The 46,114-nt window shown below is 47.2% G+C and carries 40 protein-coding genes; 24 read left to right on the top strand and 16 right to left on the bottom strand.

Translation table 11 applies throughout. The annotated features are described in order from the left end of the window. Positions 1-239: 239 nt before the first annotated feature. From cysQ to L976_RS18590, 4 genes are all read left to right on the top strand, one after another. The gene (cysQ, locus tag L976_RS18605) at positions 240-1,046 is read left to right on the top strand and encodes a 3'(2'),5'-bisphosphate nucleotidase CysQ (protein WP_037430860.1); all 807 of its coding nucleotides are present in this window, start codon (positions 240-242) and stop codon (positions 1,044-1,046) included. 62 nt (positions 1,047-1,108) lie between these two features. Beyond that, positions 1,109-2,029, top strand: a complete 921-nt coding sequence (gene mak, locus L976_RS18600) for a fructokinase (protein WP_047539202.1) — start codon at positions 1,109-1,111, stop codon at positions 2,027-2,029. Between the two features lie 107 nt (positions 2,030-2,136). Continuing rightward, the gene (locus L976_RS18595) at positions 2,137-2,871 is read left to right on the top strand and encodes a YdcF family protein (RefSeq protein WP_156143206.1); all 735 of its coding nucleotides are present in this window, start codon (positions 2,137-2,139) and stop codon (positions 2,869-2,871) included. Between the two features lie 4 nt (positions 2,872-2,875). Continuing rightward, complete coding sequence (locus L976_RS18590) at positions 2,876-3,571, top strand: DUF2982 domain-containing protein (RefSeq protein WP_047539199.1); 696 nt, start codon at positions 2,876-2,878, stop codon at positions 3,569-3,571. A gap of 92 nt (positions 3,572-3,663) precedes the next feature. On the opposite strand, the gene L976_RS18585 is transcribed toward L976_RS18590, so the two are convergent. The 6 genes from L976_RS18585 to galU form a co-directional block, all read right to left on the bottom strand. Then, positions 3,664-5,961, bottom strand: a complete 2,298-nt coding sequence (locus L976_RS18585; RefSeq protein WP_047539196.1) for an OmcA/MtrC family decaheme c-type cytochrome — start codon at positions 5,959-5,961, stop codon at positions 3,664-3,666. Positions 5,962-6,383: 422 nt separating this feature from the next. Next, entirely contained in the window at positions 6,384-7,370 is a 987-nt protein-coding gene (locus tag L976_RS18580; protein WP_047539193.1) for a LysR family transcriptional regulator, read from the bottom strand. A 391-nt stretch (positions 7,371-7,761) separates the two neighbouring features. After that, a complete protein-coding gene (locus tag L976_RS18575; RefSeq protein ID WP_047539190.1) occupies positions 7,762-8,187 on the bottom strand; it encodes a bactofilin family protein in 426 nt (141 codons plus the stop codon). Positions 8,188-8,261: 74 nt separating this feature from the next. Further along, on the bottom strand, positions 8,262-8,747 hold the full coding sequence (napF, locus tag L976_RS18570; RefSeq protein ID WP_047539189.1) for a ferredoxin-type protein NapF: 486 nt from the start codon (positions 8,745-8,747) through the stop codon (positions 8,262-8,264). Between the two features lie 76 nt (positions 8,748-8,823). Continuing rightward, positions 8,824-9,837, bottom strand: coding sequence for a UDP-glucose 4-epimerase GalE (gene galE, locus L976_RS18565; RefSeq protein ID WP_047539186.1), 1,014 nt, complete (start codon positions 9,835-9,837; stop codon positions 8,824-8,826). Beyond that, a complete protein-coding gene (gene galU, locus L976_RS18560; RefSeq protein WP_037416817.1) occupies positions 9,837-10,745 on the bottom strand; it encodes a UTP--glucose-1-phosphate uridylyltransferase GalU in 909 nt (302 codons plus the stop codon). Before galU ends, galE begins: the two co-directional genes overlap by 1 nt. 137 nt (positions 10,746-10,882) lie before the next feature. Between galU and phhA the strand changes: the two genes are divergently transcribed. The 7 genes from phhA (at position 10,883) to ompW (ending at position 17,963) form a co-directional block, all read left to right on the top strand. Further along, positions 10,883-11,884: a phenylalanine 4-monooxygenase gene (gene phhA / locus L976_RS18555; RefSeq protein WP_308512013.1), complete on the top strand. Its 1,002-nt coding sequence runs from the start codon at positions 10,883-10,885 to the stop codon at positions 11,882-11,884. 82 nt (positions 11,885-11,966) lie between these two features. Next, positions 11,967-12,305: a 4a-hydroxytetrahydrobiopterin dehydratase gene (locus L976_RS18550; RefSeq protein ID WP_047539180.1), complete on the top strand. Its 339-nt coding sequence runs from the start codon at positions 11,967-11,969 to the stop codon at positions 12,303-12,305. A 260-nt stretch (positions 12,306-12,565) separates the two neighbouring features. Continuing rightward, positions 12,566-14,104, top strand: a complete 1,539-nt coding sequence (tyrR, locus tag L976_RS18545) for a transcriptional regulator TyrR (protein ID WP_011071819.1) — start codon at positions 12,566-12,568, stop codon at positions 14,102-14,104. 342 nt (positions 14,105-14,446) lie between these two features. After that, positions 14,447-15,433 carry a fumarylacetoacetate hydrolase family protein gene (locus L976_RS18540; RefSeq protein WP_047539177.1) on the top strand — a complete coding sequence of 329 codons (987 nt, stop codon included), beginning with the start codon at positions 14,447-14,449 and terminating at the stop codon, positions 15,431-15,433. Positions 15,434-15,516: 83 nt separating this feature from the next. Beyond that, positions 15,517-16,167, top strand: coding sequence for a maleylacetoacetate isomerase (gene maiA / locus L976_RS18535; protein WP_047539174.1), 651 nt, complete (start codon positions 15,517-15,519; stop codon positions 16,165-16,167). A gap of 100 nt (positions 16,168-16,267) precedes the next feature. Then, the gene (locus tag L976_RS18530) at positions 16,268-16,855 is read left to right on the top strand and encodes a nucleotidyltransferase family protein (RefSeq protein WP_047539172.1); all 588 of its coding nucleotides are present in this window, start codon (positions 16,268-16,270) and stop codon (positions 16,853-16,855) included. Positions 16,856-17,318: 463 nt separating this feature from the next. Further along, positions 17,319-17,963: an outer membrane protein OmpW gene (gene ompW / locus L976_RS18525; RefSeq protein WP_047539169.1), complete on the top strand. Its 645-nt coding sequence runs from the start codon at positions 17,319-17,321 to the stop codon at positions 17,961-17,963. An 84-nt stretch (positions 17,964-18,047) separates the two neighbouring features. Here ompW and L976_RS18520 read toward each other — a convergent pair whose 3' ends face one another. After that, the gene (locus L976_RS18520; RefSeq protein ID WP_047540725.1) at positions 18,048-18,791 is read right to left on the bottom strand and encodes an SDR family NAD(P)-dependent oxidoreductase; all 744 of its coding nucleotides are present in this window, start codon (positions 18,789-18,791) and stop codon (positions 18,048-18,050) included. A gap of 117 nt (positions 18,792-18,908) precedes the next feature. Here L976_RS18520 and L976_RS18515 point away from each other — a divergent pair, with 117 nt between their 5' ends. From L976_RS18515 to L976_RS18465, 11 genes are all read left to right on the top strand, one after another. Beyond that, positions 18,909-19,343, top strand: a complete 435-nt coding sequence (locus L976_RS18515; protein ID WP_047539166.1) for a YbaY family lipoprotein — start codon at positions 18,909-18,911, stop codon at positions 19,341-19,343. 70 nt (positions 19,344-19,413) lie between these two features. Beyond that, positions 19,414-20,355 (top strand): homoserine O-acetyltransferase MetA, encoded by a 942-nt coding sequence (metA, locus tag L976_RS18510; RefSeq protein WP_047539164.1) that lies wholly within the window; start codon positions 19,414-19,416, stop codon positions 20,353-20,355. Between the two features lie 431 nt (positions 20,356-20,786). After that, positions 20,787-21,977, top strand: a complete 1,191-nt coding sequence (locus L976_RS18505; RefSeq protein ID WP_047539160.1) for a thiolase family protein — start codon at positions 20,787-20,789, stop codon at positions 21,975-21,977. Positions 21,978-22,109: 132 nt separating this feature from the next. Continuing rightward, the gene (locus L976_RS18500) at positions 22,110-23,609 is read left to right on the top strand and encodes a CoA-acylating methylmalonate-semialdehyde dehydrogenase (RefSeq protein WP_047539159.1); all 1,500 of its coding nucleotides are present in this window, start codon (positions 22,110-22,112) and stop codon (positions 23,607-23,609) included. A 161-nt stretch (positions 23,610-23,770) separates the two neighbouring features. Continuing rightward, entirely contained in the window at positions 23,771-24,928 is a 1,158-nt protein-coding gene (locus L976_RS18495) for an acyl-CoA dehydrogenase family protein (RefSeq protein ID WP_047539156.1), read from the top strand. A gap of 64 nt (positions 24,929-24,992) precedes the next feature. Then, positions 24,993-25,766 carry an enoyl-CoA hydratase gene (locus tag L976_RS18490; RefSeq protein WP_047539154.1) on the top strand — a complete coding sequence of 258 codons (774 nt, stop codon included), beginning with the start codon at positions 24,993-24,995 and terminating at the stop codon, positions 25,764-25,766. Then, positions 25,766-26,917, top strand: coding sequence for an enoyl-CoA hydratase/isomerase family protein (locus L976_RS18485; protein WP_047539151.1), 1,152 nt, complete (start codon positions 25,766-25,768; stop codon positions 26,915-26,917). The genes L976_RS18490 and L976_RS18485 overlap by 1 nt, the downstream gene beginning before the upstream one ends. A 100-nt stretch (positions 26,918-27,017) precedes the next feature. Next, complete coding sequence (mmsB, locus tag L976_RS18480; protein WP_047539148.1) at positions 27,018-27,920, top strand: 3-hydroxyisobutyrate dehydrogenase; 903 nt, start codon at positions 27,018-27,020, stop codon at positions 27,918-27,920. Positions 27,921-27,939: 19 nt separating this feature from the next. After that, positions 27,940-28,698 (top strand): SDR family oxidoreductase, encoded by a 759-nt coding sequence (locus tag L976_RS18475; RefSeq protein WP_011717645.1) that lies wholly within the window; start codon positions 27,940-27,942, stop codon positions 28,696-28,698. A 207-nt stretch (positions 28,699-28,905) separates the two neighbouring features. Beyond that, positions 28,906-29,148, top strand: coding sequence for a hypothetical protein (locus L976_RS18470; protein WP_037416867.1), 243 nt, complete (start codon positions 28,906-28,908; stop codon positions 29,146-29,148). Positions 29,149-29,207: 59 nt separating this feature from the next. Then, positions 29,208-31,244: a S9 family peptidase gene (locus L976_RS18465; RefSeq protein ID WP_047539143.1), complete on the top strand. Its 2,037-nt coding sequence runs from the start codon at positions 29,208-29,210 to the stop codon at positions 31,242-31,244. A gap of 14 nt (positions 31,245-31,258) precedes the next feature. On the opposite strand, the gene L976_RS18460 is transcribed toward L976_RS18465, so the two are convergent. Next, the gene (locus L976_RS18460) at positions 31,259-31,648 is read right to left on the bottom strand and encodes a Cu(I)-responsive transcriptional regulator (protein ID WP_037429125.1); all 390 of its coding nucleotides are present in this window, start codon (positions 31,646-31,648) and stop codon (positions 31,259-31,261) included. 139 nt (positions 31,649-31,787) lie between these two features. Here L976_RS18460 and L976_RS18455 point away from each other — a divergent pair, with 139 nt between their 5' ends. Both L976_RS18455 and L976_RS18450 read left to right on the top strand, forming a co-directional pair. Next, positions 31,788-34,064, top strand: coding sequence for a heavy metal translocating P-type ATPase (locus tag L976_RS18455; protein WP_047539140.1), 2,277 nt, complete (start codon positions 31,788-31,790; stop codon positions 34,062-34,064). Between the two features lie 355 nt (positions 34,065-34,419). Further along, positions 34,420-36,012, top strand: coding sequence for an ABC-F family ATPase (locus L976_RS18450; RefSeq protein ID WP_080612461.1), 1,593 nt, complete (start codon positions 34,420-34,422; stop codon positions 36,010-36,012). Positions 36,013-36,116: 104 nt separating this feature from the next. Here L976_RS18450 and L976_RS18445 read toward each other — a convergent pair whose 3' ends face one another. The 8 genes from L976_RS18445 to L976_RS18410 form a co-directional block, all read right to left on the bottom strand. Beyond that, positions 36,117-36,647 carry a lipocalin family protein gene (locus L976_RS18445; protein WP_047539138.1) on the bottom strand — a complete coding sequence of 177 codons (531 nt, stop codon included), beginning with the start codon at positions 36,645-36,647 and terminating at the stop codon, positions 36,117-36,119. A gap of 42 nt (positions 36,648-36,689) precedes the next feature. Continuing rightward, positions 36,690-37,595: a DMT family transporter gene (locus L976_RS18440; protein WP_047539135.1), complete on the bottom strand. Its 906-nt coding sequence runs from the start codon at positions 37,593-37,595 to the stop codon at positions 36,690-36,692. Between the two features lie 234 nt (positions 37,596-37,829). Beyond that, complete coding sequence (locus L976_RS18435) at positions 37,830-38,840, bottom strand: hypothetical protein (RefSeq protein WP_052184027.1); 1,011 nt, start codon at positions 38,838-38,840, stop codon at positions 37,830-37,832. 61 nt (positions 38,841-38,901) lie between these two features. Beyond that, positions 38,902-39,921 carry a sensor domain-containing diguanylate cyclase gene (locus L976_RS18430; protein WP_047539132.1) on the bottom strand — a complete coding sequence of 340 codons (1,020 nt, stop codon included), beginning with the start codon at positions 39,919-39,921 and terminating at the stop codon, positions 38,902-38,904. A gap of 266 nt (positions 39,922-40,187) precedes the next feature. Beyond that, a complete protein-coding gene (locus L976_RS18425) occupies positions 40,188-41,237 on the bottom strand; it encodes a transposase (protein WP_047539130.1) in 1,050 nt (349 codons plus the stop codon). A 242-nt stretch (positions 41,238-41,479) separates the two neighbouring features. Continuing rightward, entirely contained in the window at positions 41,480-41,857 is a 378-nt protein-coding gene (locus L976_RS18420) for a DP-EP family protein (RefSeq protein ID WP_047539127.1), read from the bottom strand. A gap of 50 nt (positions 41,858-41,907) precedes the next feature. Then, entirely contained in the window at positions 41,908-45,099 is a 3,192-nt protein-coding gene (locus tag L976_RS18415) for an nSTAND1 domain-containing NTPase (protein ID WP_047539124.1), read from the bottom strand. 368 nt (positions 45,100-45,467) lie between these two features. Continuing rightward, on the bottom strand, positions 45,468-46,114 hold a 647-nt coding region (locus L976_RS18410), incomplete at its 5' end, for a DUF4785 family immunoglobulin-like domain-containing protein (RefSeq protein WP_047540717.1).

Raw genomic sequence — 46,114 nt, 5'->3', positions numbered from 1 at the left:
CTAGTGGTTTATTTTCAAGGCGGTGAATACGAATGCAGCCTAGGGAATGACTCTTTTCAGCGTATCTTGCTTGCCTTAGACTCGACTTATTTAAAATTAAAGCCTGATGCTTAGGACTTAAGCTTTAGTGTTTAAGCCCGCTTAGTCAATTTTGCTTGATTTATGACGAATTTGTTCTTAATTCTCAATGGCTGCCGATGGCATAATGCCGCAAAGCTGATTGAATAAAGGACGACTAAGTGACCGATAACACCACAATTGCGCTGCATTTTTCTAAAGCGGACTTGTTGCGGCTAGTGAATATAGCCCATGCGGCAGGTGATGCCATTATGGCGATTTACGCCCAAGAGCATATTGCTGTTACACAAAAGAGTGACGAGAGTCCTGTAACTGCTGCCGATCTTGCGGCTCATAGGGTGATTGTCAGTCAATTAGCTGAGCAATTTGCGGGCATTGCTGTGATGTCAGAAGAGGCCGCCGATATTCCTTGGGATGAGCGTGAGCAATGGCAGACCTACTGGCTTATCGATCCTTTAGATGGCACGAAGGAATTTATTAAGCGAAATGGCGAGTTTACCGTCAATATTGCGCTTATCCATCAAGGCGAAGCTATTGCAGGTGTGGTTTATGCTCCAGTGTTGAACACGACTTATTATGGGGCGAAACACTTAGGTGCTTGGCGACAGGATGGACAGCAAGAACAGCCGCTTCAGGGCTGTAAGATGCCAAGACAGGTGCCGATAGTGGTGGGCAGTCGTTCGCACTTAAGCCCAGATGTGGCTGATTATTTGAACAATATTGGCCAGCATGAAATGTTAAGCGTAGGAAGCTCGCTGAAGTTTTGTATGCTGGCAGAAGGTAAGGCCGATCTCTATCCAAGATTGGGGCCTACCAGCGAATGGGACACTGCGGCAGCGCAGGCGGTACTTGAAAGCGCAGGCGGTAAAGTCGTGTGTTATGACTCAGGTTTACCCTTAACCTACAATCAAAAACCTGACATATTAAACCCTTATTTTATTGCCACAGCGCCTGGCTGGGCAAAATAACGAGCAATCACAAGCGAGTCTGCGCGGACTCCTTGGCAGAACAATAGCGGAGAAGCTTATTCATGATACGCATGGGCATCGATTTAGGCGGCACAAAAATAGAACTCGTCGCCTTAAATGACGAAGGAAATGAGGTTTTTCGTAAGCGTATCAATACCCCTCGGGATTATCAGGGCACGCTTAACGCGATCGTCGATTTAGTTAATGAGGCTGAAGCGACCTTAGGTGAAAAAGGCTCTGTTGGCGTGGGGATCCCTGGTGTGATTTCTCCCTATTCAGGATTAGTCAAAAATGCCAACTCGACTTGGATCAACGGTCATCCCTTGGATGTGCATTTAGGGGAGCTGCTCGGCCGTGAAGTGCGGGTTGCTAACGATGCCAACTGTTTTGCGGTATCTGAAGCCGTCGATGGTGCTGCTGCGGGTAAATCTGTGGTGTTTGGAGTGATCATTGGCACGGGCTGCGGCGCGGGTGTGGCCATTAACGGTAAAGTGCATGCGGGTGGTAATGGCATTGGTGGCGAATGGGGCCATAATCCGCTGCCGTGGATGACCAAGGAGGAGTTTAATACTACCCGTTGTTTTTGCGGTAATCCTGATTGTATCGAAACCTTTATTTCAGGCACTGGCTTTGTTCGTGATTACAATGAGGCGCTCAGTCGTGCAGCAAGCGTCCAACGTGTGCCCGCTAAATCTGGTTCAGAGATCATGACTTTAGTCGATGAAGGTGATGAGATTGCCATAGCAGCCTTTGACCGTTACATGGATAGACTCGCGCGCTCACTGGCTCATGTGATTAATCTACTTGATCCTGATGCGATTGTGTTAGGTGGCGGCATGTCGAATGTTGAGGCTATTTACCCAAGATTACCTGCATTATTAAGCCATTATGTTGTAGGGCGCGAATGCCGAACACCGGTTGTACAGAATCTTTATGGTTGTTCTTCGGGCGTGCGCGGCGCCGCTTGGTTATGGGAAAAATAACCCAGTAATCTTAAGTTTTCACTCGTGACAACGCATCGCCTCGGCGATGCGTTTTGCTTTCTTTTGATGTTATGATTGCGCTCCTTTGGATTATTGGGCGCTAGCGCATGTTTTGGATTAAAAAAGTTGTCTCTCAGGCAATTATGCCTGTTCCATTTATCCTGTTGTTATTGCTGCTATCTTTGTTTATTTGGCGCAAACCGCGGTTAGCAAAATGGGCGATTGCCAGTGCTTTTACCCTTCTACTGTTATTAAGCAGTCAATTTAGTATCGATTATCTCGTGAAACCGCTTGAGACCCAATATCCCATTAATTCCACTCCCATTGCGGATACCTGTGTGGTGATGGTGCTGGGTTCTGCTCACTCGGATATTGAAGGTGCTACGGCGGTACAGTCCTTATCGGCTGTGGCATTGGCAAGATTAACGGAAGGGCTTCGGCAGCTTAAGTTAGGTCAAGATTGTAGTTTAGTCGTTAGTGGTTGGGGCGGCGAGCTAACCCAGCATTCCCACGCTGAAGTCATGGCCAAGGCAGCGATTGAACTTGGCATCGATGCGTCACGTATTATTGAATTTCCGCTCGCGCGCGACACCCTTGAAGAAGCGCACTATTTTAAAGAGCGCTTTGGCAATCAGCCTGTGCGATTAGTCACCTCGGCCTCCCATATGCCACGGGCGATGGCTATTTTTAGTGGTAAAGGATTAACCGCAAGTGCGGCGCCGACGGATTTTAGGGCCAGAGACGATTTTTATTGGCGTTTTACTGCGGATAACTTACTCGCCTCGCAACGTGCGCTACATGAATACATTGGCCGTTTATGGCTTTGGGTAAAACAGGAATAAAAATATGGCCTTAGAGTCTGATATTGTCTCGGTTCGTCCACTCTCTAAGCGTAATGGCTTAACTTTAACTATTGTAGGTGCCTGTGCCTTTGTGTTGGGCTTTGGCTTGTTTGTGATACTACCTGAGCTATTTGCAGTGGGCTTAGTGTTTTTCAGCTTGGGTGCAATTGCATTGATATTGGGCCTTGCAAAGGTTTTCGAGCCTGACACCACATTGACTATCGATGAGCAGGGGCTGACTTATTTTCATCGCCGCGGCAAGGTGTCGATAAACTGGGATAATATTCAGCGGGTTGACATTCCAAGAGTGACTCAGGGTGTTGATACTATTGAGCTTTCCTATATTGGTATTAAGCTAAAGCAGTTAAATCCGATACTCGATAATATTTCATTACGGCTTGCAGCGGGATTATTGACTGAGCAGCGGCCGTTACTTGTTACCGCCGCATCACAGCAAGAAGATTTAGCGACCTTAGAAACTTATCTTGGTGCTGAATTTAGCCCTTTGGTGGTTGATGGTGACAGATACCGCGGCGTATTGGCGATGTTTGGTCATCGCTGCGTGATGCTCAACACTCACCTTGGCTATCATCTTTATATTCCCCATGACAGTTTAGATCGTGAGCCGCGGGAATTTATTAAACTGTTAAGGCAACGCATCGCGCAGAATGCGACTCAAGTCGATGCTACAACAAATTAACACTACTGATAAAAAAGGGGCCCCGATGGGGCCCCAATAAGTTGCAGAGAGGAAGTTTGGGTTGTGCAGGGGGCAACCCAAAGGTACTAGTACTAGTGTGCTACCTCTGCGTGTACCTTATCTATGCCATAAGTTTTACCTTCAGCATGGCAGGTCGCGCATGATTCTACTGGTAGGTTAGGATCAGTCACTGCATCCGCTTCTACAATCGCACCGTTACTTCTAAAGTGAGCTACTGCTGCTGCATCTGAGTGAGCGTGACAGCTGCGGCATGATTCAGCTACTGGGCTAATATAGTAGCTACCCACTTTGATAGAGCGTTTTTCAGAAGTCAAACCACCGTCAGTTGCAAACAGTTTAGCGCCGTCTTTATGACATGCAGAACATGCTGTTTCTGGTGATGGGTAACCGAGCAATTCACCTTTATCGTCACGGAAGATGCCTGTGATAGAGTCAAAGTTACCACTGTGGAAACGGTGGGCAACGGTGAATAGGTCTTTGTTGTTGAAGGTGACGTCTGGATTCACTACTTTGCTTCCATCAGCGCCTTTGTAAACAACCGTTTTGTGACCTGAAGCTCCCGTTGTATCGTTATGACAGTTCATACATTGAGTGAAGGTGTAAGTACCGTGTCTTGTTCCTTTAACATAGTCTAAGGTACCGTGACAGGCATTACATTTGGCTTCTTCAACAGTGATACGAGTTGGGTCAGACATACGAGCAGTGCTGACTGCGCTACCATCTAAGCTGAAGAATTTAACAGGAGAGCTGTTGCCAATTGGGTTAGTTGGCCCAAATTCAAGTCCTGTTGCATTACAGCTTGCTACTGCACCAGCCTTGATACAAACGTTAGCTTCTGAACTGACATACATAGTTCCAACTGCTTGTGCATCTGGAATATCTTTAACAAAAGTCAATACACCACCAGAAAGCGTACCACTTGCAAGGTTTAAGCTGATAGCTGTTGGTTTAACATCTCGCCACGCATAAACAGTACCATCGGTAGCAACATTACCCAGCAATAAACCGTTAGCAACTAACTTTCCTGTTGGATTAGTGGTCGCATTATAGGTTGCAAGGCTTGTTCCATCGGCAATGGGTGTACCATTGATGGTCACATTAGCCTTGATGGTTAATGTTTTCATACCTAAGGTGGCTGACGGTGCAACTGCTGCACTTGTAAAGTCCACTTTAAATAAGTTGGCGTATTCAGCGCGTTTACCAACACTATGAACAGCTTCTGGTGTTAGGCTACCACTACCGTGACAAGATTTACATTGAGTGTCGTCGGCTTGAGCTAAACCAAATTCTGAGTGGTTTTCACCAGTTGCGAAGTTGACATTGATATGGCAACCCACGCAAGCTTTAGCGTAGATATTGGTGTTATAACTTGGTGCACCATCGTGACAGGATTTACATTCTTTCAAGTCAGATGGGAAACCAATTTCACCAAAGTATTCTTTGGCTTCACCAGACAGATACGCTGCATTATGTTCACCGGCATGGATACGGTGGATCATTGGAGCAAAATCAAAGACCCAACCTTCAGCAAGTTGTGCATCGCTGGGTACTAGATCTGGGTTATGGCAAGTTACGCAGTTTTTAACGTCTTGATAATTATGGTGAGCTTCGATCTTAGCGATATGGCCATCAGTTTCACCGTGACAGTTTTTACATGCTGCACTCGATACTGTGTCTTTGCCTGATGCGGCTAATTCATCTGTAGCTGGGATAAAATCAACAGGTACTGAAAGTACTTTATCTGCTAAGGCAACGCCTTGGCTATTGGCGATATTGTATGCGCGTAAAAATACTCTGTGTACTGCATTAGGGTTATCATTTGGATTAATGATCGGTGCAGCACCATCGTAAGTCCAAGTGGCAGTGTATGTACCAGGGTTTGCTGTATCTTCAGTTAATTTACAAGCATTCTTAGTACCGTTAAGGCCGTTTAGAGTACAAGTTAATGAGCTACCCGCTTTGTTTGCCGTAGCATTGTTTTGCCATTGAATTGGCGCACCAGTGCCTGACGTATTGTCATTTGCCGTTAAAGAGTAGATCGCAATTTTATCGAGTCCCATAAAAGGAACATCTTTGCCTGCGCTCTTTCCGGTTAAGCTGAACTTAACACTGAAACCTTCGCTGCTGGTGACTTTGATATCAGCTGGGCTAAGAGTAAATTTCAGATCGGTTATAGATTCTGCGGTTTTAGCAAAAGAACCAGCGGGTAACCCTGGTGTACCAGGCGTGCCCGGTGTTCCAGGGGTACCTGGTGTTCCGGGCGTGCCGGGTGCACCATCTTGCCCGTCTTCTCCGTCCCCGCAGGCGGTTAAACACAAGGCACTAGTGAGAGCTAGTGCCAGTAGAGATTTATTGTAGTTTTTCATCATCGCGTCCCTTTTTCTTTCTATAAGACTGCGTGTGCAGTGACTCTACTATAGGTCGAACAATCTACTTATAAAGGGGTATTTGCAAGTTTGTATCTGATATGTGAACAGTGATTTAACACACCAAAATGGAAATTCTAAAATATGAAATTGAATATTTCTAATTTTGTAATTCGTGTCTAAAAGTATGAAGTAGATAGCAAATTTTTACTTTTAATTTTAATAGTTTGTTGAGATTAATTTTTAATTAATTTTGGAAGCGGAGACTTATGAAACTTGTATTTAATGTTTTTCGGAGCCAATTTTTGAGTCAAAACTGAGGCTAATTTACTGCCATAAATAGAAGTGAATATGCTGGAAATAAGCTTGGATTTAACAAATTAAACTGTTTTTGAAACAATCAAAACATCCATGCTGTTGAGCTATTACGGTGTTAATAGCGTGTTGGTTGTCAGGGCGGTTAATAATGAACTGACGACAAGTTCGCATTGTGTTTGACTGTAGCGTCGATGGCTTCGTGGCTTTTCTACGAGAAAATACTGTGGTGGCATAATCGTTTCATGTAGACGATGTAACTCTGCGATGGGAAGCGGCGCTAGTTTTAATCCCGGCATATGTTTTACGGTATGCATATCAATACTCGAACAAAATGCCACACTTTGCATGGTGAGAAGGTGGGCATACCATTCTTCCCGATCTGTGACTCTTTCAATCGAGGGTAACAACAGCCCTTGGCGCTGACAGAACAGTTCTAGTGGGTCAATTCTGCTGTTAAAGCCCTTCAGTTCAATACATAGAAATGAATAACGGCATATGTGCTCAAGGCTGATTTCAAGTTGGCTTTCCCAAAGGGAATGATGTTTCGAGGCAACGACATAGACATTTGAAATACAGCCCAAGCGTGTAACACTAAGCTCTTTGGATTCGGTCGGCTCTATTGTGATCCCAAAATCTAATTCACCTGCATGTATCAGTTCTGCACTATTATCTTGCCACTTGTGTAGTCTTATTTGGCCTAATTCACTTATCACATCGGGTGAACTGAGCTGTGGTGCTAAGAAACTTAATAATCCATTACTTGCGGCTATATGGAGCGGTAATTCAACGTGACTCGCTGCATTTTGCAGCTGCATTGCAGATTGTTCTAGATGATAAACCGAATCGGTGAATTGGCAAATAGCGACATACAGACTTTCAGCAAGAGGTGTGGGTTTGAGCCCCTGTTGGCGCCGATAAAATAGTTCATCATTAAATGTTAACCGTAGCGCATTGAGACAGCGGCTAATTTTGGGAGCCGACACATTTAACGCTTTGGCGGCACTATTTGCATGTCCGTTATCAAAAATACTTTTAAATACAAGTAAGGTGAATACATCAAGTTCGCAGATTTGTTTTAGTAATTGATTGCTCATTTGGTCTCGCCTTGCGATGAGTCTGAGTCTGCAGTCACACAGTTTTGCCTAAGCATATCGATACCATTGATTAAGCAGCAAACCGTATGCACAAAATGCATTGTTGGTGGATTAGGTTAGCAGTTGTCGTACGGCTTAACTGTGATCTCAATCTTTAATTTAACAATTGGTTAACCAACGATGCTAGTCATTGGATTGTATGGTGTTTATTTAGGCGATTTTGGGCTGGAGGAGTAATTTAGCGAGCTCATCATCTTCATCAGAGTCGCTCGTAGTTGGTTGGAACAACGACACATCACTCGCGTGACGTAGGCTAGAATTTAGCGGCGCAAATAAAGGTTAATCTCTAAACGTCGACACACCCTCGCTCTTTTATGGGCTGAAATGTGGATTAGTCATTTTGACTCTGCGATAACAATACGTTTGTCGATGTTGCAGAGGGCAGGCTATGTGCGTGGATTGTCTGGTGATCTTCCTTAATCCTTAAACCAATAAACTGGCCGCCTTCATTGACTTGCATTGAAGTACAAGCAACATCACCGTCGACAATCCCATGTGCTTGGATGACTAAGCGCTCGCAAATCAATCGGCCTTTGAAATAACCATCAATAATTAATTCTCGACACTTTACCTCGCAGTGAAGACTTCCCGTTTGCTCAACAATCACATTCGCCTGTGACAGTATTTGACCTTGAACTTCACCACCAATCAACACATCGCCAGCAAATTCAATATTGCCAGTCAGCCTAGTGCCTTTAGCAATAAAACTGAGCGCGGGGGACGATTTGCGGGTAAACAGGAGATTTTTGCCAAACATGGTGATGAGAAACCTAATACATTGGGAATGAAATACTAACGTAAATACAGGGACAAGCCTAGGGCGCTCAATGGCTATTCTGCTTGCTTAATACTAATCGCTTGATTTGGGCACGGAGCGACACAGGCGCCACAACCCGTACATAGGCTTGTATCAATTTTCGGCATAGGCGCTTTGCCTACACTTAGGGTGAAACTGATGGCGCGGGGCTCACAAGCATCCTTACAACTTTGGCACCAAATACCTTGAAAGGTTAAGCAGTTATCTTGAATAGCCGCGATGTGTTGCCATGGCGTTTGGGTCAAATCAAACAACTTTTGCTCAGGACAGACAGTGGCGCATTGAGTACAAAAAGTGCATTCATTGTCCTTAAACGAGACTTCAGGGAAGCCGCCATCACCTTTGAAAATTATCTTAGTTTCACAGGCGGTGATACAGGCTGAGCAGCGAGTACAGATATCGGTAAATTCTACCCCCTCGCGCACCCAAGGCGGCCTAATCGCCAAGGACTTTCGGCGACTAAAGAGACTACGGCGACTGTGATTAATGCTTTCTGTCATAGGTGTTTAATGGATAACAATCTTTATTAATCGAGAAGAAAAATGGCTTGGGAATTACCACAAGCCATTTAGATGATTAGCTTTTATAACCATTGGGATTGGTTGATTGCCAATGCCAACTGCTATTGGCCATATCCTCAATACTATGGGTCGCCTGCCAGCCCAAATCGGTTCTAGCATGCTCAGGGTTTGCATAACAGGCGGCAATATCTCCTGGGCGGCGTGGTGCAATCTGATAGGCAATCGATTTACCACAGGCCTTCTCGAAGGCTTTAACCATATCGAGCACGCTGTAACCTTGGCCTGTACCTAGATTGTAGGTGACAAGCCCCGGTTTTGTGGCGAGTTTCTCAAGGGCTTTAAGGTGACCAATGGCTAAATCCACCACATGGATATAATCACGAACGCCAGTTCCATCGTGGGTTGGGTAATCATTGCCGAACACACTGAGGGCCTCGCGTTTACCCACGGCGACTTGGGCTATAAATGGCATCAAGTTATTCGGAATATCGTTAGGATCTTCGCCAATCAAACCACTGGCATGGGCACCAACGGGGTTGAAGTAACGTAAACGAGCGATATTCCAACTTGGGTCGCTATGGTGTAAATCCGCCAGAATATGCTCAACCATCAATTTAGATTGACCATAGGGGTTAGTGGCACCCGTTGGAAAATCTTCGGTAATGGGCAGGCTAGCAGGATCACCATACACAGTTGCCGAGGAACTAAAGACGAGATTTTTCACCTTAAACTCTGCCATCACTTGGCAAAGAATTAAGGTGCCAGTCACGTTATTCTCATAGTATTTCAGTGGCTTAGCTACTGACTCACCGACGGCCTTTAATCCAGCAAAGTGGATAACGGCATCGATGTTATGGTCGCTAAAGACTTTCTGTAGTAAGGCCTTATTGAGAATATCGCCTTGGTAGAATGTGACCGATTTACCGGTAATGCGCTCGACACGGTTTAGTGCTTCGATACTTGAATTAGACAGGTTGTCTAATACAATCACTTCGCTTCCCGCATTAAGTAATTCCACTACGGTATGAGTGCCAATATAACCGGCGCCTCCGGTCACTAAAATCGTCATTATTTAATTCCCTTTACAACTGTTTTTAAGTAGTGGGCAAAATCTTCACCGATTTCGCTGTGGCGCAGAGCGTATTCTACGTTAGCGCGCATATAGCCTTGTTTGTTACCGCAGTCGTGACTCTTACCTTGCATATAGTAAGCGTTTACGGTTTCTTGCTTCATTAACATCGCAATGGCGTCTGTTAATTGGATTTCATCACCTGCGCCCGCAGGCGTTTTGGCCAGCAATGGCCAAATTGCTGCGGGTAACACGTAACGGCCAACAACGGCTAAGTTAGATGGCGCTTCATCAACTGGAGGTTTTTCAACGAGTTCGACTAATGGCTCTGATTCACCAGGCTGCAAATCGTGGCCGTTCACATCGGCAATACCATATTGATTGACTAAATGATGTGGTACGCCTTCAACCATGATTTGACCCACTTGGGTTTCATCAAACAGGCTTACCATTGCGGCAAGGTTATCGGTTTTTAAGTCGCAACTGGCGTCATCGATAATCACATCCGGCAGCAATACGGCAAAAGGTGCATCACCTACTACGGATTTAGCGCATAAAATAGCGTGACCTAAGCCTTTAGCTTGGGATTGACGTACGCTGATCACCGTCACGTCTTTCGGGCAAATGGATTGCACCGCTTCGAGTAATTGACGTTTTACACGGCGCTCTAATTGCGCTTCTAATTCAAAACTGGTGTCGAAATGGTTTTCGATAGAGTTTTTACTGGCGTGGGTTACGAGCACAATTTCTTTGATACCCGCGGCAATAGCTTCACTAACGACATATTGGATCAGTGGCTTATCAACAACAGGGAGCATTTCCTTAGGGATAGCTTTGGTCGCAGGAAGCATACGAGTGCCAAGTCCGGCGACAGGAATAACGGCTTTACGAATTTGATGTTGTTTCATTGCGAACCTTCAGATTAAGGAGAGGCGATTATTGGGCAATATTGTAAATGACCTACGCAGAAAAGCCATTTGCAAACGCCGAAATTTGTCGGTTTTTCTGCATATTATCTGTTTATCGTCGTCATTTTTACGTTTGAATGTCAAGGATTGATACCCATCTGGGTGAGTCTGTATGTATATTGTCCATGCCTTTTAAACGACTTGTAATATTTGCTTTACGTTTACGTCACATTGACGCGCAAACAATAAACTGTGAGGGAGTTAACAAAAATCGAGGCTTAGATCACTATGGAGGCATTAGTGTCAGCCATGAAGTGAATTTTATGACTAAAGAAATTGCGCACACTGCGCCCTATGTTGCGAGAAGTGCAGATGATTCAGGGTATATCCATTACCCACAGGAAGAACATGAGATTTGGAGCCAATTGTATGCTCGCCAAGCGGTGAACCTGCCTGGGCGTGCCTGTAAGGAGTATCTGCAGGGACTTGATGCCTTGGCGATGCCCAAGGATCGCATCCCACAATTGGCGGAGATAGACAAAGTGCTACAGGCCACTACGGGCTGGAAAACCGCGGCCGTGCCCGCCTTAATTTCCTTTGGTCGATTCTTTGAGCTATTGGCTAACAAGGAGTTTCCGGTCGCGACTTTTATCCGCCGTAAGGAAGAGTTTGATTACCTGCAAGAGCCAGATATTTTCCATGAGATTTTTGGTCATTGCCCCTTGTTGACCAATCCATCCTTTGCCCATTTTTCGCATATGTATGGTCAATTAGGCTTAAATGCCAGCAAGGAAGACCGAGTATTTTTGGCACGTTTGTATTGGTTTACCGTCGAGTTTGGTTTGCTCAAGCCTCAACAGGGTGAACTGTGTATCTATGGCGGTGGTATTTTGAGTTCTCCTGGCGAAACCTTATATGCGATGGAAAGCCAAGTGCCTGAACGTAAACCGTTCGATCTTTTAGATGTGCTACGCACGCCTTATCGTATCGATATTATGCAGCCAATTTACTATGTGATTGAACATATTGATGTATTAGATGAAATCGCCAAAATGGATATTATGGCCTATGTGGCTAAGGCGCGGCAGCTCGGCTTGTTTGCCCCTAAATATCCGCCCAAGGCCAAGAAGGCCAGCTAATGGCTGACCATAAAAAAACGAATTGAATAAAGCGTAATAAGTGCAACGGATTGAACCTGTGATGTTGCCAATAGGAGTATGTATGACCGCGTTAAACCAAATGAAATGTGAAGCTTGCCAAGCCGATGCACCGAAAGTGACTGATGAAGAATTGGCCGAGCTTATCCGCATGATCCCCGATTGGGGCGTGCAAGTGCGTGACGGCATCATGCAATTGGAACGGGTGTACAAGTTTAAAAACTTTAAACTAGCAATGGCATTTACCAATAAGTTGGCGGAATTGGCCGAGGAAGAATTCCATCATCCTGGTATTTTAACCGAGTGGGGCAAGGTGACCGTGACTTGGTGGTCACACTCAATTAAGGGGTTGCATAAGAATGACTTCATTATGGCGGCCAAGACCGACCAGTTATTAGATTAAAAAGTTAATATTTTAAATCAGCATCTTAATGCAATTTTGATGCTGATTTTTTCTTCCTGTTACAAATGCACTGTAAACTAGGCTTGCCACTTTGAGCGTAACCTTCTAACGTATACACGCCCAGCTATTTATCTAGTCCCTTACGTTTGCGTAAACTGAACTTGTTTCGTCAAACGCATGTCTTATGAAGGTCACCTCAGGGACTATAGCTCGCACGTTTTATTCCAAAATTCGAATCAAAAAAGGGAATATCAGTCATTATGCGCTTGGAAGTTAGCTGTCAAGATCGCGTGGGTTTAGCGAAAGACATCTTAGTCGTGTTAGAACGTTATGGCATTAATCTCATTGCCATTGATGCCAGTAACCAAGGTTTTCTTTACCTGCAATTTGCTGAAGTCAGTTTTGAAACCTTAAGCGCCTTGATGCCGCAGATCCGCAAAGTGGAGAGCGTCCACGATGTACGAACGGTGTCATTTATGCCGTCGGAGCAAGAACACTACGCCTTAAAAACCCTACTTAAAACTCTCCCAGACTCTGTGTTTTCCATCGATGTGAAGGCACGTATTCGCATTGTGAACGAATCGGCGCTGCTCAATATGGGCATGGGTGAACACGAAGTGCTTGATGAATCCTTAAACCATTGGGTACAAGGGTTTAACTTCAGCCGCTGGCTGAGTGAGGGCCAAGTGCTGCCGCAGGCGGCGCGGGTTAATATCGGCCAAAACGAATATCTGGCTGAAATGTTACCGATTTATTTACCTGATGAGGACGAGAAAACTATCCTCGTCGGTGCGGTGGTGTCGCTTAAATCGCCTGCGCGGGTGGGTAAACAATTTAATGCGCTGCAAAATCAAACCACAGGCTTTGAAAATGTATTGGCCAGCAGTGACAAGATGAAAGAAGTGCTTAAACAAGCCCGCCGCATGGCGCAGCTCGATGCGCCATTACTGATCACGGGCGAAACTGGCACCGGTAAAGAATTAATGGCCAGAGCCAGCCATGATGCCAGCATGCGCCGCGAAAAGCCGTTTATTGCCATTAACTGTGCGGCATTGCCCGATAGCGCCGCCGAAGAAGAACTGTTTGGCTACGTTAGCCAAGGTAAAGTCATTAAACGTGGTTTTTTTGAAGAGGCGAAGGGCGGCACTGTATTTCTTGATGAAGTGGCCGAAATGTCCAAGGCGGCACAGGTTAAATTGCTGCGGTTATTACAGGATGGCACCTTTAGACGTATCGGTGGCGACGAAGAAGTCCGCGCCGATGTACGGATTATCTGCTCGACCCAGAAAAACTTAGCCGAGTTGTGCCAAACCGGTGAGTTTAGAGAAGATTTGTACTATCGCATCCATGTACTTAGCTACCATATTCCGTCACTGCGCGAGCGCAAAGTTGATATTATTCCGCTGACAGAGATGTTCCTCGAGCATTACAGTCAGCAACTCTCTAGTCCTGTCAGGCGGATTTCGGCCCAATGCCGCGATCATCTATTAACTTACGCTTGGCCGGGTAACGTGCGTCAGCTTAAGAATGCGGTTTTCAGAGCCGTATCCATGTGGGATGGTTCAGGCGAGCTGACCGTTGAGCAACTTAAGTTACCATCCTACGCCGAAGGTTTTGGTTATTTCGATAATGCCTTCGAAGGTAATCTCGATGATGCGATGAAGCAATTTGAGGCTAGCTTACTGCGCCGCTTGTATCCTGCTTACCCTAGTACTCGCCAATTGGCGAAGAAATTGGGCGTGTCTCATACGGCTATCGCCAATAAACTTAGGGAATATAAGATCGCCAAGCCAAAGTAATCTTGCTTTAAGCTTAGGATGTAACAGTATCGTTCCACTTTGTTGTCGACTTTTTCACCATATCGTTCAGCGAAATAGTGACAAGTGGCAACAGGGTCGGAAACGTAATGATTAGTTTACAAAATGTGAAAAAATAAGCTGAAATGTGATTTTGCTCACGCTATAGGAATCCGTCGTCGCTTCGGGTATTTCTACGCACAGCAAACCCTAATACAGAGTCAATATAGGTTTTTATTTACCTATGTTCTCGTCAGCAAAAAATTCGCGTTAGCTGATATTGTCGGTTAACTATAACGAGATAAAAAGCGCAGTACGCCGAGCCGTAGAAGCACAGGAGCAGATATGAAACTTGCCAGTTATAACAATGGTCGCCGCGATGGTCAGTTAATGTTAGTGAGCCGCGATCTTACTCAAACGGTGGCTGTGCCAGCGATTGCCCATACGATGCAACAATTACTCGATGGTTGGGAATTGCTCAAACCGCAATTACAAGAATTGTATGATGCGCTCAACGAAGGCAAATTACCGAACGCGCAAGCCTTCGATGAAACCAAATGTTTATCACCCTTACCACGCGCTTATCAGTGGGCCGATGGTAGTGCCTATGTAAACCATGTGGAATTAGTGCGTAAGGCGCGCGGCGCTGAAATGCCAGAAACCTTCTGGACCGATCCGCTGTTTTACCAAGGCGGCTCTGACAGCTTTATCGCGCCCAAGGCGGATATCCCGCTGGCGAGCGAAGACTGGGGCATCGATTTCGAATCGGAAATCGCTGTGATCACTGATGATGTGCCCATGGGCGTGAGTGTTGAAAATGCAGCGAAACACATCAAACTGCTGATGTTAGTTAATGATGTGTCACTGCGTAATTTGATCCCTGCTGAACTCGCCAAAGGTTTTGGTTTCTTCCAATCTAAACCTTCGAGCAGCTTCTCGCCGGTAGCCATTACGCCAGATGAATTAGGCGCACGTTGGGAAGATTCAAAGGTGCACCTACCGCTTATCACATACCTAAACGGTGAGTTATTTGGCCGCCCGAATGCGGGTGTGGATATGACCTTTAACTTCAGTCAGTTAGTTTCTCATGTTGCTAAAACCCGTCCATTGGGTGCGGGCGCAATTATCGGTTCTGGTACGATTTCTAACTATGACCGCAGTGCCGGCTCAAGCTGCTTAGCTGAAAAACGTATGCTCGAAGTCATTGCCGATGGTAAAGCTAGCACACCGTTTATGCGTTTTGGCGACACAGTGCGTATTGAAATGCTTGATGACAAGGGAATGTCAATTTTTGGCTCTATCGATCAAAAAGTGGTTGAGTACAAGGCGTAAGGCTTTTGTGCGAACACAGTGACAGATAATATTGACGGGGCTTTTAGCCCCGTTTTTTCAGCAGAACATAAGGACAGCGTGAGATGAAACTATACGGTTATTGGCGCTCTAGCGCCGCCTATCGTGTGCGTATTGCCCTCAATCTTAAAGGCGTGAGCGCCGAGCAGTTGTCGGTGCATTTAGTGCGTGATGGTGGTGAACAACATAAAGCGGATTATATTGCCTTAAATCCGCAGGAACTTGTGCCTACACTGGTGGTTGATGATGAGCAGGATGGTGATGCGTTAACCCAATCTTTGGCGATTATCGAATATCTGGATGAGCTATATCCTAAAACGCCGCTATTGCCTGCGTCGGCGCTTGAACGTGCCCATGTGCGCGCCATGGCCTTAACCATTGCCTGTGAAATTCATCCACTCAATAACCTGCGGGTATTGCAATATTTAACTCAGAAGCTGAACGTCGATGAAGAAGCCAAAACCGCTTGGTATCACCATTGGGTGGCGAGTGGGTTTGCGGCGCTCGAAACCCAACTTGTGCGCCATAGTGGCCGCTATTGTTTTGGTGACAAAGTGACGCTAGCGGATCTGTGTTTAGTGCCACAAGTATACAACGCCCAGCGTTTTAATGTGGATTTAACGCCGTACCCCAATATTATGCGGGTGTGGGCTGAGTGTAATTTGCTGCCAGCCTTTGCGGATGCGGCGCCAGAGCGCCAAGCCGATGCAGTTTAACCTATCATTAACTGCTTATTAAGTGCGATGAAATCGATGATGAAGTGGCGTGAGTCGATGTCACTTCTGTGTTTCTAACTTATTAAAGCGGATATTGGCCATGACTGAAGCCGAATTAAATGCATTGTTATGCGCATGGCTAAGCCAAGATAAACAGCGGTTAAGGGCACTTGAATTAGCGCAGCAATGTGCCCAAGTGTATGATATTCCGCAGTGGTGCTTGGCGGCGGGGTTTGTCCGTAATCTGGTGTGGGACAAATTGCACGATATTAAGCCGCGTCCGTTAAACGATATCGATCTGATTTACTATTGTCCCTTGGATACTCTTCCTGAGCGAGATAGGGCGATAGAAGCCTACCTACAAACACTGGCGCCAGACTTACCTTGGTCAGTAAAAAATCAGGCGCGAATGCACCTTAAGCATCTCGACAATCCCTATCAATCGACACTGGATGCAATGTGTTATTGGCCCGAAATCGAAACTGCTGTCGGTGTGTCGCTTGAACAGACGCTTAAGTTTTCTGCTCCAGCCATTGAAGGCTTACACATCATCGCCCCCTTTGGCTTAGCCTCATTATTTGCCTTACAACTAACGCCCAATCCTCGGCGTCCTTTAGCGTTATTTCATCAACGGTTAGCCGCAAAGTCTTGGCTTAAACAATATCCGCGACTAGCTGTAGCCTATTGAGCCATTTGGTTAAGATGAGTTTAGAGGCTTATTCTTTTATTCGCAGATGAGTGAGTGTAAACCGAAATAAGCACCTTCTAGGTCGATTCTTAATTCCTGTCTTTGTCTGCTTTTGGATTCTTTCGCGTTTTTTCTACTGAATATCGTCGAATTTCATCGGATTTTAATTTCAATTTATGTTGATTAAATGTAAATGGCGAAATTGGCAATTTTCCTCCTATTACCTCTTCTGGAGGTGATTAGTGATAGCTAATTAATGCGGTTGGTCACAAAAAATGAACCGGTATTGTCAATAAATGTTTAGATAACGTGATTTGTATCTCATGGTTTATACCTCGAAATAAGTATCGCCGCTTAATCTTGATTTAGATCAATAAGGTGAATAATTTTATCTGGCAGTGTAGGCGTCAATTGTTAAGGATGTAATGTAAAACAAAAACCTATGTTGTACATATGGAGTATGATGATGAATAAAACTACTGTTTCTACACTGATCGCTGCCACCCTGTTAGCCGCTGGTTTCTCTGCTTCTGTTTCTGCCCATCAAGCGGGCGATATCATTGTTCGTGCCGGTGCTGTGGTTGTCGCGCCAAGTGAATCTAGTGATCCAGTTGCTACGTTTGGTGAGTTTCAAATCAGCAATAACACTCAACTGGGCTTGAACTTTGGCTACATGCTGACCGATAACTTCGGGGTAGAGTTATTAGCAGCGACTCCATTTAGCCATGATGTCTCTTTAGGTGGTAATAAGATTGCTGAAACCAAACATTTGCCACCAACTCTAGTGGCACAGTACTATTTTGGTAATGCTCAATCTGCATTACGTCCATATGTAGGCGTGGGTGTGAACTACACTAACTTCTTCGACAATGAATTCACCAACGATTTAAATGGTGCCTTAACTGACTTAAGCATGAGCACCTCCTGGGGCCTAGCGGCGCAAGCGGGTATCGATTATCAAGTCAATAAAAACTGGTTAGTTAACGCCTCTGTGTGGTATGCGCAAATTAGCACCGATGTGAAGTTTAAGTTAGCGGGTGATACTAAAGTAATTGATACTGACATTAACCCATGGGTTTATATGGTCAGCGTGGGTTACACTTTCTAATCATCTGATTTTAAAGTAACAAAAAAGGAGCCAGCGGCTCCTTTTTTGTTTTCGCAGTGTAATAAAGCTAAACGCGGAACAACACTACTTTTTAGCCTTTTTCGGCTTCCAGTGGCGAGTGTTATAGATAAACTCAGGCAGTAATTTAGTCAGCCAAGCCACTAAGCGCCAACGCTTGGTCACATACACGCGGCGTTTACCCTGCTGCATGGCCTTAATGATCTGCGCCGCCACTTGCGGGAGCGGGGCAAGCCATAGCGTGCTTTGCTGCATGGCGGCCTTATCCAGTAAACCAAGTTGAATATCGGTAATAGTAATAGGCAACTTAAGCCGCTGGGCATGCATGCTTAAGCCTTCCAAATAGTTTTGCGCAAAGGCTTTAGAGGCATGGTAAGCCACACTCGGGCCGCCGCGCAGACCAGCAATCGAGTTAATGGTGGCAAGCTGGCCGTAACCCTGTTCGCGAAATAATCTAAATGCGGTATTACAGATAGCGGCAAAGCCCCGCACATTGACGTCGATAATATCTTGCTCTGGTAACCATGGCAGCTCAGGGTCGTAACTATTCAGTCCGGTATTCACCAAGACTAAATGAGCACCGCCGAGACCTTGCCAGACGTTTTCAAGCTGTTCGATGATAATGCTTGGCTGTTCAATTTGCAGTGAAAATACTTGTACCTTGGTAGGTAAGGTCGAGGCGAACTCGCGCAGCGATTCAACATCCTGTGCAAAAAGTGCTAATTCAACTTGCTGTTCGGCCAATTGTTTGGCAAGTTCGCGGCTTAAATGTGAGCTAGCGCCCACAATTATCGCTGTTGCTTGGGTCATAAATTTTTCGGCAACGAAATGGTGGCTTATCATAGGAAGATATGCCCAGCATGACAAGATTTATAGCTTGGGCGTATAGACATCCAGAAGTCTTTATGTATGATTAGGAGAAATGAAATGACACATGGGTTAAGGATTAGCGGACTGACATCTGCATGGCAAAAATGGGCGGCAATGGTATTACTCACTGTGACGAACATGATGACAGGTTGTGCCACACCAAATGCAGTTGTTGAGATTAAAGGTGAGGCCATGTATCGCGAACGTATCGCACTGCCTGCCGATGCCAAGTTGATTGTGCAGTTGCTTGATGTCTCTAAGATGGATGTACCTGCTGTGGTGATGGCAGAGCGTGAGAGTCAAGGCGCTAAAACCCCTACGCAATTTAGTTTTACTATAGGGCGCGATCAGTTTGAAGCAGGGCATACCTATGCCATTGGTGCAAGGATAATGCTCGGTGATAAGTTATTGTTTATTAATACTCAAGCCTATCATGTCGATCTCAATTCGACTGAGCCTATGACGATACTGCTTGAGAAAGTCGGCCGCTAATTTGTTTGCTCTTTGCTGAGTGGCATACGCGCGCCGGAACCCTTGATTGTTTGAACAGAAGAGGCGCGGTATGCCAGTTAAAATTCCAGATCATCTGCCAGCAGCAGGGATTTTAGAATCTGAAAATATTTTCGTAATGTCCGAAACCCGGGCAGCCAATCAGGATATCAGACCGATGAAGGTACTGATCCTGAACTTGATGCCTAATAAAATTGAGACCGAAACCCAGCTTCTACGCCTTTTAGGCAACACGCCTTTGCAGGTGGATGTGGATTTACTGCGTATTCACGATAAAGAGTCGAAGCATACTTCTATCGATCATATGAACACCTTCTACCGTGATTTTGAGGATGTGCGCCATAAAAACTACGACGGCCTAATCATCACTGGCGCGCCGTTAGGGCAAATTGATTTTGAAGATGTGACTTATTGGGACCATATCCGTGAAATTATCGATTGGTCACAGCAGCATGTTACCTCGGTGCTCTTCCTCTGCTGGGCGGCGCACGCTGGGCTTTACCATCTCTATGGATTAAATCGTAAAATTCTTGAGCAAAAGCGCTCAGGGGTGTTTGTCCATCGCCGCACCTGCCAGCATTTTCCGCTGCTACGCGGATTTGATGATGAGTTCTTTGCACCGCATTCCCGCTTTGCCGAGATGGATATTGAAGAGCTTAAGCGACATCCTGAACTACAAGTGCTGGCAGAGTCCGAGGAGGCCGGAGCCTATTTGGTCCTCAGTCGCAATAATCGCAACCTGTTTGTCATGGGTCACCCTGAGTATCAAAAATCTACCTTAAACGATGAATATTATCGGGATTTGGCGCAGGGATTAAACCCAAATGTGCCACAAAACTATTATCGTAACGATGATCCTAAGGCCGATGCCATTGCCCGTTGGCACAGCCATGGCAGTTTGTTGGTGAGTAATTGGCTTAACTATTACGTTTACCAATTAACGCCTTACGACCTGAGTGATATGACAGCGATGACACCATGGGAATCGCAGTAGGGACGTTGTTTTAGTTTGTCAGGCATTGACGGTTTCTTAAGCTCAATGCCTGTCGAATCACCTCGCTATGCTGTTTCTGTTTGCTTGAATTTTTTGAACTGACTAATAAATTTACCATTCGCTTAGCCACTGTTTGCTCGCCTGTTAACTTCATTTGTCTTTAGCGCTGTTCAACCTCAGCAGGTATGGTTTGTGTTACTGCTGCAAGGCAAGCGCTTTTATTGAGTCACTTCCTCCTTGTTACCATTTCAAATGCCGTTAAGGCCTCTCGACTGTAAATTCTGACTGACAATACGGCGAGGATTAAATCGATACATTAGACCAAGGAATACTTGCTTTACGTTCGCGTAAACGTCAGAGTGGTTTCATTGTTACTATTTATCCGCCGCTGGCGAGTGTTACCGTCATGGCACATTTAGCTTGGAGTCCCCATGAGTACTGAACAATTTAACCAAGAGATCGTTATTATTGCCGCTAAACGCACCCCAATGGGGGGCTTTCAAGGCAGTTTGTCTGGCGTAACGTCTCCAAGCTTAGCGGCCTCCGCCATTAAAGCCCTGTTAGCCGATACCCAAGTTGCGGGTGATAAGGTGGATGAAGTGTTAATGGGCTGCGTATTGCCAGCGGGTCTGGGTCAAGCACCTGCGCGTCAGGCAACCTTAGGTGCAGGTTTACCGCTGTCTGTTGGCGCTACGACCGTAAACAAAGTCTGTGGCTCTGGGATGAAAACCGTGATGCTTGCCCACGATTTACTCAAAGCGGGCAGTGCTAAGTTGGTGGTTGCGGGTGGTATGGAAAGCATGAGCCAAGCCCCTTACTTGCTCGACAAAGCGCGCGCGGGCATGCGTATGGGTCATGGCAAGGTATTAGATCATATGTTCCTCGATGGTTTAGAAGATGCCTACACCGGCGGCGCCATGGGCACATTCGCCCAGAAAACTGCCGATGAATTTGGTATTACTCGCGAGCAAATGGATGCGTTTGCTTTAAGCTCACTGGAAAAAGCCAATGCGGCTATTACTTCTGGCGCCTTCAAGGCGGAAATTGTACCTGTGACGGTAAGCGATCGCCGTGGTGATGTGACTATCGATACCGATGAGCAGCCAGGCAATGCCCGCCCTGAAAAAATCCCTGCATTGCGCCCAGCCTTTGCTAAAGACGGCACTATTACAGCGGCAAACTCAAGCTCGATTTCCGATGGCGCGGCGGCGCTGATGCTAACCACCCGCGCCAATGCCGAGCAGTTAGGCTTAACTGTGCTGGCCACCATCAAGGGCCACACCACCCATGCCCAGGAGCCATCACTCTTTACCACGGCGCCCGTTGGCGCGATGGCAAAACTGTTGAGCAATGTCGGCTGGTCTAAGGATGAGGTTGATCTGTTCGAAATCAACGAAGCTTTTGCCATGGTGACTATGCTGGCCGTTTCTGAATTAGGTTTAGATATGGCAAAAGTGAACGTGAATGGCGGTGCCTGCGCCTTAGGTCATCCTATCGGTTGCTCGGGTGCACGTTTACTGGTGACCTTAATCCATGCACTTAAAGCCCGTGGGCTTAAGCGCGGCGTAGCCTCACTCTGTATCGGTGGCGGTGAAGCGACCGCTATGGCAATCGAAGTCTAAGCAAAGGCTTAATCGCGAATAACTGCTAAATCAACAAGACCAAGACTGAGCTGGCAAGGGCAAACATCCCACTGAGGATAAACATAATATCGCACCGCCAGCTCGACCCTAAACAAGGAAAAGGATTGCAACATGACCACACAAGTTAAGCATTACATCGATGGCGAATTCACCACAGGCACAGGGACATCACAAATCGTGGTGACTAATCCTGCCAATAACGCGCCGATTGCCGTTATCAATAGTGCTACGGCCGATGAAGTCCATACGGCCATTGCTAGTGCCAAGGCGGCTTTTAAGACGTGGAAAGAAGTACCCGTGTCTGAGCGTGCCCGTGTCATGTTGCGCTACCAACACCTACTTAAAGAACATCATGATGAGTTAGCGACCATCCTTGCCCATGAAACGGGTAAAACCTTTGAAGATGCCAAGGGCGATGTGTGGCGCGGGATTGAAGTGGCGGAGCATGCCTGCAACATTGCCTCATTATTGATGGGCGAAACCGTTGAGAACGTTGCGCGTTCAATCGATACCTACAGCTACACTCAGCCTCTGGGGGTGTGTGCGGGCATCACGCCGTTTAACTTCCCAGCGATGATCCCGCTGTGGATGTTCCCACTGGCGATTGCCTGCGGTAACACTTTTATCCTTAAGCCATCTGAGCAAGACCCAATGACGCCGCAGCGTTTAGTTGAGCTGTTTGTCGAAGCGGGCGCGCCAAAAGGCGTGTTACAGCTGGTGCATGGCGATAAAACGGCGGTAGATATCCTGCTGGCAGACCCTGTGGTGAAAGCCATTTCCTTCGTCGGCTCTGTGGCTGTAGGTCAATACATCTACAAAACCGGTACCGATAACTTAAAACGCGTGCAGGCCTTTGCTGGGGCGAAAAATCACTGCGTGATCATGCCCGATGCAAACAAACAGCAAGTGATCAACAACCTAGTGGGCGCATCGGTTGGCGCGGCGGGGCAGCGCTGTATGGCGATTTCGGTCGCGGTATTTGTCGGCGCGGCTAAGGAGTGGATCCCTGAGCTCAAAGAAGCGCTGGCGAAGGTTCGCCCAGGTTTATGGGACGATAAAGAAGCTGGTTACGGCCCGCTGATAAGCCCAGCCGCCAAAGCGCGCGTGCTTAAACTTATCGCCCAAGGTAAGCAAGAGGGCGCAGAGTGTTTACTCGATGGCAGCGATTTTACTGTGGCGGGCTATGAGTCAGGTAACTGGGTCGGGCCAACCATGTTCACTAAGGTCACGACCGATATGAGCATCTATAAAGAAGAAATCTTTGGCCCTGTGCTCTGCTGTATGGAATCCGATTCATTAGAAGACGCCATCGAACTGGTTAACGCCAGCCCGTACGGCAATGGTACTTCTATCTTTACCGCCAGCGGCGCCGCAGCCCGTAAATATCAACACGAAATCGAAGTCGGCCAAGTCGGTATTAACGTGCCTATCCCTGTGCCATTACCTTTCTTCTCATTCACGGGTTGGAAGGGCAGTTTCTACGGCGACCAACACGCCTACGGTAAGCAAGCGGTACGTTTCTACACTGAAACTAAGACCATTACTTCCCGCTGGTTCGAGTCGGACATTGCGGTGGCAGCTGGCCCTAATATGAGCATTAACTTGCGCTAAGCGGTTTAACAAACAGTTTAAACGCATTGTGAAACAGCAGGTGATTCAGTCTAAACGTGGCGCAGTTGGCGTCCATTGATGATAAGCCTGCTGATAAATTCACTGTGTATTACGCAAAGAAATTTACGAAAGAAATGGCCAAAGAGTCATAGGAGAGCCAAATGGATTTTAATTTCAACGAAGACCAACGCCAATTTGCCGATCTAGCCCGCCAGTTCGCGGCGGATGAACTCGCCCCCTTTGCCGCCAAATGGGACGAAGAACATCATTTCCCGAAGGATGTGATCCAAAAAGCCGGTGAGCTGGGTTTCTGCTCCTTGTATTCCCCCGAGTCGGAAGGTGGCATGGGCTTATCACGCTTAGATGCCTCGATTATTTTTGAGGAGCTGGCAAAGGGCTGTACAGCCACAACGGCCATGCTGACGATTCACAATATGGCCACTTGGATGGTCACCACCTGGGGCACTGAGACGCTGCGTCAAGCTTGGTCTGAGCCTTTGACCACGGGTCAAATGCTGGCGTCTTACTGCTTAACTGAACCCGGTGCGGGCTCGGATGCGGCATCACTGCAAACCAAAGCGGTGCGTGAGGGTGATGAATACGTGGTATCTGGCTCTAAGATGTTTATCTCGGGTGCAGGTTCAACTGAATTGCTGGTGGTGATGTGCCGCACTGGCCAAGCTGGGCCAAAGGGAATATCGGCGATTGCCATTCCAGCAGATGCCGCTGGCGTTATCTACGGTAAAGCTGAAGATAAAATGGGCTGGAACGCGCAGCCGACGCGCTTAGTCACCTTTGATAACGTGCGCGTGCCGGTTGCAAACCTACTCGGTGAAGAAGGCCAAGGTTTTACCTTTGCGATGAAAGGCTTAGACGGTGGCCGCATCAATATCGCTACTTGTTCTGTCGGTACGGCGCAGGCGGCTTTAGAGCGTGCAACCCAGTACATGAACGAGCGTCAGCAATTTGGTAAGCCGCTGGCAGCCTTCCAAGCGCTGCAATTTAAGCTCGCCGATATGGCGACCGAATTAGTGGCCGCGCGTCAAATGGTGCGTCTGGCCGCCTTTAAACTCGACAGTGGCGATCCAGAAGCGACCGCCTATTGCGCGATGGCGAAGCGCTTTGCTACTGATGTGGGCTTTCAAGTTTGCGATGCGGCGCTGCAAATTCATGGCGGATATGGTTATATCAGGGAGTATCCGTTAGAGCGTCACTTCCGTGATGTTCGCGTACACCAGATTTTAGAGGGCACAAACGAAATTATGCGCCTCATTATCGCCCGTCGTTTACTCGACGAAAATGCCGGACAAATCCTTTAAGCTGCCCTAATTGGACTGTAGGATTTGGCGATAACAGATTGGAAATATAAGGGAGCCGAAACAGATGGACTATTTAGTTGAGCGTATTGAAGGCCACACGGCCATTCTGACCATGAACAATCCGCCGGCCAATACTTGGACCGCCCAAAGTTTGCAGGCGCTCAAGGCCAAAGTGCTGGAGCTTAATGCTAACAAGGACATTTACGCGCTGGTGTTAACTGGCGAGGGCAACAAGTTTTTCTCCGCGGGTGCCGATTTAAAACTGTTTAGCGACGGTGATAAGGGCAATGCGGCGAGCATGGCAAAACACTTTGGCGAAGCATTTGAAACCTTAAGCCAGTTCCGCGGCGTGTCGATTGCCGCCATTAACGGTTATGCCATGGGCGGCGGCTTAGAAGTCGCGCTGGCCTGTGATATTCGTATCGCCGAAACCCAAGCCGTGATGGCGCTGCCAGAGGCCACCGTTGGCCTGTTGCCCTGTGCGGGCGGTACCCAAAACCTGACCGCTTTAGTGGGCGAAGGTTGGGCGAAGCGGATGATCCTCTGCGGTGAACGGGTGAATGCCGCCCAAGCGCTGAATTTGCGTTTAGTTGAGGAGGTGGTCGAAACGGGTGAAGCCTTAGATGCGGCGATTGCACTGGCCGCCAAAGTGGCGAATCAGAGCCCAAGCAGCGTCACAGCCTGTAAGACACTCATCCAAGCTGGGCGCCAAATGCCGCGTAACCAAGCCTTACCGATAGAGCGTGAACTGTTTGTCGGTTTGTTCGATACTGAAGATCAGGCCGAAGGCGTGAACGCGTTTTTGGAAAAACGTAAAGCTGATTGGAAGAACCGCTAATGACAAATTTAGTAGATAAGGCTGCACACACGTCCACCACACAAAATGTGGTTTTTCAAACCTTAGCCACCGCCTCAGGTAAATTAGTTGGGGTGGTGACGCTCAATGTTGAAAAAGCCCTCAACGCCTTGGATCTCGATATGGTTCGAGCCATGACGGTGCAGCTCAATTTGTGGAAAAAAGATCCGTTAATAGCCTGTGTGGTACTCGATGGCAGCGGAGAAAAGGCGTTTTGTGCGGGTGGCGATGTGCGGGCGTTATACCACGCGTCTGTTGCCGCTAAGGGACAAGTGACTGAGGTCGCTAAAGTATTCTTTGAAGAAGAATATCGTCTCGATTATCTACTGCATACCTTTGGCAAACCAGTGCTGGTATGGGGCGATGGCATAGTGATGGGCGGTGGTCTGGGCCTGATGGCGGGCGCGAGTCATAGAGTGGTGACTGAAACCTCCCGTATCGCCATGCCTGAAGTCACCATCGGGCTTTATCCCGATGTGGGTGGCAGTTATTTCCTCAACCGTATGCCGGGGAAAATGGGGCTGTTTTTAGGGCTAACGGCCTATCAAATGAACGCCGCCGATGCCTGTTACGTTGGCCTTGCCGATCATTATCTGAATCGTGACGACAAAGAACTGATGTTCGATGCCATGGCGACTCTCGACTGGAGCGATACGCCTGCGCTGAACCATCAAAGACTCGATACGATGATCAACGAACTGTCGAACCAAGTGGACATCCCTAAGGGCGATAGTTTACTGGCCGAGAGCCAAGAGATGATCGATCGACTGATGGCGGGCAGTTTGACGGATATCGTCAGCCGTATGTCGAGCTTACGCACTGAAGAAGCGTGGTTAAGTAAGGCGTGCGCGACCATGTTGGCGGGTAGCCCAATCAGTTGGCATTTGGCGTATATTCAAACCCAACTCGGCACCAAACTCAGCCTAGCACAATGTTTTAAATGGGAATTAACCGTCAGCGTGAACACCTGCGCTAAGGGCGATTTCTGTGAAGGCGTACGCGCACTGCTGATTGATAAAGACAGACAGCCCAAATGGCAATTTGCCGATGTGCAATCCGTGCCAAACAGCGTTATCGAGGACATTTTGACCTCACCTTGGGGAGAAGATCATCCCTTAAGCCAATTAAGCTAAGCCAATCGATGGCAGGTAAAGCGAGTGCTTTGCCTGCCATTTTTGTCTGGAATAACAACTATCTGGAATAATAAAGACACCAGAACACAGGAGTGATGGCATGAGTACAGTAGCATTTATCGGTTTAGGTAATATGGGCGGCCCAATGGCGGCCAATTTATTAAAAGCGGGCATGACGGTACGTGTCTTCGACTTAGTGCCAGCCGCCATGCAAGCCTTGGCCGATCAAGGCGCTTTAGTGTCGAGCACGGCATGCGGCGCAGCGGCAGGCGCCAATGTGGTGATCACTATGCTGCCTGCGGGTAAGCATGTTCGAAACTTATATCTAGGTAATGGTAGCGAGAAAGGCCTACTCGATGTTGTCGCTGGCGATACCTTGCTGATTGATTGCTCGACCATTGATGCCCAAAGCGCTCAATTGGTGGCGGCCGAAGCGGCTAAGAGTGGTATCGAATTTATCGATGCGCCAGTATCGGGTGGTACTGCGGGCGCGGCGGCAGGCACCTTGACCTTTATCTGTGGCGGTTCGGATATCGCCTTTGAGCGCGCACAACCTGTACTTAACGCTATGGGCAAGAATATCTTCCATGCGGGCGGCGCAGGAGCTGGGCAGGTCGCTAAAATATGCAACAACATGCTGTTATCTGTGTTGATGGTGGGGACTTCCGAGGCGCTGCAAATGGGGATTGACCATGGTCTCGACCCTAAAGTGCTGTCGGACATTATGAAGGTCAGCAGCGGCGGTAACTGGACGTTAGAGAAGTACAATCCTTGCCCAGGCGTGATGGAGAATGTGCCTTCTTCTAAGGGCTATCAGGGCGGCTTTATGGTAGATTTGATGGTTAAAGATCTCGGCCTCTCCCAAGAAGCCGCATTATTGAGCAATTCGAGTACACCTATGGGCTCACTCGCGCGCAGCTTGTATGTTAATCATGCAAGACAAGGTAATGGTCGCCGAGACTTCTCCAGTATTTTTGAACAATTTGCACCACTTAAAAAATAGATAAACAAGGGATAACCAGATGGATTTAAAAGATAAGGTTGTCGTCATCACTGGCGGCGCGGGTGGTTTAGGCTTAGCAATGGCGCACAATTTTGCGCAGGCGGGCGCTAAGTTGGCGCTGATCGATGTAGATCAAGAAAAACTCGAACGCGCCTGTGCCGATTTAGGCTCAGCCACCGAAGTCCAAGGTTATGCGTTAGATATTACCGACGAAGAAGATGTGGTCGCAGGTTTTGCTTACATATTGGAAGATTTCGGCAAAATTAACGTATTAGTGAATAACGCCGGCATCCTGCGCGATGGTATGTTAGTCAAAGCCAAAGACGGCAAAGTGACTGACCGTATGTCATTCGATCAATTCCAATCGGTGATCAATGTTAACCTCACTGGCACCTTCCTCTGTGGCCGTGAGGCGGCTGCGGCGATGATCGAGTCGGGTCAAGCAGGGGTGATTGTGAACATTTCTAGCCTAGCTAAAGCGGGTAACGTAGGACAATCTAACTACGCGGCCTCCAAAGCGGGTGTTGCGGCGATGTCTGTGGGCTGGGCAAAAGAGCTGGCGCGTTACAATATTCGTAGCGCGGCGGTAGCACCCGGGGTAATTGCCACCGAAATGACAGCGGCAATGAAACCTGAAGCCTTAGAGCGTTTAGAGAAGCTTGTGCCCGTTGGCCGTTTAGGCCAAGCGGAGGAGATAGCCTCTACTGTACGCTTTATCATCGAAAACGATTATGTAAATGGTCGTGTCTTTGAAGTGGATGGCGGTATCCGCTTATAAAAGATTATCCTATTGATAATAAACAAGACCGAGCGTTTGCTCGGTTTTTTGTTGGCTAAAGTTAGGTCTCTTTTTTTAGTCTGTTCGCTTGGGTAAGAGTTGTTCGGAGGTTGACATTTACTGGCTATCCTTCAACAATCGCACGCTACTTTTTTACATAACTTTACAAATAGAGTTGACATTATCGTATTGGAGTTGATTATCTGAATGTCATGGCAGGATAAAGCCCTTTGGCTGGAAAAAATTACCAAGCGGATGATGCTGATTGTCGGGGCTTTAGGAGTCATTGTAATTTACGGAGGCTTCTTTTTTCTTCTCTTCAGTGGTCGTTCGGTCGCCGTGATCCCGTGGTTTTTTCTGTTATCACCTTGGATTTGTATTTACTTTGGTCTGACGCAAGTACAACAAGCTAGCGTACTGAAATGGTTTGTTAAAAAAGTCAAAAAATAAGCCCTTAAGGGGATTTGCATATTTACGGTTTGTTTTAGTTTGCAAACTTGGGGAACACAATGGGGTTAGGACGCTATTTTCCATTCTTGCTAAGTGCAGTGTTACTGCTACTCGGCGGGTGTGAGCGTACGGATACAAAAGATCAATCTGCCAAGGAAAGCGGCGACATTAAAGTTGCACCCTATGGCAGCTGGCAATCACCTTTGTCTGCTGCTGAGGTTTTTGAACGAACCGATGATATTGCTGAACTACAAAGTGTAGGTAATGCGATTTATTTTGCAGAATCGAGCGGACGTGCCCAAGGCAAAGTTGGTATCAAGCGTCTCGATGATCTTGGCAAGGTCACTGAAGTGGTTCCTCCTGATTTTAATGTTAAATCTACTGTGCATGAGTATGGCGGTGCGGCGTTTTTGGGCATAGGTCAGAGCCTATTTGCCACTAAATTGCAGGATCAGCTGTTTTACCGTTTTGCGCCTAATCAGCCACCATTGCCGTTAACTCCCAATGGTACTCGTCATGCCGATTGTGTGGCATATCCTAAGGGCTCACGGATTATTTGTGTGCGTGAAGATCACCGTCAGGGCGGCGAACCGAAAGCGAGCCTGGTGACTATCAATCTTAACTTTGCCGGTGAAGGCGATACCTTTGTTACGGGTCATGATTTTATTTCTTCCCCGACTATTTCACCCGATAACACCCAATTGGCGTGGATCACTTGGGAACATCCCTATATGCCTTGGGATAAGAGTGTGCTCTGGCTTGGTGATCTTGACCGCAAAGGTCAATTAAAAAATATTCGTAAGGTGAGTACGCCAGAGGACTCTTCGGTGACTCAGCCGTTATTTGGCCCCGACGGTAAATTATATGTGGTGTCCGATCTCAGTAACTGGTGGAACATTTACCGCGTCACCCCTAGGGAAACCTTAGAGCCTGTGCTGAGTAAAAATGCCGAGTTTGCGGTGCCTGATTGGCGTTTAGGTAACCATAATTATGCCTTTGAAAATGCTTCGACTCTCATAGCGAGCTACGTTGAAGGTAATCGAGCCGCATTGCTGCGTATGCACTTAGATTCCGGATTGACCGAATCTCTTGCCGTTGATTTTGCTGAGATCACTCAGGTGGTAAAGGGCGAAGATGGTGTTTATTTTGTTGGCGCTAAGGCAACACCAGAGAAAGGTATTTATCGCGTTGTTGGGCGTGGCACTGAGCTTGTGTACGCCCCAGCGCTCGCGAATCTTGATCCCAACTATGTCTCGCGGGCGAAAAATATAGCCTTCGCTACCGGTAAAAATCAGCAGGCCTATGGTTATTTTTACAGCCCTGTGAACCCTAATTACGTGGCGCCCCACGACACAAGGCCGCCGCTTATCGTGATGCTACATGGCGGGCCGACGGCGCGGGCTTCACTGGCCTATCGCAGTGAAATCCAGTTTTGGACCAGTCGCGGGTTTGCGGTGCTGGATTTAAACTTTCGCGGCAGCAGTGGTTTTGGCCGCGCCTATCGCCAAAGCCTTTATGGCAAATGGGGTGAAAGCGATGTAGAGGATGCGGTTAATGCCGCAAAGTATTTAGTGGCTAAGGGCTGGGTAGACGCCAATAAGTTAGCAATTCGCGGCATCAGCGCCGGTGGCTTAACAGTGATGTCTTCGCTAGCGTTTTATGATGTGTTTCAAGCGGGTGTGAGCTATGAGGGGATCAGCGATTTTGAGCAGCTCGCTAAGGGAACCCATAAGTTTGAGTCGGGTTATTTAGACCAACTTATCGGCCCCTATCCAGAGAAGAAGGAACGCTACCGCGAGTTATCGCCACTCAATCACTTAGATGGTTTGAATGAGCCTTTGCTGATTTTCCAAGGCTTGAGAAACAAGATTGTACCGACGGCGCAGTCGCGGCAAATCTATGATGCTCTTAAAGCCAAAGGTGTGCCGACGGCCTATATCGATTATGGCGATGACGCAAGTGATGGACGCACGCCAGAACATAAAGCGGCGGGATTAGAAACCGAGTTAGCCTTTTATGGGCAAGTGTTTTCATTTACGCCAGCGGGTAAATTGCCAGCGTTGCAGCTAGATAATGTGGCGGCACTTAAGCATTAAAAGGTGAAAAGAGCTTAGGGTTGATGGTTAAGACTATCAATAATGGCGCAGTGGGGCTGTTCGCCGCCTTGGCACTCGCTGACCATTTGTTGTAACTGGCTACGAAGATTCTGCAATTTACCAATTTGCTCCTCAACATAGGCCAAATGGTTGCGGGTGAGTTGCTTCACATCTTCGGCATTGCGGCTGTCGTTATTGCGAAGGCCAAGCAGGAGTTTGCAATCCTCAAGGCTAAAACCTAAGTCGCGGCACTGGTGGACAAATTTCAGCGATTCGATATCCCGATGACGATACACCCTGTATCCCGCCTCGTTACGCTCGCCGCAGACAAGGCCGATATCGTGGTAATAGCGTATGCTTTTGACGCTTAACCCTGTGTGCTTCGCGACTTCACCAATTTTCATACTGACCTCAGTTCTTATCTGTGTTCTTAAGAGCCGTGCAGACAAGTGTGATACTTGCCACAAAAACACCCTTGACTCTCCCGTGATGGGAGACTTTATCTTAACCCTATAGCGGTTAAGTTCAAGTGAGGGATCTTCCATGTCGCAGATAAAACTCTATGTCGCCACCATGAATTGTGCAGGCTGTGTGGCCAAAATTGAAAAGGCCTTTGCGGCCGAACCGAATGTGAGTGCCCGTATCAATCTCGCCGATAAGCAAGTGACTGTCGATGGCAAGATGAGCAGTGATGCGGCGCTGGCTGTTATGGATAAGGCGGGTTATCCCGCTCAATTGATCGTGGACGCAAAGGCGGCCGCAGAGGAAAAGCGGGTCGAAGATGCAGCAGAGTATCGCCTGCGGATGCGTCAGGCCATCGCCGCGCTCGCTGTCGGTATCCCTATGATGTTATGGGGATTGCTGGGCGGCGAAATGATGATTAATCGCCCTAGCATGCAGCTTGGCTGGGGCATTATGGGCTTAGTCACTTTAGCACTTTTAATCGGTACCGGGCGCCATTTCTATCAGGAAATGTGGCGCGCGCTTAAAGCCAAAACCACCAATATGGATACCTTAATCGTGTTAGGTACCAGCACGGCATGGCTCTATTCCATGCTGGTGGTGCTTATTCCGAGTGCGTTTCCAATGGATACTCGCCATGTGTACTTTGAGGCGAGCGTGATGATTTTAGGCTTGATTAACTTAGGCCATGCTCTTGAATTAAAAGCGCGCGGTAAGACCAGCGAAGCAGTGCAGCGCTTACTCGGCCTGCAATCCTCCACTGCGATTCGTATTGGCGACAATGGCGATGAAGAGGTGGAAATCGACCAGCTCAAACTGGGGGATAGACTCAGACTTCGCCCCGGCGACAGGGTGGCACTCGATGGCGTGGTGGAGTCCGGCCAGTCATTACTCGATGAGGCCATGCTAACGGGCGAACCTATTCCTGTGCCAAAGCATGTTGGGGATAATCTCAGTGCGGGTACAGTTAATGGTAACGGCAGTTTAGTCTACCGAGTCACCGCTGGGCCGCAGGATACGCGTCTTGCCAAAATTATCGCACTGGTGCAGGAGGCGCAAACCTCAAAGATGCCGATTGGCCGTCTGGCTGATAACATTTCGGCGGTATTTGTACCGACAGTCGTGGTCATCGCCTTACTCGCGGCGGCGATTTGGTATCTTGTTGGGCCAGAACCCGCGCTTAGTCATGCGCTTGTGGTGCTCACCAGTGTGCTGATCATCGCCTGTCCCTGCGCCTTAGGGTTAGCCACACCTATGTCTATCATGGTGTCCGTTGGCCGCGCCGCTCAAATGGGCGTCTTGGTTAAAAATGGTGAAGCACTGCAAAGCGCCAGCAAGGTCGATTGCGTGGTGCTGGATAAAACTGGCACAGTGACTCAGGGTAAACCCCAAGTGACTGATATCCATTGGATTGAAGGTAATGACCAAGCTCCTAATGACCAAAAATTCAGTGATGAAGACAAGCGCGCACTGCTTGGCGCTATCGCCAGTCTTGAGCAGCATTCAGAGCATCCGCTGGCCAGCGCAATGGTCAGCTATGTTAAGCAAGCCTCGATTCCATTGCCCGCAACCGAGATTTTTACTAATCATCAGGGTAAGGGCATAGAAGGGCGAGTCGATGGCGCCGACTTTTTAGTGGGGAATCAAGCCTTAATGGCGGCATTTGATGTAACGTCAGGGGAGGGCGTGACGGACAGTAGCTCAGGTATTACGGTAGAAGCCGCCGCGCAATTTGCCAAACAGGGTAAAACACCGATTTATATCGCCAAGGCGGGTAAGTTAGTGGCCACTATCGCGATTGCCGACCCGATAAAAGCCGATGCGAAAGAAGCGATTAGTGCAATACGCTCACAGGGCATTCGAGTAGTGCTGCTGACTGGAGATAATCCACAAACGGCGCAGGCGGTGGCAGCTCAAGTAGGCATAGAGGAAGTGATTGCGGGTGTGTTACCCGAGCAAAAGCAGCAGCATATTAAAGCCTTACAGCAGCAAGGCCATGTGGTTGCCATGGTGGGGGATGGTATCAACGATGCGCCCGCCTTGATGAGTGCCGATGTGGGGATCGCCATGGGTTCGGGCACCGAGGTGGCGATCGAAAGCGCGGATATGACACTGCTGTCGCATCAGCTGATAGTGATTGCTAACTTATTGGCACTTTCCCGCGCGACCATTAGCAACATTAAACAGAACCTATTTGGGGCCTTTATCTACAATAGTTTAGGTATCCCAGTGGCGGCGGGCGTCTTGTATCCGCTGACGGGGATGTTGCTAAATCCGGTGATTGCAGGGGCGGCGATGGCGCTGTCTTCCTTAACTGTGGTCACCAATGCGAACCGTTTAAGGCAGCAAAAACTTTAGCGCATTGGTATCGTTTATTCGCCCGAGAGTGAGCGGGGGCTTACAAATACCGCCCAGTTCAGTGGGCGGTATTTGGTTTGTCTGGCTAAAAATGCAATGTTAATTCAGTTGTCATCCAATAGGATTATTTTGAGTCTTACTTGCAAAAATGCCGGTTAAATAAACAGTTATCTTTGGGGAAGATGGTTCAGAATCGCTTAAGCATGCGCGGCTCACGGGGCTTTTTAGTTGATAATTTAGCCCAAACTGCTATAGTGCCACGTTTATTTTTACCCCCTCAGGCTGGTGGAAATTGGTTTTTGCTTATATGCGCAGCCAATAGTCTGGCCAACATTACTCGATTTGGAAGTTCATTTTGATCACAACAGCGAATATCACCATGCAGTTTGGCGCTAAGCCACTGTTTGAAAACATCTCAGTTAAATTCGGCGGCGGTAACCGTTACGGTCTTATCGGTGCGAACGGCTGCGGTAAATCAACCTTCATGAAGATCCTTTGCGGTGATCTAGAGCCGAGCAGCGGTAACGTATCTTTAGACGTCAACGAGCGTCTGGGTAAACTCAGCCAGAACCAATTCGGTTACGAGGAATACACGCTGATTGACACCGTTATCATGGGCCACCGTGAACTGTGGAAGGTCAAGCAAGAGCGTGACCGTATCTATTCTTTACCTGAAATGAGCGAAGAAGACGGCATTGCCGTGGCAAACCTTGAGATGGAATTTGCCGAAATGGACGGTTACACCGCTGAATCTCGTGCTGGTGAACTGCTACTTGGTGTGGGTATCGGTATCGAAAGCCATTTCGGTCTAATGTCTGAAATCGCCCCAGGTTTAAAACTGCGGGTATTATTGGCTCAGGCGCTGTTCTCCGATCCTGATGTACTGCTACTCGACGAACCCACCAACAACTTGGACATCGACACTATTCGCTGGTTACAGGACGTGTTGAACCAACGCGATAGCACCATGATCATCATTTCGCACGACCGTTACTTCTTAAACTCAGTCTGTACTCATATGGCAGACTTAGACTATGGTGAACTGCGTGTTTACCCAGGTAACTACGACGAATATATGCAAGCAGCGACTCAGGCCCGTGAGCGTTTGCTAGCTGACAACGCCAAGAAGAAAGCGCAAATTTCTGAGCTACAAACCTTCGTTGCGCGCTTCTCTGCTAACGCTTCTAAGGCAAAACAAGCGACTTCTCGTGCCCGTCAAATCGATAAGATCAAGCTGGATGAAGTTAAAGCCTCTAGCCGTGTTAACCCATTCATTCGTTTCGAGCAGGAAAAGAAACTGTTCCGTAATGCGTTAGTGGTTGAGAATTTGGCTAAAGGTTATGACACGCCACTGTTTAAAGACTTAAACCTGATTGTCGAAGTGGGTGAGCGTATCGCTATCCTCGGTGAGAACGGTGTGGGTAAAACCACGCTGCTGCGTACTTTAATCCATGATATTCCACAGGATGAAGGCCATATCCAATGGTCTGAAAACAGCAATATTGGTTATTACGCGCAGGATCATGAGTCTGATTTTGCTAACGACATGACGCTTTTTGAGTGGATGAGCCAGTGGCGTAAACCTGAAGATGACGACCAAGCGGTACGCGGTATTTTAGGCCGTATGCTGTTTAGCGCCGACGACATTAAAAAGTCTGTCAAAGTGCTCTCGGGTGGTGAAAAGGGCCGTATGTTATTTGGTAAGCTCATCATGCAAAAACCAAATATCCTGATGCTCGACGAACCGACCAACCACATGGATATGGAATCGATCGAATCCTTAAACAACGCCTTAGAGAAATACGAAGGCACCTTGTTATTTGTGAGTCACGACCGTGCATTCGTATCGTCACTGGCCAACCGTATCCTTGAAATTACTCCTAACGGCGTGAATGACTTCAAGGGCACCTATGATGAGTTCCTCGCGAGCAAGGGTATCGAAGGCTAATTACTTGTTTTAAATAGCCTTAAATGATCAGATAAAAAACGCCGCTTATTGAGCGGCGTTTTTGTTTATGGTGTTTACCTTGAGTGTTAGCCTCGGCTTAGCGGTTATTGTTTTGCCTCGGCTTGTTGTTCGACATAAATCAAGCTGTCAGTGTCAAAGCCTCTGGCTTTGGCCATGTCGACAAATTGCTTAATCACCTCAGGGGATACCGTTGGAGTTCGGGCTAGTAGCCATAAATAATCCGTATCTGGCCCCGAGATAAAGGCGTATTGATAATTTTGTTGGTCGAGCCCAAAGACTACATACGAACCATAAAACGGCCCGAAAAAGGAGACTTTTAAGTAGGCTTCGTTCTCTCCATTCACAAAATAGGCTTTACCTTCGGCTTCTTTCCATTCCTGTTTGGCGGCAGAATAGCCCCGATTAATGACTTTAACGCCGCCATCGGGCTTAAGGCTGTATTCGGCAGAAACTTGAGTTAATCCGCGTTCGAAGGAGTGGTCAAGCCTCGCAATCTCGTACCATTTGCCTAAATAGCGATCGAGTTTAAAATCTTTTACGGGTTCGACGTAGTTGGGCATTCCTAGGCAACCAGTAAGGACTAACACACTGATCATTAAGAGTAGTTTTTTCAAGTGATGCTCCTATCAAAAAGATTTAGTTTATATTTTACTCATTTATTCATGGTGGCAAACAGAGGGATTTTCAGAGCTTTTTAGGGCTTTGTATTGGCTTAACCAACCTTGTGCTATACCTGCCAGCATTATCAGCGCCACACCTATCAATTGCTGTGCGGTTAATGTTTCATTAAATAACCACCACGCCAGAGTGACCACCACCACAGGCTCCACATAGGAGAGTGTGCCGTAGGTGATTGATGGCAATTGATTTAGAGCTTTTACTGCAAACAGAATAGCTAAAAATCCCGGAAAGAACCCAATTGCCAGCAGCCAAGCAAATTGATTCAGGCTGGGTACTAAGGGTGTGGTTAACACTAAGGGAAGTAGGCATAAAGCGCCAACACCTAACTGTACCAGCGTACTTTGATAGGGCGAGGCGGCACTCGGTTTGCGGTTGATTAAGATAAAGCCACTATAGGTCAGTAACGACAATAATGCATAAAAATATCCCAATATTTCAGAATCATATAGTGATTGGCTCGATGTCATGGGTAGCATTAATATAAAGCCCGCTAAGGCGAGTACCACACTTGCCATACTGAATCGGTTGAGTCTTTCATTAAACACAAAGTGCGCAAAGAGTGACGCTACCACAGGTGCGAGGTAGATGATCATAATCACGGTTGCCATTTGAGTGTATTGAATAGCCTCGATATAAAAAGCCATAAATCCGGCGAGCATAGCGCCATTTATCAAGGTGCGTTTGCTCGGTTTATGGCGAATTTGCTGTCCTTTACCCGTTAACAGCATATAGGCCATTAAAAACAGCGCGCCGAGTAGCAGGCGGTAAAAGGTAATATGTTCGGCTGGCAGAGCTACAAAGCGTGCGAATACGCCAATCGTGCCCATTAAAGTGGCAGCCAATAGGGCAAAGAGCAAGGCCAAAGTAGGAGGTGGATTCATGTGTCACCTTTAGCGTACAGTCCAGTACTGTAGAAACAGTCCAACGGGTAAGGACGCTGAGTTTGCCCTAAAATATCTAGCTAGGCTAGCGAGGTATTCGACTGTACTTTGGGTATAGTGCAAACTAGCTGTTTCGAAGGGGGGCTTTTTATGACCCACGCTATAAAGGACGATAGCTTCAGTCTTTAAGTGCTCATCCGCTTGTCGAAGCGAGCAACGCTCAATCCTAGGATTTTAATAATCCTTAATAAAGCGCAGAGCATGTTTGGCTAGCGTAAAATCGATATTTTCACTGATACGAATTTCGGCGATTAATCGACTCGAAGTAGATTGACTGATAAAGCAATCAAATGTCAGTTCGTTGGTAAGCTGCAAATGAACACGGGAACGGTTAGGTGTGAGAGATTTTAATATATCAAAATTTAACGCAATATCGGGATACTCTTCGGAAACATAATTAGCATGATAAATAAAGTGTGGCCAATTTTGATTGTTTGATTCAATTATATAAGCACAACGATCATTGGCTGGAATAATATTGGATAGCTGTTTTTTGAAATTATTGGTGGTTAGATTGTTTTTAATGAATTTATATTTAGTGTCATTAAAAATAACTAGCATCACATCTTGCCTTGTTGAGTTAAGTGGGTTTGAATGAATGTTTTTTAGGGAGTGTTTATCTTGTGCAGTATAAATATTATTTTCGGCGATAAATGACTGACTATCAGGTTGCAGATAATAATTTAGGATTTGATAGTCTGTTAAGTCGTGTTCAATTAAACTGATGTTAGTCATTTCTCCTTCAAAAGATAATGCGTTATTGGTCATAGCCTTTAATACACGGTTATCTGTTAAAGGGATAATTTGCTGTTGAACTTCGATTTCATTGCCATCGATATAACATTTTAGCTTATGATATTGGTAGCTGATGGATAATAAATGCCAATAATCATCATTTAAGCCACCTGACATCGAAGCCATTTCAATCGATAATAATCGACTACTAACAACCGATTCAATATTGCCAAGTGCATTTATCTTCACAATAAAGCCCGTATGATTAAATTCACAACAATATTGAAATACTAGTCCTCCATGTTGGTTTTTTATCCAAGCTTGCCAAGTGAAAATATCGAGTGTTTTCGTGCCTAATAAAACGACTTTAGCCGTATTTTCTGATGTTTCTTGAGCGAGGTCTTGAACTAAGTTATTCGAGCTTAAACAAATGTTTTTTGAGGTTTTCATGGGTGACATCCTTGTGGTTATGTCATGCATAAACCTTTGGTTTTATTTCAGACAAATATCATCACAGCGAGGTATTAATTCTATCGCGACCATCGGCCTTGGCGCGGTAAAGCGCGGTATCGGCGGCGCATACCATGGCGAGTGAGGTACGGAACTGGCCATTGACTTCACTGGCAATCCCTTGGCTGGCACTTACCGAGACATAATCCCTGAGCCCTTGGTCAGTAAAACGAATATTATTAATCCCTTGCTGAATTTTTTGCGCTATGGTCAGCGCCATTTTAGCATTGTGATTAGGTAGGATCAGCGCAAACTCTTCGCCGCCGTAACGGGCCGCAAGACCGATGTCGATAGGCACAATAGTGGCGATCACTTTGGCAATTTTTCTAAGGCATTCATCACCTTGGATATGACCAAACTGATCATTAAACACCTTAAAATAATCCACATCGATAATGACTACGCTGATAGGACGCAGTTTGGCGGTGCATTCTTCCCAGTGTTGTTGCAGCATTTCATCAAAATAGCGACGGTTCGCCAGTTGGGTGAGGGAGTCGGTTGCGGCCAACTTGCGCAGCTTTTGGTTTTCCGCCTTATGCTGAGTTAAATCGTGCATCACCATCACAAACACAGGTTCATGGCTGGGAATATAAGAGATAGACAACTCCACATCTTTGGCCTTGCCAGAGGCGCAGATCAGTGTGGTTTCCTGCGCTGGGTGCTGCACGGGGTGACCACAGTTGGTGCCTAATTGCACATCGTGGCTCAGGAGATTGTCATAGCGCGCTTGATGATGTTCGGTCAAAAAATTGCGCCAGTCTTGGCCCTTTAAAGTCGCCTGCGGGCAATCGAGCAGCTCAGCACTGCGCTGATTGCACGAACGGATAAAGCCATTGGCATTCACTAAGATCACGGCTTCGGTTAAATGTTGAATAAAGAGCTCAATTGTCTCGAGGGAAGAATGCTCGAAAAAGTTCAGCGGTAGCTCGGCACTCTTTGCAGGTTGAGTTGCGGGCAATGCAGCATCATCGACAATAGATAAGGCGGGTTGTTGGCGAGCCAGTTTCGGTGAGTTTGTCATTGTTATCTTTCTCCGTGAACTTTAATCATCTGCGCTAGGCGCTTTTCTGAGGATGACTTTATTCTGGTGGAAGAAAAGATACCTTCTGCTTACCTTCTGGTGTAATTATTTGATTTTAAATGTTTTAAATTTTGCCTTCTGAGTCGTTTTGTCTGCAATTAGGATCATGGTTAGCTAGGCGCTTGTTTACATCTCGCAAAATTGGGACTAGATAGCCCCCAATCTTAAGCATTAAGACTGAGTCGAATATTTGTTATTGGGGCAATTTAACGCAGTGTAAGTCCATTAATTTGCTCGGGATGTAGTGCTTGGCTATGGGATTTTCCTCGGCACCATTTGCCACCTTGCTTGTGTTTAAATGCACACATTGCATCCCATCGACCGCTTACACCACTGTACTGGCGACGAAACTCCTTGGCTGAAAGTAACCAGGCATCGGATGCAATCCCTAACTCATTAAGCAACTTAGGTCGTAGGTTATCGATAAAGCCTTTTTTATCATGGCGGATGGCGCGGCCAGTCCAATCGATAAGCTCAAGATAATCGGCAAAATGAAAGGGGATGCCCGTTTGCTGATGGAGATGCGTTGCACCCTCAAATTTTGCAAGGGATTTGCGTGGTAATGGTTGAGTGTTATCTACAGGGGGTTGGGTTATCAGTGGTGTGACGCTGTTAGGGGAAAGTGCATTTAGACGTTCTTGAATCGATGTAAAATCAGAGGATTGCAAAGAGTCGGCAATCCCTGCTCGAATGGGGTTTAAATCTACGTACATCATACACGCCAGTAAAGCTTGCTCATCTAGTAACGCTTGGGATTTGAAACGGCCTTCCCAAAAGGCACCTTTACACGCATCTTCTCGATTTGCTTTACGGGCAATATCTTCGTTCAGGCAGCGCATAAACCAAGATATGCTGGATAAACGCTCATGCCACTCGGCAATTAAGGCATCGAGTAACATGTGTTCACCTTCGATTAATGCATTACCATTCATATGCTTAGTGGTAATGGCATGGCCTTTAGTGATTTGGCACCAGCGGCTGATAATATCTTTTTGCGTTAACGATTTGGTCTTCTCGATATCAATTTTAAGCACTAAATGGTAATGGTTGTTCATCACTGCATAGGCGCAAATGTCGATACAAAAGATGGTGGATAATGCTTTGATTTTATCGACAATCCAGCCACGTCTATGCTCATAACTGCGGCCAGTGAGTTTATCTTCACCACACAAAAAAGCCCTTCTGACACAGCGATTAATCACATGATAGAAGGGTGTTGTATTGGCATCGATAAGCATTCTTCTGGCCGAGGTCATGACTCGCTCCAAACAGACAAGGTGAAGATAATTTAAAGACTAGTAGAAGAGGGGACAAAGCACAAAAAGACATGGCTGTCCTCGCTTTTCGCAATGGCTGTCCCCGCTTTTCTGGCTGTCCCCGCTTTTCGATTCCGCTTTTCTAGTATAAGAGGGGATAAAGCACAAAAAGACATGGCTGTCCCCGCTTTTCGAGGGGGTCTGGAAGGGAAAAAAGGGACTGCTTAGCAGTCCCGCTCTAATTATAGATTTGGCTTGTTAATTACTTCAGGATCAGGACTTAAAATTAGTAAGGTATTTGCCGTATTGCTTAATACAAATTGGAATTTAGTGGTGCCAGGGGTTCTATCGAGATCCACGAATTGCACTAACATACCATCATTACTAATGGTAACTGCATCGACGATTTCGTCGAATGGGGTCACAAAACCTACACCGACAAATTTTAAACCTTTACCGGTTTGGTCATTGAGTAGGTAAGTTACAGTACCAGCTTGAGTGATGGTGACATCACCTGGGCACTGTTGACCGCTGGCATCGGTATAGATAAATTCAGGTTCACCATTTTCTAAGGTGACATTCACTTTAATAAACTGAGATAAGCCTTGTGTTGTAGTCATTTCATTTTCCTCTTTAAAGTACAGTTGCTGATTATATTTGGGAGTTAAGACTATCTTTCTTGACAGTTCTTCGAGTCTAAGTAAGGCATGGTTATTTCGGGATTCTTATCTTTTTCTATTAATGGTTGCAATATGTTTTGGGTTTCTTGGCAAAGTGTTAAATACTCTTCTTTGTTGTCTACTGTCATCCTAGCTTCAACTATTGCCATATTAGTTTTTGCAAAACCAATGATGTATCTTCTTTCTTGTGGGGCATTTTTTACTAGCTCAGAGAAGATAGTGTTTGATTTTTTTAGGCTGTCATAGCCGAGAGGTGAATTGTTTTTGATTTCATATGTGGCAACAGAGAATAATGCATTGGCGTATAAATAATCTCTTCTTTGTTTGTCCATTGATTTAAAGTTGGAGTCAAAAAATTCTAAAAGTGATTGAGAAGTCTCTTTTACTCTTGGGTCACTAATGAAACTATTTAAAAATAAAATTCTCGTCCGAATATAGAATAAATCTCTTTTCCATACTTCATTATCTGCGTCTAAAAGCAGAGATTTTTCTGTGAAGTTTTTGGCCTGTAACAATTTTTCAAGTGCAGATTCAAAATTGCCTTTGTACTCAAGTAACTCAGATAGCCTGCCTAGAGTGCTGGCTAATCTATCGCGCATATAGGCATCATTTTGATTTAGCGAGTTTAATAGTTGGTTCTGTGTTTCTTCTTGGAGCTTGATTGCGGTATCTATATCGCCAAGTGAGGTTAATGCACTCGCTAACCAAGAACGTGCATTGGCCACATCCGCAATCAACTGACTATCCTCAGGCGCTTTTGCCAAGGCGAGCAATTTAAGCCTTAGCGACTCCTCAAAATCCTGCTTTGCTTTAGCAAACTCCTGCTGGTTCATTGAGACAGAACCGAGTGAGTTATGGGCATAGGAAAGCTCCATTAGCGCATCTTTATCCTCCGGCGCAATGGCATACATGGTTTGACTGTATTGTAAATATTGTTCCCAAAAAGGACGTGCAGCCGCCCAATCACTTACATCATATTTAAGCTGTCCCAACCAAAAGGCATTGGCACCTAAGGTTTTTAGTAGGGCTAAGTTGTCTGGCTGCAATTCGAGCAGCGGCAGCATTTTTTCCTGCGCGGCGAGTAGGGCGCTGCGGGCTTCATCGATTTTATTGCGTGAATAGGCGACTTCGCCCATGGCCTCTAAGGTCTGCCCATGCTGGAAGCGGGCGTCGAAGCTTAAGTACTTTTCATCGTCTTGGCTGGAGAAATCCGTGAAATATTCCAAGGCCTTATTACTGATGCCGTCGAGTAAGTCCATCCGGCCGATGCCGCGCATCTTATCGGCGAAGTCACCCACCATAAACCCGAGCAGATCTTCGGCGGCGAGACGTTTTTGCTGGGCAAGCTTTTCGGCTTCGATACTGCGAACGCTCATAATGACCGAGGTTAAGGTGAGTACGCACAGCAGGGCGACGGTGATGCGCCTCGTCCAGCGCAGCATAGTGGCGCGTTTGCTGGAGGCGGCAATAAAGTCGGTTTCCCGCTCGTCTAAGTCAAACAAGGGGTTTTGCCTAAGGCTTTGGGCCTCTTTTAAGGGTTTACCCTCGGCCAGCAAATAGGCGCTGTGTTTGGCTTCGCTGAGCCAGCGCTGGGATAAATGCTGGAGGCGGCTCTTAATACTGAGGCTGTCGTTATGTTCGCTGATCCACGCCGTCGCCCTTGGCCAGCGGCGCAGCAGGGCTTCGTGGGCGATGCTAAAACAGGGTTCACCATTTTGCAGATGGGACACAAATAAGCGGCTATCGACCATGGCTTGCACTAGGGCGGTTTCGGCCGCGCTTTGCAACTGCGACCAGCGGGCGGTGCGGCTGGTGATGGATTTTTCATCCTCACGCAGGGTGACTAACAGGGACAAAATCCGCGGCAGACTGGCTTTTTCGGCCTCAGTTAAATGGGAGATGGCCTGCTCGGCATTTTTACCGATAGCGCCTTCGATGCCGCCCAAGGTGCGATACACAGAGACTAATAGTTTGTCATCGTCGCTGCGTTGTAAATACAGCGCCTGCAAGGTGTATTGCAACATGGGTAGCGCATCTGGATTGCTGGCGGCATCGCTACAGAGCATTTCATCGAGCGGCATGGCGGTGTCGCTGTCAATGTCCCAAGTTAAATTGGCGGCAATCGCCGGCAGGCGGATCATCTGCAACAGCTCGGTGCGAGTGGGCGGCGCTAAGTCGAAATGGGCACCGCGGGCTTTGCCTGCCATCAGACTGGGGTAATTGACCAGCAACGGATAAAAGTCGTTGCGACAGGCACTTAAAATCAACACCGCATGGGAAGTGGCAAGGCGCTCTAACAACTCGATAAAGGCGCTGCGCTCGGCATCGCTAAACAGCGGCGATGATAATAGCACCTCTAATCGGTCGATAAATAAGCCAAAGCGTGGCGTCGCATAAGCATGATTTTTAAGGCTTTGTTTGCATATCTCGACAATGCTCTGCGGATCTTGCTCAAGCTTGGCGGCAAGCTTGTCTGCGCTCATGCCCTCAAATACTGGGGTGTCGTTTAGCTCCCAGTCGAGCATGGCGCTGGCCAGATCGGTAAGCAGTTGTCCCTTGCTGACATCGGCAAAATCGAGGCTGCTATAGGCCACAACCCCAACGCCATTAAAGCCATTGGCGGTCATGAGGTTAGGCAATACACCGGCATTAATTAAGGAGGATTTACCGCTACCACTGGGGCCTAAAATTAAGCAGAAGGCGCGGCCAAACTGGATTTGTTGGCTAATGCGATTCAGCAGCGTGCTAATTTGCTCGCTGCGGCCGAAGAACACGTCGGCATAGTTGGCGCTGTAGGCTTGCAAGCCCGGAAACGGCGAGCCGCCTTGCCAGGTTTGTGGCGTGGCGCTGGCCTCATGGCCGACGGGAAAGCGAACCTCGGCTAAGGTGCGATAGCCACGTTTGCGAATGGTCTCAATGTAACGGGATTCGGTGGCACTATCGCCTAAGGCGCGACGTAACTGGTTGATAATTTTGTGCAGTGGATTATCACCCGTGTCGACTCCCGGCCAGCAATGGCTGACAATCTCGTCGCTGCTGACCACTTCACCGGCGTTTTGGCAGAGAAATAACAACACATCCATCGCCTTAGGTTCAAGTTGTTTAACTTGTTTACCAAGGAGTAGGCTGTTGGCGCTGGGATTGACTTGCCATTCACCAAAAAAAAATGTGCTGTCACTCATAGGATTTCCATTGCTTGAGCATCGACTAAGGCGGAGGAATCGCGGTGCCGTTAGCCATTGTTATTTTTATATTCCATTTGCATATGTTGCTATGGGGTTTTGCGTCAAAACATTGGCATTATGCCTAGACTCCTTGTTATTTAAAAGAAGTAAGCTTTTATAATCAATGTAAATTTTATCTTGAAATTGTGACAGCATCTTGTACTGAGACCCATGTGTTGTCACAGGGTTGTGGGATTGCGCGATAATTGCACTTTCGCTTGGGTAAACGCTTGGCTTGGCAGCATAAACTCGGATGACGGGAAAAAAAAGAGTGCCCAAGGTGGGCACTCAAAGCGGTTGGGAAGGGAGAAATGGGTTAAATTGAGTTAGCGCGTAAGCACCAGTGCGTTGGCCTGAAAACTTAACCGTGCCATTTGCCCTTGGTCTTGCAGCTCTAGCTCGTTGAGTTCAAAGGGCGGTTGTAGACCGGAGGCTTGGATAAGTTTGGGGTCAAACATCAGCTTGAGTTTGGGGGATTCGGGCGTTAACCAAGTCGCCGCTTGGGTGCGCATGATCGCGACCTTTTGGCCCTCGGCATTGGTGCCCGTGAGCACGCCACTCAAACCAAAGCGTCCCGCCTCGGCGACAGTTAGCTCAAAGTTGACTTGATTTGGCACGCCTTTATCCCAGATGGTCAATACTTCTGGTTTGATGCTGGCGGAATTGACATAGGACTTAAAGGCGGTTTTCACCGTGCGCAGCACTGGGCGACCATCGACTTGAGTCTGGACTGTAACTTCGATTTCACTCAGCCCCGCATTGCTGCTGGCGAGGGGCAAGTCTGCGGGCACTAAAGCCTGCCATTCATCCCCCTGTTTCACCATGGCCAGCGCTTGCTCTGTACCATCGGCTTGTTTGAGTTTGGCCTTAGGCGCAAATTGATTATCGCTTTGGCTTAAGGCGAGTTTTACCCCAACCGTTTGGGCATCGGCTGCAATTGCGCTGGGCGCCTTGATGCTTAGTTGATAGGGCG

This window comes from Shewanella sp. ZOR0012 (assembly GCF_000798835.1).
GTDB lineage: Bacteria > Pseudomonadota > Gammaproteobacteria > Enterobacterales > Shewanellaceae > Shewanella > Shewanella xiamenensis.
Note: the sequence above shows the minus strand (reverse complement) of the source record. Positions and strands in the feature narration are given on the sequence as shown.

Bases quoted from the DNA above. Each gene is read 5' to 3' on its own strand.
- L976_RS18585 (WP_047539196.1), bottom strand. From the start codon at position 5,961: ATGATGAAAAACTACAATAAATCTCTACTGGCACTAGCTCTCACTAGT.
- L976_RS18520 (WP_047540725.1), bottom strand. From the start codon at position 18,791: ATGACCCAAGCAACAGCGATAATTGTGGGCGCTAGCTCACATTTAAGC.
- L976_RS18440 (WP_047539135.1), bottom strand. From the start codon at position 37,595: ATGAATCCACCTCCTACTTTGGCCTTGCTCTTTGCCCTATTGGCTGCC.
- L976_RS18505 (WP_047539160.1), top strand. From the start codon at position 20,787: ATGAGTACTGAACAATTTAACCAAGAGATCGTTATTATTGCCGCTAAA.
- L976_RS18500 (WP_047539159.1), top strand. From the start codon at position 22,110: ATGACCACACAAGTTAAGCATTACATCGATGGCGAATTCACCACAGGC.
- galU (WP_037416817.1), bottom strand. From the start codon at position 10,745: ATGAAACAACATCAAATTCGTAAAGCCGTTATTCCTGTCGCCGGACTT.
- L976_RS18420 (WP_047539127.1), bottom strand. From the start codon at position 41,857: ATGACTACAACACAAGGCTTATCTCAGTTTATTAAAGTGAATGTCACC.
- L976_RS18515 (WP_047539166.1), top strand. From the start codon at position 18,909: ATGACACATGGGTTAAGGATTAGCGGACTGACATCTGCATGGCAAAAA.
- maiA (WP_047539174.1), top strand. From the start codon at position 15,517: ATGAAACTATACGGTTATTGGCGCTCTAGCGCCGCCTATCGTGTGCGT.
- galE (WP_047539186.1), bottom strand. From the start codon at position 9,837: ATGACGATTTTAGTGACCGGAGGCGCCGGTTATATTGGCACTCATACC.
- L976_RS18530 (WP_047539172.1), top strand. From the start codon at position 16,268: ATGACTGAAGCCGAATTAAATGCATTGTTATGCGCATGGCTAAGCCAA.
- ompW (WP_047539169.1), top strand. From the start codon at position 17,319: ATGATGAATAAAACTACTGTTTCTACACTGATCGCTGCCACCCTGTTA.
- L976_RS18415 (WP_047539124.1), bottom strand. From the start codon at position 45,099: ATGAGTGACAGCACATTTTTTTTTGGTGAATGGCAAGTCAATCCCAGC.
- L976_RS18485 (WP_047539151.1), top strand. From the start codon at position 25,766: ATGACAAATTTAGTAGATAAGGCTGCACACACGTCCACCACACAAAAT.
- phhA (WP_308512013.1), top strand. From the start codon at position 10,883: ATGTCAAGGATTGATACCCATCTGGGTGAGTCTGTATGTATATTGTCC.
- L976_RS18595 (WP_156143206.1), top strand. From the start codon at position 2,137: ATGTTTTGGATTAAAAAAGTTGTCTCTCAGGCAATTATGCCTGTTCCA.
- L976_RS18490 (WP_047539154.1), top strand. From the start codon at position 24,993: ATGGACTATTTAGTTGAGCGTATTGAAGGCCACACGGCCATTCTGACC.
- tyrR (WP_011071819.1), top strand. From the start codon at position 12,566: ATGCGCTTGGAAGTTAGCTGTCAAGATCGCGTGGGTTTAGCGAAAGAC.
- L976_RS18455 (WP_047539140.1), top strand. From the start codon at position 31,788: ATGTCGCAGATAAAACTCTATGTCGCCACCATGAATTGTGCAGGCTGT.
- napF (WP_047539189.1), bottom strand. From the start codon at position 8,747: ATGACAGAAAGCATTAATCACAGTCGCCGTAGTCTCTTTAGTCGCCGA.
- L976_RS18425 (WP_047539130.1), bottom strand. From the start codon at position 41,237: ATGACCTCGGCCAGAAGAATGCTTATCGATGCCAATACAACACCCTTC.
- L976_RS18575 (WP_047539190.1), bottom strand. From the start codon at position 8,187: ATGTTTGGCAAAAATCTCCTGTTTACCCGCAAATCGTCCCCCGCGCTC.
- L976_RS18590 (WP_047539199.1), top strand. From the start codon at position 2,876: ATGGCCTTAGAGTCTGATATTGTCTCGGTTCGTCCACTCTCTAAGCGT.
- mmsB (WP_047539148.1), top strand. From the start codon at position 27,018: ATGAGTACAGTAGCATTTATCGGTTTAGGTAATATGGGCGGCCCAATG.
- mak (WP_047539202.1), top strand. From the start codon at position 1,109: ATGATACGCATGGGCATCGATTTAGGCGGCACAAAAATAGAACTCGTC.
- L976_RS18580 (WP_047539193.1), bottom strand. From the start codon at position 7,370: ATGAGCAATCAATTACTAAAACAAATCTGCGAACTTGATGTATTCACC.
- L976_RS18540 (WP_047539177.1), top strand. From the start codon at position 14,447: ATGAAACTTGCCAGTTATAACAATGGTCGCCGCGATGGTCAGTTAATG.
- L976_RS18460 (WP_037429125.1), bottom strand. From the start codon at position 31,648: ATGAAAATTGGTGAAGTCGCGAAGCACACAGGGTTAAGCGTCAAAAGC.
- L976_RS18430 (WP_047539132.1), bottom strand. From the start codon at position 39,921: ATGACAAACTCACCGAAACTGGCTCGCCAACAACCCGCCTTATCTATT.
- L976_RS18465 (WP_047539143.1), top strand. From the start codon at position 29,208: ATGGGGTTAGGACGCTATTTTCCATTCTTGCTAAGTGCAGTGTTACTG.
- metA (WP_047539164.1), top strand. From the start codon at position 19,414: ATGCCAGTTAAAATTCCAGATCATCTGCCAGCAGCAGGGATTTTAGAA.
- L976_RS18475 (WP_011717645.1), top strand. From the start codon at position 27,940: ATGGATTTAAAAGATAAGGTTGTCGTCATCACTGGCGGCGCGGGTGGT.
- L976_RS18435 (WP_052184027.1), bottom strand. From the start codon at position 38,840: ATGAAAACCTCAAAAAACATTTGTTTAAGCTCGAATAACTTAGTTCAA.
- L976_RS18470 (WP_037416867.1), top strand. From the start codon at position 28,906: ATGTCATGGCAGGATAAAGCCCTTTGGCTGGAAAAAATTACCAAGCGG.
- L976_RS18550 (WP_047539180.1), top strand. From the start codon at position 11,967: ATGACCGCGTTAAACCAAATGAAATGTGAAGCTTGCCAAGCCGATGCA.
- L976_RS18495 (WP_047539156.1), top strand. From the start codon at position 23,771: ATGGATTTTAATTTCAACGAAGACCAACGCCAATTTGCCGATCTAGCC.